General features: G+C 47.9%; 52 protein-coding genes, 1 pseudogene and 1 riboswitch (1 of these 54 running past the window's edge). Of the genes and pseudogenes, 35 read left to right on the top strand and 18 right to left on the bottom strand.

What is annotated here, in order from left to right; genetic code table 11:
* Window positions 1-223, top strand: the final stretch of a protein-coding gene (locus tag BLQ44_RS07495) for an NAD(P)/FAD-dependent oxidoreductase (protein WP_093193278.1). 926 nt of this gene lie to the left of the window's left edge; only the last 223 of its 1,149 coding nucleotides appear in the window; its start codon lies off the left edge, out of view; it ends in the stop codon at window positions 221-223.
* Here the strand turns inward: BLQ44_RS07495 and BLQ44_RS07490 are convergent.
* From BLQ44_RS07490 to BLQ44_RS07475, 4 genes are all read right to left on the bottom strand, one after another.
* Complete coding sequence (locus BLQ44_RS07490) at window positions 214-1,386, bottom strand: S-layer homology domain-containing protein (protein WP_093193277.1); 1,173 nt, start codon at window positions 1,384-1,386, stop codon at window positions 214-216. The genes BLQ44_RS07495 and BLQ44_RS07490 overlap by 10 nt on opposite strands.
* Window positions 1,349-2,206, bottom strand: coding sequence for a TetR/AcrR family transcriptional regulator (locus BLQ44_RS07485; protein WP_093193276.1), 858 nt, complete (start codon window positions 2,204-2,206; stop codon window positions 1,349-1,351). The genes BLQ44_RS07490 and BLQ44_RS07485 overlap by 38 nt, the downstream gene beginning before the upstream one ends.
* A gap of 87 nt (window positions 2,207-2,293) precedes the next feature.
* Window positions 2,294-3,190 carry an EamA family transporter RarD gene (rarD, locus tag BLQ44_RS07480; protein ID WP_093193275.1) on the bottom strand — a complete coding sequence of 299 codons (897 nt, stop codon included), beginning with the start codon at window positions 3,188-3,190 and terminating at the stop codon, window positions 2,294-2,296.
* Window positions 3,191-3,455: 265 nt separating this feature from the next.
* Window positions 3,456-4,943 carry an FAD-dependent oxidoreductase gene (locus BLQ44_RS07475; RefSeq protein WP_093193274.1) on the bottom strand — a complete coding sequence of 496 codons (1,488 nt, stop codon included), beginning with the start codon at window positions 4,941-4,943 and terminating at the stop codon, window positions 3,456-3,458.
* A 153-nt stretch (window positions 4,944-5,096) separates the two neighbouring features.
* On the opposite strand from BLQ44_RS07475, the gene BLQ44_RS07470 reads away from it, so the two are divergent.
* The 5 genes from BLQ44_RS07470 (at window position 5,097) to cls (ending at window position 10,567) form a co-directional block, all read left to right on the top strand.
* On the top strand, window positions 5,097-6,290 hold the full coding sequence (locus BLQ44_RS07470; RefSeq protein WP_093193273.1) for an MFS transporter: 1,194 nt from the start codon (window positions 5,097-5,099) through the stop codon (window positions 6,288-6,290).
* Window positions 6,291-6,352: 62 nt separating this feature from the next.
* Window positions 6,353-6,847: a PTS sugar transporter subunit IIA gene (locus BLQ44_RS07465; RefSeq protein ID WP_093193272.1), complete on the top strand. Its 495-nt coding sequence runs from the start codon at window positions 6,353-6,355 to the stop codon at window positions 6,845-6,847.
* A 94-nt stretch (window positions 6,848-6,941) separates the two neighbouring features.
* Window positions 6,942-8,390 carry a glycoside hydrolase family 32 protein gene (locus BLQ44_RS07460; protein ID WP_245688127.1) on the top strand — a complete coding sequence of 483 codons (1,449 nt, stop codon included), beginning with the start codon at window positions 6,942-6,944 and terminating at the stop codon, window positions 8,388-8,390.
* A 97-nt stretch (window positions 8,391-8,487) separates the two neighbouring features.
* A complete protein-coding gene (locus BLQ44_RS07455) occupies window positions 8,488-9,024 on the top strand; it encodes a transcription repressor NadR (RefSeq protein WP_093193270.1) in 537 nt (178 codons plus the stop codon).
* Between the two features lie 91 nt (window positions 9,025-9,115).
* Window positions 9,116-10,567, top strand: a complete 1,452-nt coding sequence (gene cls, locus BLQ44_RS07450; RefSeq protein WP_093193269.1) for a cardiolipin synthase — start codon at window positions 9,116-9,118, stop codon at window positions 10,565-10,567.
* A gap of 53 nt (window positions 10,568-10,620) precedes the next feature.
* Here cls and BLQ44_RS07445 read toward each other — a convergent pair whose 3' ends face one another.
* A complete protein-coding gene (locus BLQ44_RS07445) occupies window positions 10,621-10,854 on the bottom strand; it encodes a TM2 domain-containing protein (protein WP_093193268.1) in 234 nt (77 codons plus the stop codon).
* A gap of 455 nt (window positions 10,855-11,309) precedes the next feature.
* Window positions 11,310-12,458, bottom strand: coding sequence for a S1C family serine protease (locus BLQ44_RS07440; protein WP_093193267.1), 1,149 nt, complete (start codon window positions 12,456-12,458; stop codon window positions 11,310-11,312).
* A gap of 136 nt (window positions 12,459-12,594) precedes the next feature.
* Between BLQ44_RS07440 and BLQ44_RS07435 the strand changes: the two genes are divergently transcribed.
* From BLQ44_RS07435 to BLQ44_RS07425, 3 genes are read left to right on the top strand one after another with little or no spacing between them, the layout of a single operon-like run.
* A complete protein-coding gene (locus BLQ44_RS07435; protein WP_093193266.1) occupies window positions 12,595-13,284 on the top strand; it encodes a response regulator transcription factor in 690 nt (229 codons plus the stop codon).
* Complete coding sequence (locus BLQ44_RS07430) at window positions 13,281-14,603, top strand: sensor histidine kinase (RefSeq protein ID WP_093193265.1); 1,323 nt, start codon at window positions 13,281-13,283, stop codon at window positions 14,601-14,603. The genes BLQ44_RS07435 and BLQ44_RS07430 overlap by 4 nt, the downstream gene beginning before the upstream one ends.
* Before the next feature lie 59 nt (window positions 14,604-14,662).
* Window positions 14,663-15,172, top strand: coding sequence for an acyl-CoA thioesterase (locus tag BLQ44_RS07425; protein ID WP_093193264.1), 510 nt, complete (start codon window positions 14,663-14,665; stop codon window positions 15,170-15,172).
* Window positions 15,173-15,345: 173 nt separating this feature from the next.
* Here BLQ44_RS07425 and BLQ44_RS07420 read toward each other — a convergent pair whose 3' ends face one another.
* The 4 genes from BLQ44_RS07420 to BLQ44_RS07405 form a co-directional block, all read right to left on the bottom strand.
* Window positions 15,346-16,059, bottom strand: coding sequence for an ABC transporter ATP-binding protein (locus BLQ44_RS07420; RefSeq protein ID WP_093193263.1), 714 nt, complete (start codon window positions 16,057-16,059; stop codon window positions 15,346-15,348).
* Between the two features lies 1 nt (window position 16,060).
* The gene (locus BLQ44_RS07415) at window positions 16,061-17,671 is read right to left on the bottom strand and encodes an ABC transporter permease (RefSeq protein ID WP_093193511.1); all 1,611 of its coding nucleotides are present in this window, start codon (window positions 17,669-17,671) and stop codon (window positions 16,061-16,063) included.
* 96 nt (window positions 17,672-17,767) lie between these two features.
* Complete coding sequence (locus tag BLQ44_RS07410; protein WP_093193262.1) at window positions 17,768-18,871, bottom strand: Fe(3+) ABC transporter substrate-binding protein; 1,104 nt, start codon at window positions 18,869-18,871, stop codon at window positions 17,768-17,770.
* A 161-nt stretch (window positions 18,872-19,032) separates the two neighbouring features.
* Window positions 19,033-19,371, bottom strand: coding sequence for a hypothetical protein (locus BLQ44_RS07405; RefSeq protein ID WP_093193261.1), 339 nt, complete (start codon window positions 19,369-19,371; stop codon window positions 19,033-19,035).
* A gap of 159 nt (window positions 19,372-19,530) precedes the next feature.
* Between BLQ44_RS07405 and BLQ44_RS07400 the strand changes: the two genes are divergently transcribed.
* The 4 genes from BLQ44_RS07400 to BLQ44_RS16530 all read left to right on the top strand — a co-directional run bounded on the left by BLQ44_RS07400 (window position 19,531) and on the right by BLQ44_RS16530 (window position 24,667).
* A complete protein-coding gene (locus BLQ44_RS07400; RefSeq protein ID WP_093193260.1) occupies window positions 19,531-20,964 on the top strand; it encodes an alanine/glycine:cation symporter family protein in 1,434 nt (477 codons plus the stop codon).
* Window positions 20,965-21,229: 265 nt separating this feature from the next.
* Window positions 21,230-23,113 (top strand): ABC-F family ATP-binding cassette domain-containing protein, encoded by a 1,884-nt coding sequence (locus tag BLQ44_RS07395; protein WP_093193259.1) that lies wholly within the window; start codon window positions 21,230-21,232, stop codon window positions 23,111-23,113.
* Window positions 23,114-23,194: 81 nt separating this feature from the next.
* Window positions 23,195-24,436 (top strand): aminopeptidase, encoded by a 1,242-nt coding sequence (locus BLQ44_RS07390; RefSeq protein WP_093193258.1) that lies wholly within the window; start codon window positions 23,195-23,197, stop codon window positions 24,434-24,436.
* 57 nt (window positions 24,437-24,493) lie between these two features.
* Window positions 24,494-24,667: a hypothetical protein gene (locus BLQ44_RS16530; RefSeq protein ID WP_176757467.1), complete on the top strand. Its 174-nt coding sequence runs from the start codon at window positions 24,494-24,496 to the stop codon at window positions 24,665-24,667.
* 460 nt (window positions 24,668-25,127) lie between these two features.
* Here the strand turns inward: BLQ44_RS16530 and brnQ are convergent, their stop codons facing one another.
* On the bottom strand, window positions 25,128-26,450 hold the full coding sequence (brnQ, locus tag BLQ44_RS07385; RefSeq protein ID WP_093193257.1) for a branched-chain amino acid transport system II carrier protein: 1,323 nt from the start codon (window positions 26,448-26,450) through the stop codon (window positions 25,128-25,130).
* 817 nt (window positions 26,451-27,267) lie between these two features.
* Between brnQ and BLQ44_RS07380 the strand changes: the two genes are divergently transcribed.
* Window positions 27,268-29,118 (top strand): cation:proton antiporter, encoded by a 1,851-nt coding sequence (locus BLQ44_RS07380; protein ID WP_093193256.1) that lies wholly within the window; start codon window positions 27,268-27,270, stop codon window positions 29,116-29,118.
* An 18-nt stretch (window positions 29,119-29,136) separates the two neighbouring features.
* Here BLQ44_RS07380 and BLQ44_RS16525 read toward each other — a convergent pair whose 3' ends face one another.
* Entirely contained in the window at window positions 29,137-29,313 is a 177-nt protein-coding gene (locus tag BLQ44_RS16525) for an SE1832 family protein (RefSeq protein ID WP_176757466.1), read from the bottom strand.
* A 320-nt stretch (window positions 29,314-29,633) separates the two neighbouring features.
* On the opposite strand from BLQ44_RS16525, the gene BLQ44_RS07375 reads away from it, so the two are divergent.
* The 3 genes from BLQ44_RS07375 (at window position 29,634) to BLQ44_RS07365 (ending at window position 32,686) form a co-directional block, all read left to right on the top strand.
* A complete protein-coding gene (locus BLQ44_RS07375; RefSeq protein WP_093193255.1) occupies window positions 29,634-30,191 on the top strand; it encodes a TRAP transporter small permease in 558 nt (185 codons plus the stop codon).
* A gap of 30 nt (window positions 30,192-30,221) precedes the next feature.
* A complete protein-coding gene (locus BLQ44_RS07370; protein ID WP_093193254.1) occupies window positions 30,222-31,487 on the top strand; it encodes a TRAP transporter large permease in 1,266 nt (421 codons plus the stop codon).
* Window positions 31,488-31,561: 74 nt separating this feature from the next.
* Window positions 31,562-32,686, top strand: coding sequence for a DctP family TRAP transporter solute-binding subunit (locus BLQ44_RS07365; protein ID WP_093193253.1), 1,125 nt, complete (start codon window positions 31,562-31,564; stop codon window positions 32,684-32,686).
* Between the two features lie 342 nt (window positions 32,687-33,028).
* Here the strand turns inward: BLQ44_RS07365 and BLQ44_RS07360 are convergent, their stop codons facing one another.
* A complete protein-coding gene (locus BLQ44_RS07360; RefSeq protein WP_093193252.1) occupies window positions 33,029-34,111 on the bottom strand; it encodes an AI-2E family transporter in 1,083 nt (360 codons plus the stop codon).
* 315 nt (window positions 34,112-34,426) lie between these two features.
* Here BLQ44_RS07360 and BLQ44_RS07355 point away from each other — a divergent pair, with 315 nt between their 5' ends.
* From BLQ44_RS07355 to BLQ44_RS07345, 3 genes are read left to right on the top strand one after another with little or no spacing between them, the layout of a single operon-like run.
* Window positions 34,427-35,206, top strand: coding sequence for a TerC family protein (locus BLQ44_RS07355; RefSeq protein ID WP_093193251.1), 780 nt, complete (start codon window positions 34,427-34,429; stop codon window positions 35,204-35,206).
* A gap of 16 nt (window positions 35,207-35,222) precedes the next feature.
* Window positions 35,223-35,414: an SE1561 family protein gene (locus BLQ44_RS07350; RefSeq protein ID WP_093193250.1), complete on the top strand. Its 192-nt coding sequence runs from the start codon at window positions 35,223-35,225 to the stop codon at window positions 35,412-35,414.
* Window positions 35,414-35,863: an OsmC family protein gene (locus tag BLQ44_RS07345; RefSeq protein WP_093193249.1), complete on the top strand. Its 450-nt coding sequence runs from the start codon at window positions 35,414-35,416 to the stop codon at window positions 35,861-35,863. Before BLQ44_RS07350 ends, BLQ44_RS07345 begins: the two co-directional genes overlap by 1 nt.
* Window positions 35,864-36,286: 423 nt before the next feature.
* On the opposite strand, the gene BLQ44_RS07340 is transcribed toward BLQ44_RS07345, so the two are convergent.
* A complete protein-coding gene (locus BLQ44_RS07340) occupies window positions 36,287-37,948 on the bottom strand; it encodes a glycoside hydrolase family 13 protein (protein ID WP_093193248.1) in 1,662 nt (553 codons plus the stop codon).
* Between the two features lie 219 nt (window positions 37,949-38,167).
* A riboswitch (FMN riboswitch) is annotated at window positions 38,168-38,308 on the top strand.
* Between the two features lie 409 nt (window positions 38,309-38,717).
* On the opposite strand from BLQ44_RS07340, the gene ribD reads away from it, so the two are divergent.
* The 13 genes and pseudogenes from ribD to BLQ44_RS07275 all read left to right on the top strand — a co-directional run bounded on the left by ribD (window position 38,718) and on the right by BLQ44_RS07275 (window position 51,858).
* Window positions 38,718-39,812, top strand: coding sequence for a bifunctional diaminohydroxyphosphoribosylaminopyrimidine deaminase/5-amino-6-(5-phosphoribosylamino)uracil reductase RibD (ribD, locus tag BLQ44_RS07335; RefSeq protein WP_093193247.1), 1,095 nt, complete (start codon window positions 38,718-38,720; stop codon window positions 39,810-39,812).
* 1 nt (window position 39,813) lies between these two features.
* Complete coding sequence (gene ribE, locus BLQ44_RS07330; protein WP_093193246.1) at window positions 39,814-40,455, top strand: riboflavin synthase; 642 nt, start codon at window positions 39,814-39,816, stop codon at window positions 40,453-40,455.
* A 20-nt stretch (window positions 40,456-40,475) separates the two neighbouring features.
* Entirely contained in the window at window positions 40,476-41,669 is a 1,194-nt protein-coding gene (locus BLQ44_RS07325) for a bifunctional 3,4-dihydroxy-2-butanone-4-phosphate synthase/GTP cyclohydrolase II (protein ID WP_093193245.1), read from the top strand.
* Between the two features lie 13 nt (window positions 41,670-41,682).
* Window positions 41,683-42,147, top strand: a complete 465-nt coding sequence (gene ribH / locus BLQ44_RS07320; protein WP_093193244.1) for a 6,7-dimethyl-8-ribityllumazine synthase — start codon at window positions 41,683-41,685, stop codon at window positions 42,145-42,147.
* A 4-nt stretch (window positions 42,148-42,151) separates the two neighbouring features.
* Window positions 42,152-43,570, top strand: a complete 1,419-nt coding sequence (locus BLQ44_RS07315) for a cryptochrome/photolyase family protein (RefSeq protein ID WP_093193243.1) — start codon at window positions 42,152-42,154, stop codon at window positions 43,568-43,570.
* A 130-nt stretch (window positions 43,571-43,700) separates the two neighbouring features.
* A pseudogene (nagE, locus tag BLQ44_RS07310) lies at window positions 43,701-45,077 on the top strand (N-acetylglucosamine-specific PTS transporter subunit IIBC); the annotation flags it as partial.
* Window positions 45,078-45,098: 21 nt separating this feature from the next.
* Window positions 45,099-46,262, top strand: coding sequence for an N-acetylglucosamine-6-phosphate deacetylase (gene nagA / locus BLQ44_RS07305; protein ID WP_093193241.1), 1,164 nt, complete (start codon window positions 45,099-45,101; stop codon window positions 46,260-46,262).
* Complete coding sequence (nagB, locus tag BLQ44_RS07300; RefSeq protein ID WP_093193240.1) at window positions 46,259-46,996, top strand: glucosamine-6-phosphate deaminase; 738 nt, start codon at window positions 46,259-46,261, stop codon at window positions 46,994-46,996. Before nagA ends, nagB begins: the two co-directional genes overlap by 4 nt.
* Window positions 46,986-47,711, top strand: a complete 726-nt coding sequence (locus BLQ44_RS07295) for a GntR family transcriptional regulator (RefSeq protein WP_093193239.1) — start codon at window positions 46,986-46,988, stop codon at window positions 47,709-47,711. The genes nagB and BLQ44_RS07295 overlap by 11 nt, the downstream gene beginning before the upstream one ends.
* A 499-nt stretch (window positions 47,712-48,210) precedes the next feature.
* Window positions 48,211-48,480: a hypothetical protein gene (locus BLQ44_RS07290; RefSeq protein ID WP_093193238.1), complete on the top strand. Its 270-nt coding sequence runs from the start codon at window positions 48,211-48,213 to the stop codon at window positions 48,478-48,480.
* Window positions 48,481-48,846: 366 nt separating this feature from the next.
* Complete coding sequence (locus BLQ44_RS07285) at window positions 48,847-49,398, top strand: YpjP family protein (RefSeq protein ID WP_093193237.1); 552 nt, start codon at window positions 48,847-48,849, stop codon at window positions 49,396-49,398.
* A gap of 10 nt (window positions 49,399-49,408) precedes the next feature.
* Window positions 49,409-50,653, top strand: coding sequence for an aminopeptidase (locus BLQ44_RS07280; RefSeq protein WP_093193236.1), 1,245 nt, complete (start codon window positions 49,409-49,411; stop codon window positions 50,651-50,653).
* Window positions 50,654-50,871: 218 nt separating this feature from the next.
* Window positions 50,872-51,858 carry an acyltransferase family protein gene (locus BLQ44_RS07275; protein ID WP_093193235.1) on the top strand — a complete coding sequence of 329 codons (987 nt, stop codon included), beginning with the start codon at window positions 50,872-50,874 and terminating at the stop codon, window positions 51,856-51,858.
* A 273-nt stretch (window positions 51,859-52,131) separates the two neighbouring features.
* Here BLQ44_RS07275 and BLQ44_RS07270 read toward each other — a convergent pair whose 3' ends face one another.
* Both BLQ44_RS07270 and BLQ44_RS07265 read right to left on the bottom strand, forming a co-directional pair.
* Entirely contained in the window at window positions 52,132-53,292 is a 1,161-nt protein-coding gene (locus BLQ44_RS07270) for a C40 family peptidase (RefSeq protein ID WP_093193234.1), read from the bottom strand.
* 25 nt (window positions 53,293-53,317) lie between these two features.
* Window positions 53,318-54,667, bottom strand: a complete 1,350-nt coding sequence (locus BLQ44_RS07265; protein ID WP_093193233.1) for a YjiH family protein — start codon at window positions 54,665-54,667, stop codon at window positions 53,318-53,320.
* Window positions 54,668-54,830: 163 nt separating this feature from the next.
* Here BLQ44_RS07265 and BLQ44_RS07260 point away from each other — a divergent pair, with 163 nt between their 5' ends.
* Window positions 54,831-55,454, top strand: coding sequence for a YbgA family protein (locus BLQ44_RS07260; protein WP_176757465.1), 624 nt, complete (start codon window positions 54,831-54,833; stop codon window positions 55,452-55,454).
* Here BLQ44_RS07260 and BLQ44_RS07255 read toward each other — a convergent pair.
* A complete protein-coding gene (locus BLQ44_RS07255) occupies window positions 55,433-56,311 on the bottom strand; it encodes a fructosamine kinase family protein (RefSeq protein WP_245688126.1) in 879 nt (292 codons plus the stop codon). The two genes, BLQ44_RS07260 and BLQ44_RS07255, sit on opposite strands and share 22 nt — an antisense overlap.
* 13 nt (window positions 56,312-56,324) lie before the next feature.
* On the bottom strand, window positions 56,325-57,218 hold the full coding sequence (locus BLQ44_RS07250; protein WP_093193230.1) for a GNAT family N-acetyltransferase: 894 nt from the start codon (window positions 57,216-57,218) through the stop codon (window positions 56,325-56,327).
* 167 nt (window positions 57,219-57,385) lie between these two features.
* Here BLQ44_RS07250 and BLQ44_RS07245 point away from each other — a divergent pair.
* The coding region (locus tag BLQ44_RS07245; RefSeq protein WP_143004709.1) for a helix-turn-helix domain-containing protein at window positions 57,386-57,671 on the top strand (286 nt) is incomplete at its 3' end.

Here is a 57,671-nt window from a genome sequence, read left to right as displayed (position 1 = left end):
TCAGAGAATAGAGGAAGGAGCATCCTTCGACGAAGAAATGGAAGGCTTCCATAAAGAAAGGGACGAAGCGTTGAAACCTTCGTATGATATGACGCTTGATTATATCAGGACGTTAAGGGGCTGGAGAGACGAAGAGTTGGAAGCCTTCAGAAAATGGGCTTCCAACCCGCTGCTCGTCAAAAACCAAGTTCCTGTGCTGACGGAAATGTTCCCTCAGGGGTGAATCTCGATGAATGGATGCTTGTCTTCATCGAGCCAGTTCATGATCTTTTCTATATTCGGTTCTGAGACGGCGATACATCCGAGGGTCGGGCTCCCAGCCCCTCGCCATACATGGAGGAAGATAGCACTCCCGGCCCCCGGAACCGTAGGATTTTTATTGTAGTTGATGGCTACGGCATGTTTGTATAAGTCGATGTTGAGGCGTTCGAAAGAGTTCCAGCGGGCATAGGGATTGCCACCGTATTCTACCCACTGGTTATAGTTCGCCGAGGAAGAATCATCGATCCAGTAATCATTATCATCGACCCCCCGGTATGGATAAGTCATACCGGCGGGTTTGTCTCCCCAGCCGAATCCGGTTCCGAGGGAGTAGGTGCCGACAGGAGTTTTCGGATCGCCTTCCCACGTCTGACCCGCTCCATCTTTTCCGAGCACGGCATTCATTGTTTCAAAGACTTGTTCATAGGTACCGTTCACTTTTTCGTAAACTTTCAGCGTTGCACCGTATCCGGATGTCTCTTCCACGACGATTTTCTGTTTTGGAGGGGCAGCTATTGTTTCTGAACGGAAGGACTCCTCCATGGCACGTGCGACGAAAGCGGCGAATTCCGCTCGCGTGAGAGTTTTGTCAGGTTTGAATTCTGCGTTACCGAAGCCCTGGCTGATTCTGTTCGCAGCGAGAGCCTGCACCCCTTCAAAATAAGGATGATTTCCTGGTACATCGATGAATAGCTGTTCCTGTCCGGATGCTTCTAGGTCAAAAGCGTTCGAAATGATATGAGCCATTTCTTTTCGGGTCAAGCCTTCCTTTGGTACGAGAGTAGCTCCATCCGGGTACCATCCCTCATCGACGATAGCTGCGATAGCAGGATACGTCCAGTGATTGGGGGAGATGTCCTGGAAGGAAGGAGCTGGTCGGTTCGCTGTTTCCAGTTGAAAGGCTCTCTGTATAATCACGAAAGCCTGTTCTCGGGTTACGGTATTGCCAGCTCTGTATGTACCATCTGTATATCCGTGGATGGCTCCTTTGTCTGTAATATATTCGATTTCGTCATATCCCCAATAGGAAGGAGATACGTCAGTGTACGTCTGCGCCTGTATAGCTGAAGGTGCAAGCAGACATACGCTAATCATTACGAGAAATGAGATAAGCTTCTTCGACACGGGTCACTACCTCCTCATAGGTCGGATTGTCTCTGAGAATGGCGAGCATCCCTTTGATAATAGCCGTTCGTGGTGAGGATGCCTCCATTTCTTCCTGTAAAATGGTGAGCGTTTCTGCTTCTTCCCCGGAAGCCGTTTTCTTCGATTCTTCGATGAGCTCAGGCAGAGATGGCTTCTCGTCGGTGAGGAATTCTTCCGGAATAATTCCGGACATGAATGACTTCGTCAGGACAGGAGCATCTTCGTGGGTCATGAACCCCTCGACGATGTAATCGATTCGTTTCAAAAGCGCTTCTGCAAGCGTTCGATACTCCACGTGAGCCCCTTCTACGAGAATCAGTTCGAGGAATGCTTTGTACATACCTTCGATCAGGATGCTCACTTCGAAAGAGATCGACTCCGCTTTATCTCCGTAGATAGATAGGATGTGGTTCTGGTAAAAGTAGTAGGATTCATAACGCATGCGTTTCGTGAATGTCTCGATATCTTCGTTGAAAGGGATCGTCTGCTCACGGATCTGCATGATAATGAATTCACGGTGGGAGGCGATTTCTTCAAACATGACAGTGAGCTGGTCGACGAACATACGGCGCGGATCTTCTTCATCTTCCGCACATTCCTCGATTTTCGCTTTCATCTGGTTGTAATAATAGTCGAACAAGGCGAAAAGCAGCTCATCTTTCGAGGAAAAGTGAAGGTAGAAGGCACCTTTGGAGATACCAGCATTCTTCGCTATTTCCTGCACCGACGTGGCGCTGAATCCTTTCTTCGCGAATAGCTTGATCGCTGATTGCATAATAGATATAGATTTTTCGTCCATAGTAAAATCTCCTTGGGATCGCTGATGCTTTCATTATAACACGGGTTTGGATGCCACCGGTCTGCCCGCACGTATTTTTTCTACCTGTCAAGAAGCCTTACGGTACTGTCTCACTCTTTTGAAACGATCGCTTGTATATAGGAAGAGTCCGGCCCAAATGAAAGAAAAGGCGATGAGGTGAACATGGGTGAACGGTTCCTGATAAAGAAATACCCCGATCAGCAGCATAAGGGTCGGTGCTATGTATTGAAGGAATCCCACCATCGATAAAGGGATCCGCTTCGTTCCGCTTGTGAACAATAAAAGCGGAATCGCCGTCACGGCGCCTGTACTGAAGACGAGTAGAGAGTTCATAGACATCCAGCTTACTTCTCCGAGCGGTCCGGCGGCAGGGATCAGGTAAATAAGAGCAAGCGGCGTGACGATCATCGTTTCCACCGTAAGACCGAAAATAGCCGGGATGGCTGCAAGTTTCTTGAGAAGTCCGTAGATGGCGAAACTTGATGCCAAAGCGATGGAGACCCAGGGGAAAGCCCCTACGTTTATCGTCATATAAGCGACACCGATGCCTGCCAGGAGAAAGGAAAACCACTGCGGCTTCGTGAACGTCTCTTTCATTACCAACATTCCGAGCATAATGCTGATCAGCGGGTTGATGTAATACCCGAGACTGGCCTGGATGACGTGACCGCTATTGACCGCCCAGATGAACAGGAACCAGTTGGCGCTGATGGCGAAGGCTGCGAGAGTGATGCCGATTAGAGCTTTCTTGTCTTTTCCTAAGTCTTTGACGCTCGATAAAAAGTCTTTCTGCTTCCTTAGTAACAGGATGATGATTCCCATAAATACAAGCGCCCACACAATGCGGTGGGCGAGAACTTCAAATGCGGGGATATGGTCCAGAGTCTTCCAGTATATCGGAAGGATGCCCCACAGCATATAAGCGCTTATGGTCACTAATATCCCTTTTTTCTCCTCTTCCACTTTTCTCACTTCCTTTATATATCTGTACGTGTGTGAATCTCCCCATACACATCGTTTCGGAATTAATAGTCGTCTGATTGCCTGTTGCGGATGCTTCCGCTTTTCTTGTCCAGCTACGACATCCAGAAGCCCGTGTCTTAAGTAGCCCTGATCAGAAAAAAGAAAGAGCACTTTTGTCTAACAGTTCTACTTATCACTGAGGTTTCTAAGCGGGGCTTTTCCGCTTTTCTCTATATTTTACTTGACCAGTTCAGTCAATGGAAGATTATTGCTTTGGTGGCTGCTCATTTTTATCGATTTCGTGTTCGATGAAGAAAGCCATTTCTTCCTCAGCTATGAGAGGGAGATTTTCCTGGGCTGGCCCTTCGACGATTTCACCGTCGATAGTGAAGCGGGAGCCGTGGCACGGGCAGTCCCATGTTTTCTCCGCGCTGTTCCATTCCACTTCACAACCCATATGCGTGCAAGTCGTATCGACGAGGTGGAGGCTTCCTTCTTCGTCTTTATAAGCTCCAATCCGCTGTCCGCGCCATTGTACGACTGATCCTTCGTCATTCTCGAGACGTTCCGCACGTTTGTCGACGAGTTCGACTTTCCCTTCTATGAAATGAGTGGCCACATTGGTAGCGTTTTTGAAGAAGTCTTTGCTGATGGCGAAACGACTCGGCCTGAATATGTGCGCATACTCGTCCTTCTCACCGAGAATTTTATTCGTGATCACTTTGGCGGCGACCACACTGTTGGTCATCCCCCATTTGCCGAAACCGGTCGCTACATAACAATTGTTGCGCATTTGTCCTATGAACGGCAGGTTATCCGAAGTCAAATGGTCATGAGCGGACCACATGGCTGTCACTTCTTCTGCTCCATAGTTCTCTTTTGCGTAAGCGATCAGGGCATCATAGTGAAAAGAAGGGTCTTTTCCTTCGCCCGGACGATGATTTTCCCCGGCGATAATCAAATGATCGCCGGAGGTTCGTATGGAACGTACCGTGTCATCAAGCGAGAGGTAGTATCCCTCGGGAAAATCGGACTGCGGTTTGACAGCTACCACATAGGATCGTTCCGGACGGGTGCGTGCAGCGAGAAGACGGAATGGATCGAAAATAGGGAAGTGGGTCGCGGATACGAAGTGATCGAAGCGGATGGTATGTCCCGCCCCGGTTTCCAATTCATCTTCTTTTACTTTCGTCACAGGAGTATTTTCATAAATGATCACTCCCCGCTCTGTCAGAAGAGAAGCAATCTCTTTAAGGAAGAGCAAAGGGTGGAACTGGGCCTGATTCGGCATTGTCAGCGTGTTTTCACCCGAAGAAAAAGGAATATCGAGCTGTTTGTACGCTCGCTGCTCCAGGCGCAATTTCTCCTTACCCTTTTCCGTTTCCGCAAATAAGTGTGCCTCCGTCACTTCCCACTCACAGGAAATCTGTTCTTCATGGATGATGGCCTGGATTTCGCGTATCCCGTCCACTTGAGCATCGTAATAGAGCCTGGCCACGTCATTCCCGGAATGATGGAGAAGACTCTGGTACCTGTCTCCGTGCTGGGCGGTGATTTTCGCAGTCGTATGGCCGGTAGTACCTGAAGCCAGCCGGTCCGCTTCTACAAGAACGACCTGTTTCCCCTGCTTGTTCAAATGATAAGCAGTCAATAGACCGGTGATCCCACCGCCTGCAATGACGACTTCCGCTTTCTCGTCTTTCTTCAATTCCGGAAAAGCAGGGGTGTCGATTTTTTGCCACAATGATTTCATAGTATCCTCACCTTTTCATTCTTTGATCTCGCTTTTAGGGTTGGCTAATCAGGGAAGATACATGCAGGGAAATAGACAGGTTTCAGTAAGGATTGATATAATATTTTCCGTGCTTGACGGATTTTACATAGCAGTAAAGAAAGAAGGAAAATAATGAAACAGCCGCTATGGACGAAAAGTTTCCTTAACGTATGCGTAAGTAACTTTTTCATATTTCTTGTGTTCTATATTCTGTTTGTGACGATGCCTCTTTTCGCTATTGATGAATTGCAGGTCCGTGAGAGTGATGCAGGGCTTGTGGTGACGATCTTCCTGTTGTCAGCTATTATCATCCGGCCTTTGTCCGGTCATTGGGTCGATGCCATCGGGCGTTTGCCGATGGTGGTGACGGCTCTCGCCATTTTTTTCATAAGCAGCGGTCTCTACTTCTTTGTGGAGTCGTTCGGCTGGCTGCTCGCTATCCGGTTTCTCCAGGGTATCGGATTCGGGATGGGAACGACTGTCATGGGGGCTCTTGCAGCTGATGTCGTCCCGGATGAGAGGAAAGGGGAGGGCATGGGATACTTCGCCATGTCGATGAACCTGGCTATGGTCGCCGGTCCGTTTCTTGGTCTGACGATTACCCAGTCCTTTTCCTACCAGGTGCTCTTCGCCATATGTGCGTTCTTTGCCGGTCTCGCTTTTTTGTCAGGGATTGTGATCCGTATTCCAAACACCCTGAATGGAAAGAAGGAAGGAAGTCTCATGCCGAATGTGAATGGGCTACTTGAGAAGGCGGTACTGCCTATCGCTTTCACCGGAGCATTTATTGCTTTAGCGTATTCAAGTGTGTTATCTTTTGTTTCGGTACACGCGAAAAATGTAGGATTAGAGGAAGCGGCCAGCTACTTTTTCGTCGTTTATGCTGTAGTCCTTTTATTATCCCGGCCTTTCACTGGAAGGTGGTTCGACCGTTACGGGGAGAATGTCATCGTCATTCCGGCGATTGTCCTGTTCAGTCTCGGGATGTTTCTTCTCGGTACAGCCGAGACGGCATTTGTACTTCTCGCAGCCGGTGGTCTCATCGGTCTTGGCTATGGAACGATCGTGCCGAGTATGCAGACGATCGCTCTTCAAAAAGTTCCGAAGCGGGCAGGTGCGGCGACTGCCACCTTCTTCACGATTTTCGATATCGGCATCGGTCTTGGTTCGTTCGTTGTGGGAATCATTGCGGAGAGCATGGGATTCGGAAGTCTTTATATGAACAGTTCCGTATTTATACTTCTGATTGTCGGAATCTACATGCTGCTCCATGGACGCTATGAGCGCGGGAAGTATAAAAGGGATTACAGATATAGTAAGGTTTAAACCGTTTCGATAGGGGAACATAGAAAAAAGATGACAACAGAAAAGAAAGGATGAGCGACTGTATGTTCAAAAAATTGTTTGGTAAAGAAGATAAGAATGTATCTATCACAGCTCCACTTACGGGGAAGGTTGTAGAACTCGATGAGGTACCGGACCCTGTATTCAGTCAACGTATGATGGGTGACGGAGTGGCGATTGAACCTGCAGAAGGAAAAGTGGTAAGCCCGGTCGATGGAGAAATCGTACAGATTTTCCCTACGAACCATGCTGTTGGAATTAAGACCAGCAATGGCCTTGAAGTTCTTGTCCACATCGGTCTCGAAACAGTAGCGATGGAAGGGGAAGGATTCGAAGGTCACGTGAAGCAAGGTGACAAAGTGAAAACGGGAGATACCTTGGTTACTTTTGACAAAGATCTCGTAGCCGAGAAAGCGAAAGCGGTTATCACACCTGTTATCATTACGAACTATGATGACGTCGTGGATTCCTTTGAAGCGCATTACACAGATCAGGCGACAGCCGGAGAGACGGCAATCGCATCTGTAACTGTCAAATAAAAGTGAATGATGTTCAGGAAGCCCGGGAGAACGATTTCCGGGCTTTTTTTGAAAAGATAGACACGGGATAAGTCAGGAAAAGGAGTGGATAGCTATGGAGGAACAGGAACTTAGGAAAGCGATCAGAGATGAAGTACATAAGCAAAAGGAAACCGTGGAGAATGACCCCCACCGTCAGGCCTATCATCTGATGGCACCTGTCGGCCTGATCAACGATCCGAACGGTCTGATCAAATGGGGAGAGGATTATCATCTATTCTTCCAATGGAGTCCGTTTCAGCCTGGGCATGGAACAAAGGTATGGGGCCACTACCATACGAAAGATTTCGTCAACTATACGCTCGAAGAACCGGCTCTTGTCCCGACAGAGTGGTACGACAAAGACGGCTGTTTCTCAGGAAGTGCTGTTGAAGAGGATGGAAAGCTATATCTCTTTTATACCGGTAACACAGAAGAAAACGGAGACATCCTTGAAGAATATCAGACAGCTGCCGTTTCAGAAGATGGGAACTCTTTCCGGAAGCAGGGGGTGCTGATCGAGAAACCTGAAGGGATCACTCCCCATTTCCGTGATCCGAAAGTCTGGAAAGAGGGCGATACATGGTACATGGTCGTCGGTGCGCAGACGGAAGATAGGCGCGGAGCTGTTCTTCTTTATACTTCAGAAGATCTTCAGCAATGGACGTACATGAAGCGTCTGGCGGAAGCGGGGGATGAGGAAGGATATATGTGGGAATGCCCGGACTTCTTCAGGCTGGATGGTCTGGACATTCTGCTTTTCAGCCCGCAGGGGATAGAACCGGACGACATCCATTTTCATAACGTCTATCAGTCGGGGTACGTTATCGGAAGAACGAAAGGGGATCGATGGGAGCGAGGAGATTTCCATGAACTCGACCACGGCTTCGAATTTTATGCACCGCAGACGTTCGAGGCGGATGGGCGTCGCATCATGATCGGCTGGATGGGAGTACCGGACCAATACGAAGAGGCACATCCTACCGTTGCCAATCAATGGATCCACAGCTGGACGATTCCGAGAGAATTGACGTGGAATGGGGAGAGGATCGTTCAGACGCCTATAATGGAAACGAAGGCGTGGAGAACCTCCGAAATTCCTGTGGAGCGGACCGAGACAATCGAAAACGATCAGCGGGAAGTGGAGGATGTAGGTGGTCGTGTGATGGAAGTGGCTATCGACTTTGAAGAAATCGGTGATATGTGGGCAATCGAGCTTTATCATGAAGCTTCTCTCTCCTATAAGAAATCGAGGAACCTGTTAACGTTGTCGCGTCCTCATCCGGAAGATGCGGAGAAGACACAGTTCCGGCATGTCCAGCTCGATAAGCCGCTTAAGTCCCTGCGTATGTTCTTCGATTACTCCTCCTTTGAAGTGTTTGTGAACGAAGGGGAAGAGGTATTTACATCAAGGATTTTTGCAGATGCGGCACTCACTGACCTGGCCTTCACATCCCTTGGTACGTCAACGTTTCATGTGAAGAAATGGGAGCTTGCTCCGATAGAGATAGATTCGAAGTTGTAATGTACGCTTGGGCCGTCTTCCTTGTTAATTTGCAACCGTTCTATGCGTAAAATATGGTAAAATAGGAACAAATGATAAGAAAAAGAGGTGCCGATAGATGACCCAGGAAAAGAAGCTCAAGTCCTCGGAGCGTCGGGGAGAAATTTTACGAAAATTGAAAGATTCCTCTGCTCCTATTACGGGAAAATCCCTGGCAGAAGAAATGAGCGTGACGAGACAGGTGATTGTAGCGGATGTTTCACTTTTGAAGGCGGGCGGAGAGCCGATTATCGCCACCAGCCAGGGATACCTGTATATGAGAGAAGAAAAGAAAGGTTTTCCTTACAGAAAGACGATTGTGTGCTGCCATAATCGCCTGGAAACGAAGGATGAACTTGAGATTCTCGTCGACCACGGGGTATATGTCCAGAACGTCGTCATTGAACACCCGGTCTACGGCGATCTGAAAGCTGAGCTTCATTTGGGGAATCGTCGTGACGTGGAACGTTTCATGGAACAGGTGAATGCTTCGAACGCCTCTTATCTTCTGGAATTGACAGATGGGGTGCACACCCATGAGATCGCTGCAGACCGCGAGGACGCCCTGCACGAAGCTGTCCGCGAATTGGAAGAGAAAGGCATTCTCATGAAGTAGAAGCAGAGGAGCGGCTCTGCTTCTTTGTCTTTTTAAAAATCCGTGTGCTATAGTAGGTAAGAAAGACTCATAAAAAGAGGAAGTGGCGGACGTGGAATTCATTCCTTATTTTGTAACGATCATCATCATATTGAACGTTCTGCTTGGATTCACGATCATTTTCCTGGAAAGAAGAGATGCCAGCGCAACGTGGGCCTGGCTGATGGTCCTGCTATTCGTACCGGTAGCGGGCTTTATTTTGTATCTCGTTTTCGGGCGTCGGTTAAGCAATAAAGAAATATTCACCTGGGACAAAAAGGCACGCCTCGGGCTTCTTGCAGCTGTGCAGGATCAACTGAGATCCATTGAAAACGGGGAACTTGAACTGAAGTATAAGCAGCTCGAGCCCTATGAAGATTTGATTTACATGCATTTGAAGAATAATGATGCGGTGCTTACCCAGGATAATCAATTGGAACTCTTTACGGATGGGGAGAAGAAATTCCACGCATTGATCCAGGATATCGAAAATGCGGAAAATCATATCCATCTTCTTTATTACATAGTGCGTCATGATCAGTTGGGCAATCGACTGGCTGAGGTTTTGAAAAGGAAAGCGAAAGAAGGCGTAACGGTGAAGTTCCTGTATGATGATATGGGATCGAGGGTGTTGAGCCGTTCGTATATCAAAGAGATGAAACGGGCGGGAGTGAAAGTGGAGTCCTTCTTCCCTCCACTGATTCCGAAGCTCAACATGAAAATCAATTACCGGAACCACCGGAAGCTTGCCATCATCGACGGGAAAGTCGGCTATATCGGCGGGTTTAACATAGGCGATGAATATTTAGGAAAAAGCGCGAGGTTCGGGTATTGGCGCGACACTCATTTGCGCGTCGTCGGCAGTGCCGTCCACAACATGCAGACGAGATTCATCCTGGACTGGAATCAAGCATCGAAGCGGGATATTTTGTATGATGAAAGCCTTTATCCACCCTTCGGTGATGAAGAACCCGGGGACTCCGGCGTGCAGATTGTTTCAAGCGGTCCGGATTCCGAGTGGGAACAGATTAAGCACGGATATATAAAAACGATCCTTTCAGCCAAGGACTATGTTTATATCCAGACCCCTTATTTCATCCCGGATGACAGTCTGCTCGACGCTGTACGGATCGCTGCTCTGTCCGGAGTGGATGTGCGCGTGATGATACCGAATAAACCGGATCATCCTTTCGTGTACTGGGCGACTTATTCGAATGTCGGGGATCTGCTTTTCGCGGGTGCGAAGGTGTACATCTATCAGAACGGTTTTCTTCATGCCAAAACGATTGTCGCAGACGGTCTGATCTCTTCCGTCGGGACGGCGAATATCGATGTGCGAAGTTTCCGTCTCAATTTTGAAGTGAATGCCTTCCTGTATGACCCTGGATTAGGAGAGACCTTGACCGAGCGGTTCCTCGAGGATAGCGTCCTGTCTACAGAGCTCACGTACAAAATGTATCAGGATCGTTCGCTGTGGATCCGATTCAAAGAGGCGGTGGCGAGGCTTTTGTCCCCTATTCTTTGAACACAAAAAACGTGTCTTCTCCCTGTGAAAGTGGAGAGGACACGTTTTTACGTTTATTTTGGATTTTTGCACATGCCAGGGATGAGGAAGATGTCGATGAAGAGCCAGATCCATAAGAGGGCCAGCGGGAACCATCCGATCAGGATGCCGGATGTCGCCCATCCGAATACGCCGAGGACCAGCTGTGCAATTCCGGATCCGGTCCTTCCGGTGTAGAATCTATGGATACCCAATTGGCCAAGGAAGAACCATAGAACGTAAGCAAGAATCATGTTTCTTTGATGCATGGGAAAGCTCCTTTCTATCAGTAAGTGAGTAGTAGTGCAAAGACTTTCATGAGGTATAGGACATTTTTTTCACCGCTTTCGTGTGAAAATGTCTTATAAGATTTGGTATGCGACGAATTCGTGCTATTTCCCACAGAAGAATAAGGCATAGCTTATTTTATGGTACAGTTTCTTCCTTCATCCATTCAATAATGTCGCATACCTTCGTTTTCCCTGATTTCTCTATAAAAAAACAAGCGGAACACCCATCAAGGTGCTCCGCTTGCAAAGAGAGGTTAAAGGTTTGGATCTGCCGCAGTGAGTGCTGCGGGTCTTTCAGGAAATTCTTTTATCTTTCCGTCGTCTCTTTTCCTATTGGGGAATAGGGAGCGGCAGAGGAGCCGCGGCACCGGCCTTTTAAGGACCGGTGTTCGTGGAGGGAATTCCGCCTCCACGCGGGGTGTCTCCGCATTTCTTTATTGTTCTGAAAGTGTCAGGGTAACTTCCTGCTGCTCGCCATTTCTGAAGACGGTCAGTGTAGCTTCGTCCCCGGCTTTTGCGTCTTCATAGAGATACTGTCTCAAATCAAGGGTCGAGTTGATTTGTTCTCCGTCAATTTTTGTAATCACATCATTCTGCTTCAGTCCTGCTTCAGCGGCAGGAGTGTTCTGGGCTGTTTCTCCGACAATGACGCCGCCTTCTACGTTTTCAGGGATATTCAATTCCTGAACAGCGCGTGCCGGTAGTTGAGATAAGTCATAAAGGGATACGCCGATATAAGGACGTTCGACTTCTCCTTTGGACTCAAGTTCTGCGGTGATGGATGTCACGGTTTCTGCCGGAATGGCGAATCCGATGCCTTCTACTTCCGCTTTTGCGATTTTCATCGAGTTGATACCGATGATTTTACCGTTCTTGTTGATGAGCGCTCCCCCGCTGTTTCCAGGGTTGATGGCTGCATCGGTCTGCATGACTGTCGTCTGCCAGTCAGGCTTGCTGTCTCCGTTGAGATCGACAGGAACGTTACGATCCAATCCGCTGACGATACCCTTCGTTACAGATCCTGCAAAATCCATGCCGAGTGGGTTACCGATTGCAATAGCAGTCTGGCCAACCTCTACATTGTCACTGTTCGCAAAATCGGCAACTTTCCCGACGTTTTCTGCATCTATTTGTAAAACGGCCAGATCCGTAAGAGGGTCACTTCCCTGCAATTCTGCATCTACTTTCGTTCCGTCACTCATGGTGACTTCGAGCTCGGAAGCATTTTCTATGACGTGATGGTTCGTCACGACATATGCCTGATTTCCGTCTTTCTTGTAGATGACCCCGGATCCTGTACCGGCATTTTGACTACCACGCGGCGTTTCCTTGATGGAACTGACACCGACGACTGTTTCCTGGGCTGCCTGTATAGCGTCCGTCGTATTCTTTTCTGTGTTTTCGACGGTCAGAGGGTTTGCCTGAGCTGTTTCAGGATTCGTTTCTATATTGATTTTGATTCCCTGGGATTGAAATATGGCAGTAACGATAAAGACGGCTACGATTGCTCCGAATACGCTGAATGCGAACCCGTTTCGTTTGCTGTTTCCTGTATCATTGACGTTTCGTTTAAAGAGTTTCATCGTTCGATCGTGACTCCTTTCTGTTACAATGTGTGTACATCGGTCTGATAACCTTACAATGCTTATTATAAAAAATACGTATGGGAAACGTTTGGACCATTTACGGCAAAAATGTGTAAATACAGGAGGTACTTTGATGGATGCTTATATCGGGTTGGTAGAAGATGATGCGAACATCCGTGATATTGTAGAAAGTTACTTGGAGAAAGAAGGATATGAGGTGCAGGCTGTCGATAATGCGGAAGCGGCCTGGGACATCTTCCATGAATCCTCGAAACCGGATTTATGGGTCCTTGATATCATGCTGCCGGGGATGGACGGCTATGAATTCTGTAAAAAAATCCGGGAGCATTCGGAAGTTCCGATCATCATCATTTCCGCGAAGGATGAAGAAGTGGATAAAATACTCGGCCTTGAACTTGGAGGAGATGATTATCTGACGAAACCGTTTAGTCCTCGAGAGCTGGTCGCGCGCGTGAAGCGGCATGTGAAACGTTGGAAGCAGATGAAACCGGAGACGGGGGACGAAGATGAGATCGTCACTTCGGGCGCCCTTGAATTGAACGTGACCGAGCGCCTTGCCTTCTATGAAGGAGAAGAAGTGGAGACGACGCAGAAGGAATTCGAGATGCTGAGGGTATTGGCGGAGCATGAGAACCGCGCCTTCTCCCGGGAAGTGCTTCTGACCTCCGTATGGGGAGATGATTACTTCGGAAGTGACCGGGCTGTGGATGATTTGATGAAGCGTCTCCGTAAAAAATTCCCGGATCTCGATCTTGAAACGGTCTGGGGGTACGGCTACCGACTTCGGGCCGGCGACGCATGAAACTGCTGCATCAGCTGAACGCAGCATTTACAGGTCTGATTCTGGTAGTCATGACCGTGACGGCAATCGTTTTGTACTCGTTGATCATGGATCTGTTTGTTATGGATGAAAAACGCCAGCTTGAGATGCGTGCCGAGTTGCTCGTGGATATACTGAATGATCCGGACAGGCTTCTTCAATCGCCGGAAGTCTCAAACCTCATCCAGGACCAGAACTATCCTCTTCTCCTTTTCGACAAGTCCAGTGAAGAATTGTTGTTTTATACGTTGCCCCGGGGAGCAGCTGTAGATTGGGTGAAGCGTTATGAAGAAGAACTTGCCGGGAGTGACATTTGGGATAGCGGTTATGGTCAGTACGTAATCACCGATCAGGAATTGAGAGGAGATCAGGTGCTTGTCATGGCGACGCCACTCGGGGATCTCGCCGGGGTGCAGATGAACTTTGTCTGGCGGATGGTGCTTATTTTCATCCTGGGGCTTCTCCTTGCAGCCGCCATCAGCTATCTTTTCACAAGAAAACTGGTGACACCGCTTGAGCGGCTGAAGAAAGAAGTGGAAAAAATCGAGAAGCGTCAATTCCGTGATGTGCAGCCGGTCCGTGCTACGGGTGAGATCAAGGAAGTGGAGCAGAGCGTAAGACAGATGGCCGGGGAGCTCGAACGGTACATCCGCTCCCAGCAGCAGTTTTTCCAGAATGCCTCGCATGAACTGAAGACACCTCTTATGTCCATCCAGGGGTACGCAGAAGGGATCAAAGACGGGGTGTTCGAAGGGGAGAAGAGAGATCGTGGACTGACGGTGATGGTCGAAGAAATCGATCGTCTAAAAAAAATCGTCAATGAAATGATCCTGCTTGCCAAGCTGGACAGCAACGAAGATATCTATCATCCGGAGCGTCTGAAAGTGAGTGAATGGACCGGTCGTGCGGCTGACAGGCTTTTACCTCTTGCTGAAGAAGAAGGGATCGAGGTGAACGTGGATGTGAAAAACGATGGTTACATCCAGGCCGATCCGGAGCGTTTTCTTCAAGCGCTGATGAACATAGGTCGTAATGGATTACGGCACGCCTCTTCGAATCTGAGTATAACCGTAGTGAAGAACGGGGAATTTCTCATTCGTATTGCTGATGACGGGGATGGGATCGATGAAGACGTTATGCCTCATCTGTTCGAGCGCTTCCAAAAAGGGAAAAACGGAGAGACAGGGCTTGGTCTTGCTATTTCCCGGGCTATCGTTGAAAAGAGTGGAGGAAGCATATCCGCTTATAATCAGGAAGGAAGCGGCGCTGTCTTTGAAATCACAATTCCTGCCGACGAGTGAATGGGAAGAAAAAGTGATATAATAGAGAAGAAGTTTCAAATAGAAAGGAAGAAGGCGACATGGAAGCAAAACGATGCATGGATTCCTTCACCGTAAAGAATTCTCACGTCTTACCTCCCGATACGAATAGTCACGGTACGCTGTTCGGCGGAAAACTGATGGCTTATATTGATGATATTGCTGCGATTGCAGCGGTCAGACACTGCCGGAAGCCGGTAGTGACGGCTTCGATCGACTCGGTGGACTTTCTTCATCCGGTCTTCGAAGGCCACGCGATTTGTCTCGAAGCATTCGTGACATGGACGCACAATACATCGATGGAAGTGTTCGTGAAGGCCATCACCGAAGATCTTCTGAGCGGAGAACGAAAGGTATGTACGACAGCGTTTCTCTCTATGGTTGCAGTTGATGAAGAAAATCGTCCTGCTCCCATTCCTTCCGTTTACCCGGAATCGGCTCAGGAGAAGAGACTGCATGAAGGTGCGGCGATCCGCCATGAACAGCGGAAAGAGAGGCGCAAGGAATCGAAGGAACTCGCAGAAATGTATGGAACAGGACTCCCTTGGTAAAAAGAGTGGTAGAAATGAACCTGGAACAAAACCAGCTGTAATGATGCAATTCTGAACGTTCGAATGGAATAGGACCTATTAAAGAAAACACGTCGACTCCAGCAGGAACAGCACGATCTTAAGCCGTGCCTGCGGAAAACGACGTGTTTTCTTTTGTTTGCTTTATTCATCCATCACAAGGACTGGAGGGCTTTTTCTTTCTGCTCCACGGGACGCTCCGTCGTCATACAGATGGAATCCCAGTCGTGGGCGGCTCCATCGCGCATCGTCACGATCCGGTCTGCGATCGCTTTGGCATCTTCCCGGTCGTGCGTGACGAAAACGGTCGTCGTCTCCGTCTGTTTGATGATGTCATGAAGTTCATTTCTGATGTTGATCTGAAGGTCCGCATCGAGACTCGAGAACGGTTCATCCAGCAACAGAAGGGCAGGCTTAGGAGCCAGGGCTCTCGCCAGTGCGATCCGTTGCTGCTGGCCGCCGCTCAATTCGTGAGGGTACCTGTTTTTATATGCTTCCATCCGGACGAGGCGAAGCATCTCTTCTGCACGGGGCTTGCGTTCTTTCTTCGGCCATGTCCCGAGACCGAATTCTATATTTTTACGGATCGTCATATGAGGAAAGAGAGCATAATCCTGGAACACCATTCCGATGCTTCTTTTTTCCGGTGGCAGGAAGTGTCGATCGTCGGCGACCGTCTGCCCGGCTACAGTGATAGAACCTTCATTCGGTGTCTCAAGCCCACTCAATAGACGAAGGACCGTACTCTTGCCGCTTCCGCTCGAACCGAGAATGGACAGGATTTCCCCTTTTTGGATCTCCAGGCACAACTGATGGATGACTTCTTGACTACGGTAACGGAAACAAAGGTTTTCGACGGAAACGAACATATCAGCTTCTCTCCTTTTTCAGAACATAGTAAAAAAAGTAAATGGCCAGAGCACTCAGCGTGATGATCAACAGCGAAGGAAGGGCTGCTTCCTGGATCTGCTCATCGCTCGCATACTGATAAGCCTTGGTGGACAGAGTGTCAAAATTGAAAGGTCGCAGGATGAGCGTCAGCGGAAGTTCCTTCAGGATTTCGATGAAGGAAAGAATGAACCCGCTGATCACCGCTCCTTTGACCATCGGAAGATCCACTTTGAAAAATGTCGAAATGGAACCTTTTCCGAGCAGGCGCGAGGCTTCATGGAAACTCGTTCCCGCCTTATCGAACTCGGCATCGATGGCATTGAATCCGATCGCCAGGAATCGGATCGCGTAGGCTATGATGAGAATCAGCAGGCTTGTGCTCAGGAATAGTGTCCCGTCCATGTCGAATTGTTCATATAAAGCGGCAAGTACATTATCTATATAGATGAACACGGTACTGATACCGACGGCGATAACGGCTCCGGGTATAGAATAGCCTAAAATCGTCATTTTGGAAAGTGCTTTGGCCGGAAGCGACTTATTGAGCCTTGTAAAGTTTGCAATGACCAGGGCCCCGATCATGATCATCGCCGCACCGGAAATGGCAGCGATGAGAGAATTGGTGAGCAGCGTCCAGAATTCGGCTGTCACTACCTTTTCATACGTCAACATCATCCACGAGACGAGTTGAAGCCCGGGAATCACGAAGCCGATCGAGAAGATAGCGAGACAGTAAAAGAAGGCGCTCCATTTCTTCCGTCCGGTCAGTTTTTTCTTCTGAAGCGGATGTACGCGGGAAGTCGTATAACTGTATTGCTTCCTGCCGCGGAGGATTCTTTCCCCTATGAGCAGTACAGCGATGATGAACATGACCGTAGCTGAAAGTTTAATAGCGGATGCCAGGTCATTCATCCCGAACCACGTCTGGAAAATGGCCGTCGTGAATGTAGGGACACCGAAGTATTGGACGACGCCGTAGTCATTCAGGACCTCCAGAAGCACGAGACTTGTACCGCCGATGATGACGGCTCGTGAGATAGGGAGGACGACGCTGAAGTAAATCTTTGTCCCGTTTTTCCCTAGCAGACGGGCATTCTCAATCAGTGAAGCCGATTGTGTCTCCAGGTATGTCTGCGTCATCGTGTAAATGTACGGGTACAGGAACAGCGTGAATATGAATACAGCCCCCGGGAGGTTCAGGATGTCGAAATACTTCTGGTCGAGATCCAGCTCGAAGGTATCCCGTAACGTCGTCTGAATGACACCCGTGTAGTTGAGCATGCCGTGATACGTATAGCCTCCGATGTAAGGAGGAATCGCAAGGGGAAGAATCAGCCCCCACTTGAAGAACCGGGTCCCCGGAAAATCATAGGCCGTCACCAGCCAGGCAAGGCTCGTTCCTATGAAGATAGTAGTAAGCCCCGTGAAGAACAGCAACAGCCCGGTGTTTTTCAGAAGGTCGGGCAACAGGTATTGCCGAACGTGATCCCACTGATCGGCGGGTTCCGTGAAAAATTGAAGTAAAATAACGAAATTAGGAGCGATCACCGTAAGGACGATACCTACAGTGAGAATGCTCCATATATTTATATACTTGGATGAAAATAGCGATACATTCAACAATACCCCACGCTTTCCATAGATCAGAAAATGTCGTACCCCGTCAAGGATACGACATTTCAAGTATTACTTCCAGCCGACTTCATTCATAATTTCGATGGCGCGCTGATTATTTTCCCCGAGTTGCTCGAGAGGAAGATCCTGTTCTTTGAACTCTCCCCATTCCTGAAGCGTTTCTGCTGCTTCGACATCAGGATTGACCGGGTATTCGTAGTTGGCTTCTGCGAACTGGGACTGTGCTTCCTCGGTTGTAAGGAATTCGATGAACTTCACAGCGTTCTCCGTGTTTTTGCTGCTATCAGTAAGGCCGATGCCACTGATGTTCACGTGAGCGCCAGAAGAGTCCTGGTTCGGGAAGATGATTCCGAGCTGGTTGGCAACGTCGACTTCTTCCTGGTCTTCAGAGTGGAGCATTTTGCCGAGATAGTACGTGTTCATGACGGCTACATCGCCTTCACCGGCAGCAATGGCTTTCGCCTGGTCACGGTCCCCGCCCTGCGGTTCTCTAGCCATGTTATCGACAATACCTTGAGCCCATTCTTTCGCTTTCTCTTCGCCTTCAAGAGCGATCATGGAAGCAAGCAGAGACTGGTTATAGATGTTGGAAGAAGAACGGATCAGTACTTTGTCCTGAAATTCTTCATTCGTAAGATCTGAATACGTCTGGATGGAAGATGGATCCACCCGTTCTTTGTGATACGCGATGATACGGGCACGTTTCGTAAGTCCTGCCCAATTCTTATCTGAATCGATGAATTTCTCCGGAACATTCGCTTCTACCGTTTCACTTTCAATAGGCTGAAGAAGGTCCTGGGATTTGGCACGATCCAGACGTCCGGCATCCGCTGTCATAAGAAGGTCCGCTTCAGAAGCTTGTCCTTCACGATCGAGACGGGCAATAAGTTCATCATCTTTCCCTTGGATGACGTTCACTTCGATTCCTGTTTCTTCGGTGAATTGATCATACAGTTCCTGGTCCGTTTCATAGTGACGACCTGTGTACAGGTTTATTTCCCCTCCGCTTTCTTCTTCGGAAGCAGAAGTCTCTTCGTTTTCTGAGGAGGAGGTGTCCTCATTTTCTTGTTCTGATCCTTCATCTGCACTATTTCCGCAGGCAGCGAGCAGAAGGAAGAATCCTAGAAATAATGTTAGGGTGATGAATTTTTTCATGGTTGGTTCCACCTTTCTATGTATTAGTAATGAAAATCATTCTCAATGACAAAATCTATTCTACACGATTTCCCCCGTGAGTCAATATCTTTTCAGAAAAAAATAAAAAAACGCAGAAAAGGGGGCAACTGCTCCCATTCCCTGCGCTTAAGGTGATTCTCCTACGAAAAAAAATCTGTTGCCCGTGCTTCTTCCACTTGTTCCTCAATGGACTGGATGAAATCTTCACCTTCCGATTGATCCAGCAGTCCGGCATCCATCGGTAAAAGCATGTCGGATTCGGAGCTTTGGCTTTCGCGCCCGAGCCGGACGAAGAAGCCGTCATCGGTTTCTTCAAGTGTCGCCTGCTTGACGGTCGCCGGTTCCTGGTTCTCTATTTCTTCTAATGTATCTACTTTATCTCTATGGAAAGCCTGGTTTTTGCCACTGTAATCAGAAGTGATGAACAAAGCGGCAGTGAGAGCGCAAGCGATGATGAATATCGTAAGGTAATGTTTCATTTACGTGGTCTCCCTTTTCTGTTTCTATATTAATGACTCATTGTACTTACTTAGAAGAAAAAGTCAACGAAAAATACATTTGATTTTTTTTAGGTTATTGATAAAGTGGAAAAGGGAAAGAAAATTGTAACTGTTTGTAAAATAAAGGGAGGATATAGTATGGGTTTATTTGAATCTGTTCTCGGGTTTCTCAATGACGCCTTATGGGGATACATACTGATTATCGTATTACTTGGACTGGGACTATGGTTTTCCATCAAACTGAAATTCGCTCAGTTCACGCTGATTCCCGAAATGCTTCGGGTGTTGTTCGATAAGCGATCGATCACTGCAGAAGGGAAAAAAGGGACCTCGGCGTTCCAGGCATTTGCCATCAGTACAGCGTCCCGTGTGGGTACAGGGAACCTTGCAGGTGTGGCAGCAGCCGTTTCCACCGGCGGGCCGGGGGCCGTGTTCTGGATGTGGCTTGTCGCCGTTCTCGGCGGAGCATCGAGTTTTATCGAAAGTACGTTGGCTCAAATATTCAAGACACCCGAGTACAATCAGTATCGCGGGGGTCCTGCCTATTATATGGAAAAAGGTCTGAACAACCGTACGCTCGGAATCGTGTTTGCGATTACGATCACATTTACATACGGCCTTGTTTTCAGTTCTGTCCAGTCGAATACGATTTCTTCAGCATTTGAACGCTCGTTTTCTCTCGATGGCTGGGTGCTCGGGCTTATTTTGACGGCTATCGTAGCGTCCATCATCTTCGGAGGTCTGAGAAGAATTGCTCAGGTGACGCAATTTATCATTCCGATTATGGCGTTTTTCTATGTAGCTCTGGCTCTGTACGTCCTGTTTCTTAACCTGGGGCAGGTTCCGGATATGATCGGTCTTATTTTTTCCAGTGCTTTCGGTTTTCGTGAATTTGCAGGCGGTACTATCGGCGGAATGATCATGATCGGTGTGCAGCGTGGTCTGTTCTCGAACGAAGCCGGTATGGGTAGTGCGCCGAACGCAGCTGCTACATCGGAAGTGACGCACCCGGTGAAACAGGGGCTTATCCAGACGCTTGGCGTGTTTATCGATACGCTGATCATCTGTAGTGCTACGGCAACTATTATCCTCTTTTCCGGAGAATATAAGAATCCGGGAGGCGCAGAGGGGATTCAGATTACCCAGATGGCTTTTGAGAATGAGATAGGACAGTGGGCTTCCATCTTTATTGCGGTCGCCATCTTCCTTTTCGCTTTCAGCTCCATCATCGGTAACTACTATTATGGGGAAACGAACCTTGAATTCATCCGCACGAGCGGGAGACTGAAAATCATTTATCGTACGAGTGTCCTGCTCATGGTGATGTTCGGAGCCGTTGCCGAATTCGGTCTTGTGTGGTCGCTTGCGGACATGACGATGGGGATTATGGCACTGATAAACTTGTACGCTATCTTCCTGTTGTCTAAGATCGCTTACGCGGCGCTGAAAGATTATTTGAATCAGCGCAGGCAAGGGAAAGACCCGGTCTTCTATCAGGATCATCTGCCCGGTGTGAAAGGTATGGAATACTGGAAGCGCACCGATTCGATCAAAAGTGAGAAAGATAAGTGAAGATAGAGCCGCCTCTTCTGGCGGCTTTTTCTTATGGGATGGATAGATGGGTAGGTGGATAGGTGGTTGCGGACTTTGACCTGGTTTTTGCGGACCTGTGGTGCTTTTTTGCGGACGTTCGACTTGAATCGACACACGTTTGCGGACCTTAAGAAGGTTTCTGCGGACCTCACGACGTAATCATAGGGCGACAGCGGGTTTCGGGTAAGCATATCTGAAGTATGCTAAAATACAGATAGATGTCTGTACGAAAAGGATGGATCATATGAGTATAGTTATTGCAGAGAATCTTGCCAAAGGGTATGGCGATAAAACGTTATTCGATCAGCTTTCTTTCACAGTGGAAGAAGGGGAACGGATCGGGCTGATCGGCGTTAATGGTACCGGAAAATCCTCGCTTCTGAAAATTCTTGCGGGTATAGAGTCGAAAGATGAGGGCGACCTTCATCATGCCAAGGATTTTCACGTGGAGTATTTACCTCAGGAACCTGAACTGGAAGAGGATAAAACGGTCTTCGAACAGATCTATTACGGAGATTCAGCGGTGATGAAGGTGTTGCGCAGGTACGAGAAGGCGCTTCAGCAGACGACTGTATCTCCAGAGGACGAAGACGTGCAGGAAGAACTGATGAAGGCTCAGGAACAGATGGAAGAAGCCGGGGCGTGGGAAGCGAGTACGGAAGCGAAAAAGGTGCTTACGCGTCTCGGCATCGAAGCCTATGACAAGAAAGCGAGTGAACTCTCGGGCGGTCAGAAAAAGCGTGTGGCCATAGCGAAAGCACTGCTGCAGCCGGCGGATCTGTTGCTGCTGGATGAGCCAACCAACCACCTCGACAATGAAACGATCGAGTGGCTCGAGGAATATCTCGGGCAGTACAAAGGGGCGCTCATGCTCGTAACGCACGACCGTTACTTCCTCAACCGCGTCACGAATAAGATTTTCGAGTTGGAGAGAGGAGAGCTTTATCAGTATGAAGGGAATTATGAAGTCTTCCTTCAGAAAAAAGCGGAACGCGAGGAGCTTGAGAAGCGGAGAGAACAGAAGCATCAGAACGTTCTGAAGCAGGAACTTGAATGGCTGAAGCGCGGTGTGAAGGCCCGCGGGACGAAGCAGAAAGCGAGAAAGCAACGCGTAGAGGCTATGAAAGAACAGACCTTCGAAACGACGAAGGAAGAAGCGGACATCGCCACCGCTTCCACGCGCCTCGGCAAACAGGTAATGGAGCTTGAGGAGGTTGGTCAGGAATTCGAAGGCCGCTTCCTTTTCCGTCATATCAATGATCTTATCGTTCCTGGAGAACGGATCGGTATCATCGGACCGAACGGAACCGGGAAGACGACTCTCCTCAATATTATGGCACAAAGAAGAGAACCGACAGAAGGTAGCGTAACGATCGGATCGACCGTGAAAATCGGGTACTATAAGCAGGACCATGAAGAACTCGATGGCGATCAGACGGTGATCGGCTATATCAAAGAAACAGCGGAAGTCATCTCGACGAAGGATGGTCAGGAAGTGACGGCTGAGCAGATGCTGGAACGTTTTCTTTTCCAAAGGTCACACCAGTGGACGTATATCCGTCGTCTTTCGGGCGGAGAACGGCGCAGGTTGTATCTGCTGAAAGTTCTGATGGAAGAGCCGAACGTTCTGTTCCTCGATGAACCGACCAACGACCTCGATACGGAAACGTTGAGTGTTCTTGAAGACTATATCGATCATTTTCCGGGCGTGGTCATCACTGTCTCCCACGACCGCTATTTCCTCGACAGGATTGCAGACAGATTGATTGCTTTAGAGAGTACCGGCAATGTCCAGAAATTCCAGGGTGCGTATAGCGACTACCTGGAAGAGAAGAAAGAAGAAAAGAAAAAGGTAGCGACCACTTCCGGCGAGAAGCAGCAGCGCCCGAAAAAGAAGAAGAAGCTTTCCTATCAGGATCAGCAGGAATGGAAGACGATCGAAGATGACATCATGGCCATAGAAACCCGTATCGAAGAAATTGAAAAAGAAATAAATGACACCGGCAGTAATTTCGACAAAGCGGAAGCCTTATACAAAGAACAGCAGGAAAAGGAAGAAGAGCTTGAACGGAAAATGGAACGGTGGGAAGAATTGTCTGAATTAGTGGAAGAAATGGAGAGGTCCTGAAACAGGGGCCTCTCTTTTGTATTGCTTATACAATTATGAAATAATGGAAAGCGGATACTAAACGGAAAGGTGATGAATCAGATGCAGCAACAAATGCTGGAAAAGTACGCTGATCTGGCTCTCAGAACGGGAGTCAATATACAAAAGGATCAAAAACTTGTCATTAATTCCACGATAGAAGGAGCGGACTTCACTCGTATCGTAGCGAAGAAAGCATTCGAACTGGGTGCGAAAGATGTACATATCAACTGGTCGGACGATGAAGTGACCCGTCTTCGCTATGAGCATGCGGACACGGAAACATTGAAAGAAGTGCCACAATGGCAGCAGGATATGTTCAGGTCTTTCGGAGAAGAAGGCATGGCTCTTCTTTCAATCCGTGCGACAGACCCTGACCTGCTTCAGAGCATCGATGCGAAGAAGATTGCTGCAGCTCAGAAAGCCCGCAGCGAAGCGATGGCGGAGTTCCGTAATTATACGATGAATGACCGGATCCAGTGGTCGATCGTCAGTATTCCGATCACGGCATGGGCGAAGAAGATTTTCCCTGGGGAAGACGGAGAAACGGCGAAAGAAAAATTATGGGAGCAGATCTTTTCTATCGTACGTGTGGATAAAGACGACCCGAACAAAGCGTGGGAAGAGCACAATGAAACACTGGAGAATGCTCGTCAGTTCCTGAACCGAAAGCAATACAAAGAGCTTGTCTATCAGGGGCCGGGTACCAATCTGACAGTGCAACTTCCGAAAGGTCACATTTGGAAAGGCGGAGCCAGTGAGACAGAAAACGGGGTACCGTTCAATCCGAACATGCCGACAGAAGAAGTATTCACGGCACCTCACAAGTACGGGGTCGACGGCATTGTTTCCAGTACAAAACCGCTCAACTACGGCGGGAATGTCATCGATAACTTCACGCTGACGTTCAAAGACGGAGAAGTGGTGGATTTCTCTGCAGAACAGGGAGAGGAGACGCTCGAGCAACTTCTTGATACAGACGATGGAGCGTCCCATCTTGGAGAGTTAGCGCTCGTTCCGCATGAATCACCGATTTCCCAGTCAGGACTCATTTTCTACAACACTTTGTACGACGAGAATGCTTCCTGTCACCTGGCTCTCGGAAAAGCATATCCGAACAACGTTCAAGGCGGATCGGAGATGGACGAAGCACAGTTGGATGAAAATGGTGTGAACCACAGCCTCGTTCACGTCGATTTCATGATGGGCTCCGGGGAATTGGATATCGATGGTGTGCATGAAGACGGCACAGAAGAACCGGTGATGAGAAACGGAAGCTGGGCGCTGGATTTCAATCAAGGTTAAGCGACTGAAGGAAAGGGTATATTATTGGCAGACTCGAATAGAAGAGGAGTGAATAGTATGCCAGGTCCGGAACACGAACTAGCAGGCTTCCAGCCAAACCCGAACGAATTCGGGAAATGTAACCACTGCGGCACACTGCTGAAGACGAAAGAAGAGGAAGAAGTCAAACTCTGCAAAGACTGCCAGCAACGTCATAAAGCTCAGGAAACTGATTATGATGATGTTGAATAAGTGAAAGGCGAAGACATCCCGCTTAGAAACCTTAGTCATAAGCAGAACCGTCAGACAAAGGCGGTCTACCCTTTTTCTGATCGGTTCTGCTTATGGCTCCGGTTTCTGGATGTCGCAGCTAGACACGAAAAGTGGAGACACTCCGCTTATGGCTCCGGTTTCTGGATGTCGCAGCTAGACACGAAAAGTGGAGACACTCCGCTTATGGCTCCGGTTTCTGGATGTCGCAGCTAGACACGAAAAGTGGAGACACTCCGCTTATGGCTCCGGTTTCTGGATGTCGCAGCTAGACACGAAAAGTGGAGACACTCCGCTTATGGCTCCGGTTTCTGGATGTCGCAGCTAGACACGAAAAGCGGAGACACCCTGGTTATGGCTAGGGCTTCTGGATGCTACAATTAGACAAAAGAAGCAGAACCTCTACGTGTGAAAACAAAAAAGGATGAGAGCATCGGAGCTCTCATCCTTTTTCTTTTGATAACTCATAGGAAGAAGTCTGCTTCATATATTCGATAATTCCACCGAGGACACCACCGGTAATGGCCGGAACGACCCAGGCAAGCCCAAGGGATACGAATGGCATAGCTTCGACCAGGGAGGTCAGAGGCGCTATGTTGATGTTCAACGCCTGAAGTCCGTCATAGAGACTGACGATAGCTGTGAAAGCGATGGCCCCTCTGTATACATAAGGGGAGTGGTGAAACAGTTTTCCAAGAAACGCAAGTATGACCAGGACGATAGCGATCGGATATAGGAAGGTAAGCACCGGCACGGAATAAGTGATGATCTGATTCAGTCCGAGATTGGTCACGCCGAAACTCAGAATAGTTATTCCTGTGATGACCCGGAGGTACGTAAGTCCAGGCACACGCTTCGAGAAGTACTGACCACATGCGACAGTAAGTCCCACGCAAGTCGTGAAGCAGGCGAGCGTCACAACGATGCCTAGAATCATAGTGCCGGCAGAGCCGAACATCGTCTCTGCAGCACTCGAAAGTAACATGCTTCCACTATCGTACTCACCGATGGGCGCCATTTTGACACCGATCCATCCTATAGCTCCATACACAAGCCCCAACCCGAGAGCTGTGATGGAGCCCGCTTTGATCGTCTGTTTCGTCACTTCCTTTTGACCGGTGGTCCCCTTATCTTTCAGGGAGGTGATGACGATGATTCCAAAAGCGAGCCCGGCGATCGCGTCCATGGTCAGGTATCCTTCAATGAATCCGCTGAAAAATGGAGCGTTACTATACTTTTCTCCCGGTGCTCCTATATTGGATGTCGGTAGAAAGAAGCTTCCGATCACAAGGGAAAGAATGGATAAGAAAAGAATCGGCGTGAGCCACTGACCTACCACATCCACGAGCTTGGAAGGATTCCAACTCACAAGAAATACGATCAGAAAGAACACGATAGAGAAAATCAGCAGCGCGCCCTGATTCACTCCTCCGCTCCAGGGAGCTACTCCCATCTCGTAAGAGACGTTGGCCGCTCTCGGTATACCGAAAAAGGGACCGATCGCCAAGTAGATCAGGGAAATGAAACCAAGAGCAAAAGTGGGATGCACTCTACCTGCGAGCTCCATGGCTCCTCCTTTGGACAAGGAAACAGCGGTGACTGCCACGATCGGAAGCCCGACTCCTGTAAGGATGAACCCTAGAATGGAAGGAAGATAATTCGTTCCGGCTTCCATCCCGAGAGCTGCAGGGTAAATGAGGTTACCCGCACCAAAAAACATAGCAAAAAGCATAAAACCTACTGCAATGATGTTTGAATTCTTCATAGCTGCCAATCCTCCAATGTTGGAAATGTGATATTTTAATTGCAGAATAGTCTGTCAATAAAAGGAATAATGATAATTTTTCGAAAATAAATTCAAAAGCCGACGTAAATATTATCAATGTCGAAAAACTATGTCAATTTATTTTTATCATAATTTTTAAAACGGGGGAATGACCGCTGAGAAGCGCCAGCGAAACGTACTTCATAAAGGTTAATGCGATGAATTTCATTACAGAGAATAAGAAAAGTGTCGCATATTTTTTCGAATGAAATGGTTTTTGTTCTTTTTCCATTACAAAGTGCCGCATAACCAGAGTTATTACCGATTTTTAAAGAAAGATAGGAAGAAATCGTCGAATAAGTGATCATCGTGTTTCGAGAAAGAGCACCCGAAGGCAAGTCTGCCCACTTATGAGTTCCATCTGACAGGTCTACTTAGACTCGAGGTTTCTAAGCGGGGTGAGTCCGCATTTCTATATTGTCTAGTTGCGAAGAACAGAAGCCCGAAATATAAGCGGCCAATCCTGTTTTGGAGAAGAACATTCCAAAGCCAGGCTCGTCCGCTTATATTTGAGCTTCTGAACGTTCTTCTCCACTTTTCTATATTGTCTAGTTCCAGCCTCCAGAAGCTGGTATCATAAGTGGTCAGCCGTGTTTCGGGAAAGAGCGCCCGAAGCCAAGTCTGCCCACTTATGATAAAGCTTCTAAGCGGGAGGCTGCCACTTTTCTATATTAGTTTACACTTGCCCTGCTAACAGATAGAATAAGGCTATGATTATGGAGAATATTACGCTCTTATAGATGAGGGGATTAGTTATATGATTGATTCTTTGCTGTTGCAAGTTACGATAATAGGGCTGCTCGGGGTAGGGTCGCAGTGGATTGCGTGGCGCTTTCGTCTGCCTGCCATCGTAGTCATGTCCATCGTCGGTCTGATGGCCGGTCCGCTTTTCGGTCTCATGAATCCGGAAGAAAGTTTCGGGGATTTATACTCTCCTACGATCAGTCTAGCCGTAGCCGTCATTCTGTTTGAAGGGAGTCTGAATCTGGATTTCAAAGAAGTGAAAGGGCTGGGGAAACCGGTATTCCGGATTGTTACGCTCGGCGCTTTCATAGCGTGGATCCTCGGGTCCCTTGCAGCCCATTACATAGCCGGGCTGAGTGTGGCGGTAGCATTCGTTATCGGTGGTCTTTTCATCGTGACGGGGCCGACGGTCATTCTGCCTTTGCTTCGACAAGCCAAACTTAAGCCGAGACCGGCGAAAATTCTGAAATGGGAAGGAATCATCGTGGATCCGTTGGGGGCTCTGCTGGCCGTCTTCACGTTTGAAATCATCGTGTTTCTGATGGGAGACCCGGTAGATCCGTCCGCTTTGATTACGTTTTTCCTTGCCGCTTTGTTTGCGGTGGTGATCGGCTATGGGTTAGGAAAAGGCGTCGGTTATATGTTCGAAAATGGATATGTGCCTGAATTCCTGAAGTCGCCGTTCGTTTTTGCCGCTGTCATCGTCTGCTTTACGGCGGCGGATGAAGTGACGCACGAGACCGGCCTTTTGTCCGTTACGGCCATGGGGATGACGCTTGCGAATATGCGGATTTCTTCCATTGATGATATGAGACACTTCAAGGAGAACATGTCCCTTCTGCTGATTTCAGCGATATTCGTTATGCTGACGGCTTCTTTGACACGGGAAACGTTAATCGAGATTTTCCAGCCTGGGATCATCGCTTTCGTGCTGATTATGCTATTTGTCGTCCGTCCTCTGTCGATTTTCCTTTCGACGATCGGGACAGATCTCAGGAAGTCTGAAAAATTGCTGGTAGGGTGGATCGCTCCACGAGGAATCGTGGCACTGACAGTCGCCAGTTATTTCGCTGCAGTCCTCTCAGAGGAAGGGTTTGAAGATGCGAATATTCTCGTATCGCTGACCTTTGCCCTCGTATTCACGACCGTTGTCGCTCACGGTTTTTCCATGGGGTGGTTATCCAAGAAACTCAACCTCTCCCAGGAAGGGCCACCGGGAGTGCTTATCGTAGGAGGGAATCTGTTTACGACGAAACTTGCCTCTACGCTTAAGAGTCTGGATGTTCCTGTGATTATCGTCGATTCTTCATGGAGAAAGCTGACGAAAGCCCGTTCCGAAGGTCTGAAGACTTTTCACGGGGAAGTGCTAAGTGAACAGACGGAGTATTCGCTTGATATGACGCCGTATGAATACCTGGTAGCTGCGACGGAGCTCGATTCCTACAACGCTCTCGTATGTACGACATTCGTGCCTGAATTCGGCCGTAACAATGCTTTTCAGTTGAACCTGAGCGATGAGCGGGGGGACAATCTGGAAGGGCTGGATCACACGATCGGCGGTCGTATTCTTTTCCGGAAGGATATCACGTGGGAGCCGCTGAATGAGATGGTGGAGAACGGCTACGTATTGAGAAAGACGACCATTACCCAGAAGTATACGTACCAGAACTACATCGATAACCTTGATGATCAGGCGATCAGACTGTTCGTGAAGAAGAAAGCGACAGGGATGATCTACTTCTTTACGGAACACTCTGAGCTCGCCCCTGAGAGTGGGGATATCGTCGTATCCCTGACACCGCCGAGCAAAGAGTTCGAGAAGATCCAGGAAAAACTTGAAACGAAACGAAAAAATAAGCAGTAGGGAGAACCTCCCTGTTGCTTATTTCGTTCGTAATTCCTGTTTCAGTTGAGCCAGTTCCGTTTCGATACGGGAAAGCTGGGCTTCTGCGCGTTCGACGTTACCGCCGTTCGCTTCCAGTTTATCGAGGTCTCCCTGGATTCTTACATAATCGGATTTCAGTTCATTGATCTGGGCTTCCAGTTCCTGTTTAGACATACGTGATTACCTCCTTGTGTCCATTTGTGTTATACTTAATTATAAAGAAGGACATAAAAGGATGCAAAAGAAGGACTTTTTGCATGGGTCCTGTTTATTTTTTCACTACCAAAAAGTCCGAATAATGAAAAAAATCAAAGAAAACCCTTCACTCCCACTATTATATTTGTGTTATTTTCTATATAATAAAGAAAATACTTGCCTGAGCCACGGAGAGGGGGGTATTTGCTGACTAAGCAGGTTTGAGGCAATCTATCGTCTTGTGTACAATGGATGATGTCCGATTGGCCTGCGTACAAAATGAGGGGGTATAGCATAACTTGAAATTGTTTCGAGCTTTAGACAAAGGAATATTGAAACTGGAAGAATTCATCCTGAGCTACGCGATCATCCTGATTGCACTTATGGTAATCAGTAAACCGATCACCCGGACATTGCTCGGTTATACATTACCTTTTGCAGATGAGGTCAGCCAGATATCCGTCACTATCGCTACATTCATGGGTATCAGCTATGCAGCTCGAAAGGGAAGGCATATCAGTATGTCCGCCTTTTATGACATGGCCCCATTCAAAGTAAGGAAAGTACTATCCATCTTCATCCCACTTTTAACCGCTATCATTTTGTTTGCGTTCGCATATTACTCCACGCTGTACGTACTTGACATCAAAGCGTCAGGACGCGTAACACCAGCTTTGCAGATGCCGACATATATCCTCTATATGTTCATTCCGATAGGCTTCTTCCTCGGAGGCATTCAGTTTATCCGTAATATGTGGATCAATATCAGAGACAGGGATAACGTTTACCTAGGAACAGATGCAAAAGACTATAACGATATGGAAAATCAGGAAATTGAAGAGACAGGGCATCTGTAGTAACTATTCCAAAGAAGAAAGGATAACAATATGCTGGCGACAATGTTAACAATTATGGTCATCCTGTTATTGCTGAACTTCCCTATGTTAGTTCCTTTGATGGTTGCACCGCTAATTGTTCTTTTCATCTATTTTCCTAACATGGACCCGACGATAATGATGCAGCAGTTCTCTACGGGGATCGAAGCCTACGTTCTGCTGGCGGTTCCGTTGTTCATTTTCGCGGCGGACATCATGACGACCGGGAAAACATCCAACCGACTCCTCGATTTCATCGGTTCCTTCATTGGACATATCCGGGGAGGTTACGCTGTTACGACAGCAGCAGCCTGTACACTTTTCGGTGCTATTTCAGGATCTACACAGGCGACAGTAGTAGCCATTGGTACACCGATGCGAGAAAGACTTTTGAAAATCGGTTATAAAGACCCTACTGCAATGGCACTCATAATCAACTCGAGTGATGTTGCGCTTCTGGTACCTCCGAGTATCGGAATGATCATGTACGGGCTTGTGTCCGGTACATCAGTAGGAGATTTATTTATTGCAGGAATCATTCCAGGTATCATCGTATTCCTGGCATTCACTATCTATAGCGTAGGTTACGCCATTGTAAAAGACATACCACTTGCGAATAAAGCGACGTGGAAAGAACGTTGGCAGATGACGAGGAAAGCTCTTCTACCGATCGGTTTTCCGGTTATTGTTATCGGAGGGATCTATACAGGTCTCTTCAGTCCGACAGAAGCAGCAGGAGTATCTGTTCTATATGCGTTCATTTTAGAAGTACTTATTTACAGATCCATTCATATTAAACAGTTACCGAGTATTGCGAGGTCTACCGGTATCGTGACATCGGCTGTATTCGTTCTCGTAGCCGGAGGACAGGCGTTTACGTGGGTCATCTCGTTTGCAAGAATTCCGCAAATGATTACAGAGGCTGTTCTCGGTCCTGACCCATCCGCTATTTTCGTTCTTGTCATGGTATCCGTATTCTTCTTCGTCGGGTGTATGTTCGTCGACCCGATTGTAGTAATACTCGTGTTGACACCGATTTTCTATCCGGCAGCAATGAGTGCCGGTGTCGACCCTATTCATCTGGGGGTCATCATCACATTCCAGGCGGCTCTCGGTTCTGCGACTCCGCCATTCGGGGTGGACATATTCACCGCCAGTGCGGTCTTCAACAAACCGTATCTGGAGGTTATTAAAGGCACGCCGCCATATATCGTTATGATGGTAGCGATCGCTGTTTTACTGATTTACTTTGAAGAGTTATCACTCATGCTCCTATAGCATGTGAGGTATATCTATAAAAAATTAGGGAGGTTTTCACCATTTTTAACAAAAAGAGTTTATTAACTGGTGTCATGGCATTGTCACTTTCAGGATTCCTTGCTGCATGTGGCGGCAACGGTGGGGACGGAGGAGACTCCGCTGACGGAGGCGATTCCGGAGAGTCCCAGACTTGGAGAATGGTAACGGAAGAAGTCGACGGCCAGGTACAGTATGAATATGCACAGGAATTTGCTGATCGAATCAATGAAAAGACAGATGGACAAGTTACAATCGAGCCGTATGAGTTCGGTGGGCTTGGGAACGAAACGGATCAGGTAGAGCAGCTTGAAACAGGTGCTGTAGAAATGGCAGTCATGTCCCCTGGTTTCACAGGTAACATGGTTAAAGAAGGACAGCTATTCGCGCTTCATTTCCTTTTCCCGGATAGTGTAGAGCAGACTCAGGAAGTACTGAATAACAGTGAAGCCCTGAATACAGATCTTCGTGAGAAATATGAAGAGCATGGTATCACGCCACTTGCTTACTGGACAGAAGGTGCGATGCAGTGGACGTCTTCCGGTACAGCGATTGAGTCCCCGTCTGATTTCGAAGGATTCAAAATGCGTACACAGACATCTCCTCTGATTCTTGAATCCTACAGAGCTTATGGAGCAGATCCGCAGTCTATGAGCTGGGGTGAACTATACACGGCGCTTGACCGTGGTACCGTAGAAGGTCAGGAAAACCCGATCTTCTTTATCGGGGACGCATCTTTCTACGAAGTTCAGGAGTACATGACGATTTCGAACCACAACAACTACGTAGCGATGACTACCGTGAACTCTGATTGGTACAACGGCCTGGATGAAGAAATGCAGAGCACGATTGATGAAACAGTAGAAGAAATGCAGGAATGGGTATTCGAAGAACAGAAGGCTCAGAACGAAGAATGGTTACAGACCATCAAAGAAGATGAAGAGAACCCTACAGAAATCATTGAGCTGACGGATGAGCAGCGCGAAGCGTTCAGAAGTGCAGCCATGGATGTCCGTGATTTCTATAGAAGTGAAGTTTCTACAGTAGACGGGGAAATCCTCGACAAGCTGGAACAGGAAATCACTGATATCACAGGTGCAGAAACCGGTGAAAGCTCCGGGGAGGAAGGTTCTTCTGAGGAAGGATCTGATTCCGAAGAGGATTCCGGTTCTGAAGAATAAGGAAGTAAGGAAAAAAGTCGCTCTCGATGGAGGGCGACTTTTTCTGTGGAACATTATTTCTGAGTTCAGATTACGTCTGCTTATATTTGAGCTTCTAAACGGGTGTCTCCGCTTTTCTGTTTTCTAGCTGCATCATCCAGAAATTCGTGTCATAAGTAGACCAGATCAGAAAAAAGAAAGAGCACTTTTGTCTGACCGGTCTACTTATGCCAGTATTTCTAAACGGATGATTCCGCTTTTCCATGTCTAGCTGCGAAGAACAGAAGCCCGAAATATAAGCAGCCACTCCTGTTTCGAGAAAGAACGCTCGAAGCCAGGACTGTCTGCTTATATCCAGAGCTTCTAAACGCTCTTCTCCGCTTTTCCATTTTTCCATTCTTCATAAAAGTGTTTGATGGTGGCTTTGATGACGGCATAGGTCGGGATGGCGAATAATAGGCCTAGGAATCCTGCTAGGCTTCCGGCTGCCAATACTACGGTGATGATGGTCAGCGGGTGGATGTGCAGGGCTTTCCCCATAATGTTCGGGGAGATGAGATTCCCTTCGATCTGTTGAGCGATCAGTGTGATGATGGCTACCCAGACGACCATGATCGGATCCTGGAACAAAGCTACGAGAAGTGCCGGGATCACTGCAAGGAACGGACCTATGAATGGAATCACATTCATCAGCATCGCGAACAGGGCGAGGGTCAGAGAATAGTGGAGACCGATGGCCATGTACCCGATAAGAAGGAGCACACCGACGGCTACACTAACGGTGAGCTGTCCAAGGATGAATGTATAAAGTGTGTGGTCCACGGAACGGGCCCAGCGTTCGAAGCTCTTCGCAAATTTCGGGCTTTTTTCGCTCATATACCCGGTGAGAAACGGAAGGAGCCTTTCTCCGTCTTTTAACATGAAGAAAAGAAAGAATGGTACCAGCACTACAGAGAACAGGAAGCTGAGAATGTTCGTAAGCACACTGATTACAGCAGCTGAAGCGTTCTGGAGATAGGATTGCAGATTATCAGTGAAGTTCTGGATAGCACTGGTCACGTTATCCGGCATGATGTCCTGATTCTGTTGCCAATACGTTACCCATTCTTCCACCATCCGTACCATTTCAGGGATGTTATCCATCAACCTCGTATACTGTTGTTGGGCAATAGGAGCAATGAATTGAACGATGAAGTATCCGGCCGCAATGAACGCCACGAATACCACGAGAATCGCCGGCACTTTCGGGACTTTGTTATGGACGAGCCATTCCACCAGTGGTCGTGAAATGTAATAAAGGACTCCGCCACCGATGAGTGGTATGGCAATCGCACTTATGTACGTCAGAATCGGTTGGAAGAAAAATTGGATCTCATGTAATAAAAAAATCAACAGACAGATGGCAATGGCAGCCACAATCAGTTGAAACCATTTCTTTTGAAGCATATGTTATCCCGCCTTTTTAAACATCTATGTGTACATTTTAATGGAAATCCCGAAAGAAAGAAACGTTTTGTTGCTGAGAACTTTTCCGGAAAGAAGGAGAAAAGAGGAAGCTTTTGTCATATTGACTTTATAGTGAAAGGTGCTAAGATGGAAGAAGAAGGGGAGTAGCTGTTCAATAAAGTCGTCATTACGAGAGGGATCTCCGGCTTTATTGGCAACGACCGTTGTTTGCGAGACCTTTGCCTGTAGGGGCAGAGGTCTCTTTTTTATGGTCTCTGTACTTGCAGGAAACGACAGAAAAAGGAGATCAGAATTATGGATGCACAATTATTGATAGAATACGGCTGGGTACTGATTGTACTCGTAGGACTGGAAGGGATTCTGGCGGCCGATAATGCTCTTGTCCTTGCCATTATGGTGAAACACCTTCCGCCTGAAAAACGGAAAAAAGCACTTTTCTATGGCCTTGTAGGGGCGTTTACCCTGCGGTTCGCCTCGCTCTTCGTCATTTCTTTTCTCGTCGATGTGTGGCAAGTGCAGGCTCTGGGTGCTGCCTATCTCTTATTCATTGCCGGGAAAAACCTTTATGACAATTGGAAGGCGCGTGGAACGGGCGAGACAGAAGAGGAAGAACCCGATTATGATGAGACCTCCCGCGGAAAAGGCTTCTGGCCTACAGTCGTAAAGGTGGAATTCGCAGATCTCGCTTTTGCTGTCGATTCCATCTTAGCAGCGGTAGCGTTAGCCGTTACGCTGCCGGAGACGAATCTTCCTGAAGTGGGAAGTCTGGATGGGGGTCAGTTCGCTGTCATTCTTACCGGGGGGATGATCGGTATTATCATTATGCGTTTTGCTGCCAATGTATTCGTGAAAATTCTTCATGAGCGTCCCGGTCTTGAAATCGCAGCTTTTGTGATTGTCGGCTGGGTTGGTGTAAAATTGGTGGTATCGACGCTGGCTCACCCGAATATTCAGGTGTTGGATGAGCATTTCGCCCATTCGACCGCCTGGAAGATCACATTCTATACCGTACTTGTCGGTATTGCGGTAGCCGGCTGGTTTTTATCAGGAAAGAAAGAGAAGCCAGCTGCTTAAAAGGAGTGGTAATACGATGGGCAAGGCACTTCAGGGAAAAGAAGATCAATTCTCTTATATCAAAAATCGTGTCTCTATGCTGAACGACGTTGTACAATCCGTAGAGTCCCCGGTAGACGACGAAGAGTTGAAACGCGTAGAAGACATGATTCAAAGTCTGAATCAGAAAGTAGAGAGATTCCGACAGGATAGAAAGGAGGGAGAATGATGGCCAAGCATCATTTTCATTTGAAGTCGGATTGGCCGGGCGGTCGTAATTCGGTCGGTACGATCCAGGCGGACAAATTGCATACAGAAATTTCGATCCCTAAAGAAATGGACGGACCCGATATCGGAACGAATCCGGACGAAATGCTGCTCGGAGCAGCGGCGACGTGTTATATCATTACGCTCGCAGCGATGATGGAGCGCGCTGGTCTTAGTGGTAAAGAAATGGATATGGATTCTGAAGGGGTGGTCGACGTGACGAACGGCGTCATCACTTATAAAGAGATCATCCATCGGCCCCGGGTCGTACTTGAAAATACAGCTTCTGTCGAAGATCTTGAGAAGCTCGGGGAACTGGCTGAGAAAGCGGAATCCAGCTGCATGATTTCCCGCGCTATTCAAGGGAACGTTACAATTACGTTAGAGCCGGATCTTACTATTGAAAAATAAGAAGCATCACGCCCGGAGGAGAGTTTTCCTTCCGGGCGTGATGCTTTTTTGATTTGTATACCGTTCACGGGGATAGAGTAGACTTGAGTGGTTCATTTAAGCAGAAACGAATCGTTCGCGAGCAATCCTTGGTGACGAACGGTCCGATAACAAAAGAAGGAACCACTCGGCAGCCTTAATGCTCATACGAACGTACCGATGCGACCCGGCTTCCTGCTGAACCCTGAGCGAAGACTTCCTTCGTCTTTGCGGTATTTTTTAGCCGGATATCAGGAAAATCGGCGCTTAAAAGTTATTATTCAACGATTTTCAGTAATGGGAACCAGAAAGCGTTGGATATCGTTTTTTATGAAGTAGTTTAATGAGCATATCGAATAAAAACCATCTCATATCCGAAGAATTCCTTTCATCTGGCTTAAGGTTTTAAGATTGAGAGTCACCTTCACGTATATACACACGAGCTTCATAAGGACGTAGTGTATGAATATCCGTAATATCGCGGTAGTTATGGAGAACAGCGTCTCTGGTAGTCATTTCACTTTCCACGTGGAGGATTGCTGTTTTATCTGTAAGATTAGTTACAATCAAAGCTTTTTCGTTCCCCAGGGTGCGTGTATATGCGTAGATGGAAGGATTCTTTTCATCAAGAAGGTCGTACGTTCCGTAAGTGAAGATATCGTGATTCTTTTTGAGTCGGATCAACTGACGGTAATGGTTCAGTATGGACGAGTCGTCTTCCCACTGATCGGCAACGTTGATTTTCGTATGGTTCGGATTGATTTTCATCCATGGGTCTCCTGAAGTGAAACCGGCTTCTTCACTGCCATCCCATTGCATAGGGGTACGGCTGTTGTCACGGGAAGTCATCCACAGGTTTTCCAGAATCTCCTTCTCCGACCATCCTTCTTCTTTCTTCACCTCGTAAAAGTTCTTCGCGGCTACATCATCATAGTCTTCGATGGAAGGAAGTTCGATGTTCGTCATGCCGATTTCCTGTCCCTGATAGATGAACGGGGTTCCCTGCATGAGGAAATACATCGTCGCTAAGGACGTTGCACTTTCTTTCCAGAATCGATGATCATTGCCCCACGTGGATACGGATCTTGCTTTGTCATGGTTTTCGATGAAAAGAGCGTTCCATCCGTCGCCTTCAAGGCCTTTCTGCCATTTGGTCAGTGCCTGTTTCAATGCAGGAACATCGAGCTTCTGTTCAGCACCCTGATCCCAGAGATCGAGGTGCTCGAACTGGAAAATCATATCCATTTTTCCTTCTTCGCCGACCCACAGGTGAGCCTCATCCGCACTTACTCCGTTCGCTTCCCCTACGGAAATGGCGTCGTACTTGCCGTAGGTTTCGTCTTTGAACTCCTGAAGGAAATCATGGATGCCCTCCTGGTTCATATGCATGTCGAAGCTGGAGACATACCGTTCGTTTTCCGGGTTGGGCATATCCGGGAGCCCGGGACGTTTTTTGATATGACTGATCGCATCAATACGGAAGCCATCGATGCCCTTGTCCAGCCACCAGTTGACCGTATCATAAAGTTCACGGCGCACTTCTTCGTTCTCCCAGTTCAAATCAGGTTGGCGCTCTGAGAAAATGTGAAGGTAGTACTGACCTGTAATGTCATCATATTTCCAGGCGGAGCCATCGAAAATACTTTCCCAGTTGTTCGGTTCCTGTCCATCTTTTCCGTCTCTCCAAATGTACCAGTCCCGTTTCGGATTATCTTTGGAAGCTCTTGATTCCAAGAACCACGGATGTTCATCACTCGTATGGTTCAGCACAAGATCGATGATCAATTTCATGTCTCGTTTATGCACCTCATCAAGCAGCCGATCGAAATCTTCCATTGTTCCGAAGTCTTCCAGGATATCCTTATAATCAGAGATATCGTAGCCGTTGTCATCAAGCGGGGATTTATACATCGGGCAGATCCAGATGAAATCGATGCCCAGATCCTGGAGATAGTCGAGTCTTCCGATCATGCCTTCCAGATCTCCGATACCATCGCCATTGGAATCCTGAAAACTGCGCGGATACACTTGATATCCCACTGCTTCTTTCCACCACGTACGTTCCATTCGTCCATTTCCTCCTTCAGATGATGCAATCGTTTGCTTCACCTATTAAAAACAAAGTTATCCAGTATATACAAATTTTTATGCAATCGTTTTCGCAAGCTATGCTTATCATACAAAAATTAAAGGGTAGTTGCAACCGTTTTCTTGGGTGGTTATGAATTAAAGCAAAAGGATTGCAGTTTTATCTCCTTTCCTATATAGTGAAAAGTAATCGAATAGTGTATCTTTCGGGGTCAGGTGAAATTCCTAGCCGGCGGTAATGGACAGTAGTCCCGAGCCCGCGACGGGGAAGAGCGTATTCCCCCTGATTTGGTGAAATTCCAAAGCCGACAGTTAAAGTCTGGATGGGAGAAAGATGAAACAATCCTGGTACACGTGTACCTTTTTTTAGTGATACCTCTATGCCCCGAAGGACCCTGTCCTTTGGGGTTTTTATATTATAAAGTGGTGCCATCCCGTTTAGAAGCTCTAATATAAGCAGACGCGCCTGGCTTCGGGCGGTCTTTCCCGAAACGGGGGTGGCTGCTTATATTACGGGCTTCTGGATGGCAGAACTGGATTGAGCTTAGCCTGACTACTGCTCCAACTTATGACACGAGTATCTGGGAGCTATAGCTGGATTATGCCAGTCTTACCTGGATGGCTGCTTAGATTACGGGCTTCTGGGTGGTAAAACTGGATTAAAGAATCGAGCGGTAGCTCTCCGCTGATGAAATAAATGAACTCCTATAAAAGAATGGATGCACAACGGAACACGGAGGAAGAAGCTATGAACAGAGAACAATACTATATGAACCTCGCAGTGGAAATGGCACGGAAAACGAAGGGACAGACCGAACCCAATCCGGCCGTAGCCGCTGTCGTAGTGAAAGATAACCAGATTGTAGGAACCGGTATTCACGTACGTGCAGGCGAACCGCATGCGGAAGTCCACGCGCTCCGGATGGCAGGGGAACATGCGAAGGGCGCGGAAATCTACGTAACCCTTGAACCCTGCAGCCACCACGGAAGAACACCTCCCTGTGCCGACGCAATTGTTGAAGCGGGTATCAAGCGGGCGATCGTCGCTTCTTTTGACCCGAACCCGAAAGTAGCCGGGCAGGGTACAGAGAAAATGAAGCGAGGCGGCGTCGAAGTGATTACGGATGTGTGCCGGGAAGAAGCGGACGCCATCAATCACTCGTTTTTCCATTACATTTCAAAACAGAAACCATACGTACGACTGAAATCGGCGATGAGTCTCGATGGGAAGATTGCTACTTCGACCGGAGAGAGTCAATGGATCACCGGAGAGGAAGCGAGAAAGGACGGACACTGGTACCGTCACCGCTCAGGCGCCATCCTCGTTGGCATCAATACGGTGTTGACAGATGATCCGATGCTTACGGCACGTCTTGAGGAAGGCGGGAACCATCCGGTACGGGTCGTGCTTGATAATCATTTACGCATGCCGAAAGATGCGAAATTGCTGAAGGATACGACCGCTCCTGTATGGATTGTCGTCGGAAATACCGTAACGGATGAACAGATAGAGGTCTTCCGGTCTAAAAGCCACGTCGAGATTCTGCGGCAGCAACAAGAAACCGTGGATATCGATACGCTTCTCAAAGAACTCGGAGAACGTAAAATCGCTTCTCTTCTCGTCGAAGGCGGCGGAACGGTGGCCGACAGTTTCGTTCGCTCGAGGAACGTCGATGAAGTGATTACGTATATCGCTCCTAAGCTGATCGGAGGACGAAAAGCTCTTACCCCGGTAGCCGGAACAGGAATCGAGCACCTGCATGATGCGATGAGCTTTTCCATCGTCGAGCATACGCAGGTAGGGAATGATATCAAAATCGTATCAAGGAAAGAAGGCGAGTAACATGTTTACCGGAATTATCGAAGAAATAGGATCCATCGCTTCTATGGAGCAAAAGGAAGAAACGATGGATGTAACGATAGAAGCCTCAGTGATTTTAGAGGATGTGAAGGAAGGGGACAGCATCTCCATCAATGGTGTGTGTCTGACAGTGACGACGTTCACGGATACGACGGCTTCCTTTGAAGTCATGCCGGAAACGTTCCGCGCGACGAACTTCAAGGATCTGAAGGCCGGAAGCAGAGTGAACCTGGAGAGGGCTCTGGCTGCGGGTGGCCGCTTCGGAGGTCATATCGTATCCGGTCATATCGACGGAGTCGGGAAGATTGTCAGCAAAACACCGGAAGCGAATGCGGTCTACTATGAAATTGAGTTGCCGCAAGATTTATCACGGTATTTCATCCATAAAGGATCGATTGCCGTTGATGGCACGAGTCTCACAGTTTTCGGAGTGAAAGGGGATACGGTGCTCATCTCGCTTATTCCGCATACGATGGAGCATACGGTTCTCGGCAACAAAGAACAGGGCGATGAAGTGAATATCGAATGCGATATGATCGGTAAATACATTGCGCATTTTATAGAACGTCAGGGAAGCGCTGAAGGAGTAAGTGAAGCTTTTCTCAAAGAGAACGGCTACGTCTGAACTGAAAAGAGGGGGATATCATGTTTGATTCGATAGAATACGCCATTGAACGATTGAAACAGGGAAAGATGGTCATCGTCTGTGATGACGAAGACCGCGAGAATGAAGGAGACCTCGTAGGAATTGCGGAATACGCAACGACAGAAATGATTAACTTCATGATCACACACGGTCGTGGGCTCGTCTGTGCACCGGTGACAGAAGAGATCTCCGAGAGACTTGAACTGATGCCAATGGTAGGGGAGAACACGGACCCCAACAAAACGGCCTTCACGGTAAGTATCGATCATAAAGACACGACGACAGGCATTTCTGCAGACGAACGCGCTCTCACCATTCGGGAGATGCTGAATGATGAAGCGGAAGAGTCCGACTTCAACCGTCCGGGGCATATCTTCCCATTAGTCGGTAAAAAAGGCGGCGTTCTGCGCCGCGCCGGTCATACGGAAGCATCAATCGATCTTGCGGAACTTGCTGGAGCGAAGCCTGCCGGAGTCATCTGTGAAATCATAAAAGACGACGGGACGATGGCACGCGTGCCGGACCTCAGAAAGATGGCGGATGAGTTCGACATTCCGATGATTACGATCGCAGATCTGATTCAGTACCGCTACAACCACGAAGAGCACGTAAGGCGTGAAGTGGAAACGTTGATGCCGACAGAGTACGGAAATTTCCGCGCCATCGGATTTACGAACGATATCGACTATAAAGATCATATAGCTCTCGTGAAAGGGGACATCAACCCTGATGAACCGACGCTCGTGCGCGTGCATTCCGAATGCCTGACGGGAGATGTGTTCGGCTCGTACCGCTGTGACTGCGGACCGCAGCTGCACAATGCGCTAAGGCAGATCGAAGAAAACGGCAGCGGCGTCCTTCTCTATATGCGTCAGGAAGGTCGCGGTATCGGCCTTATGAATAAATTATATGCTTACAAACTCCAGGAAGAAGGATATGATACGGTAGAAGCCAACGAAAAGCTCGGGTTCGCCCCGGACCTCCGTGATTACGGGGTCGGCGCACAAATTCTGAAGGACCTTGGCATCACCAGGCTGAAGTTACTCACGAACAATCCGAAGAAAATTTCCGGACTCGGCGGATACGGTCTTGAAGTAGTCGATCGTGTACCGATTGAACTGCCATCCCGGGAAGAAAATGCAAGGTACATGGAGACGAAACGATCGAAAATGGGACACTTATTTCATCTATAAAGGAGAATTTTCTATGGTAAACAGACTTGAAGGAAACTTGGTAGGAACAGACTTGAAAGTTGGAATCGTCACGGGACGTTTCAACGAATTCATTACAGAAAGATTGTATGAAGGGGCAGTAGGAGCTTTGAAGCAGCACGGCGTTGATGAAGATAATATCGATGCGGCGTGGGTACCGGGAGCGTTCGAAATCCCGCTTGCAGCTGATCGTATGGCTGCTTCCGGAAAATACGATGCAGTCGTAACGCTCGGAGCGGTTATCCGCGGCTCCACGCCTCACTTCGATTACGTTTGCGGGGAAGCGGCCAAGGGTGTATCCCAGGCTTCTGTGAAGAACAGCCTTCCGGTCATCTTCGGCGTAATCACGACGGATACCATCGAACAGGCGATTGAGCGTGCCGGTACGAAAGCAGGGAACAAAGGTGCAGAAGCTGCGGTTGCAGCTGTCGAGATGGCTAACCTGATGAAGCAGGTGTAACGCTATGGCGACCTCGATTGTGTGGATCAGGAATGATCTCAGAATCCATGATAATATCGCGCTCACGGAAGCGGTGAAGGACTTGGAAGAAGGGGATGATTTGCTTCTCCTTTTTCATATCCACCCGGATCTGATTCAGAATTTCGACCTTCAGCACGATTATTTTTTCCAGACGGTGAAAGCTTTCCATGAAGCCAATGGGCCCCTTCACTTCATTTACGGACCGGAAGAAGAAGCATTCCGTTCCATGTTCGAGTCTGTGGATGATGTGAAAGGGATCTATTTCAATGAAGCAGAGACCGGTTTCGGCAAAGAACGGGACGGGCGGATGAAGCCGGTATTTGAAGACGAGGAGGTACCGGTTCATACATATATCGACCATCCTTTGCACGGGGCCGGGGAAGTGACGAAGAAGGATGGCGGGCTGTATCAGGTATTCTCTCCGTATTTCAAACAATGGCAGAAGCTCGACAAACCTTCCGTACGAAAGGTCGATGAATCAAAGCTTAAAAAGCATCTCGTGGACAGGACCGATTCATTCTCGGAAGGTAAGAAAAAGTACGAAGAGCTTACCGAGCAACCTCTTCTTGACTGGAAGCACGTCGGAGAACAGGCGGCAGACGAACGATTAACCTTCTTTTTGGATGAACCGGTCTATTATTATGAGGAAGATCGTGATTTTCCTTCCAAAGACGGGACAAGCCTGATGAGTCGTTACTTGAGGACCGGCGCAATTTCCCCACGTACCATCTATCACCGTGTAATGCAGGAGACGGATGGGCGGAAGCGTCAGGACGGTGTCGAGAGTTTCATCCGTGAACTTGCCTTCCGCGACTTTTATCATATGGTGTATTACAACCATCCGGATGCGGGAGATAAAGAGATTACAGAGAAATTCCGCGGCATTCCCTGGAATGAGGATGAAGAAATTTTCGAGCGATGGAAAGAGGCGGAGACGGGGTTCCCGTTCATCGATGCAGCGATACGCCAGCTGAATAAGACCGGCTGGATGCATAACCGGGCACGTATGGCAGTCGCTTCATTTTTGACGAAGGATCTGCTCGTCGACTGGAGAAAAGGAGAGCGTTATTTCCATCAGAAACTTGCTGATTACGAAGCGGCGTCGAATATCGGTGGATGGCAGTGGGCATCTTCCACTGGTACGGATGCTGTGCCGTATTTCCGTGTCTTCAACCCTGTGCGCCAGTCCGAGCGTTTCGACCCGCACGGAGAATACATCCGGACGTGGATTCCTGAACTTGAGGATGTACCGAAGAAATATATCCACCAGCCTCATAAAATGAGTGAAGAAGAGCAGAAGAAAGCCGGCTGCAAGATCGGGGAAGATTATCCAGAACCGATGGTGGATCATAAGAAAATGCGCGAACGCGCGATTGAAGTGTATAAGCAGCGGAAAGACTGAAGCCGAGAGAGGTTTCAGTCTTTCTTTTGCTGAATGTCTATACCAGTAAGTGAAAATTGGTATAGACAACTATATAACTAGATGATAAACTTTATGTAAAGCGTTTTCAATAAAGAGAGGAGTTTTTATAGTGTTAGCATTTCTGCAACGTATCGGAAAGTCACTGATGTTCCCGATTGCCACTTTGCCTGCAGCGGCTCTGTTACTGCGTCTTGGGATGGAAGATATGCTCGATATTCCATTTATCCAGGCAGCAGGAGGAAGTATCCTCGATAACTTGCCTCTGATATTCGGTATAGGGATCGCCATGGGATTCGCCAAAGATGGAGGAGGTGGCGCCGCCTTATCGGGGGCTATAGGTGTACTCGTATTAGAGGCTGGTGTCAAAGCTATTAATGAAGATATTGGTATGGGAGTATTTGCTGGAATTATCGCAGGTATAACAGCCGGTATGCTTTATAATCGCTTCCACGACATCAAGTTACCGGAATATTTATCGTTCTTCGGTGGGAAAAGGTTCGTGCCGATTATCACTTCAGCAGTCATGGTTCTGATTTCTTTTGTAATGGGTTATCTATGGGTTTATCCTCAGTATGCACTCGATGCTACGGCAGAATGGATCCTATCTTCTGGTGAACTTGGTGTAGGGATTTACGGGTTCTTGAACCGTCTTCTTATACCTGTAGGTCTTCACCATGTCATCAATGCCCTGATCTGGTTCGACTTCGGTACCTTCACGACAGAAGCAGGAAATGTAGTGAACGGCGAAATCAATCGTTTTCTACAGGGGGACCCGGAAGCCGGGTATTTCCTTGCCGGATTCTTCCCGGTGATGATGTTTGGTCTTCCGGCAGCGTGTCTTGCAATGTATGCGGCTGCTAAGAAAGAAAAGAAAGCGGCAGTCGGCGGTATGCTCGGTAGTATTGCTCTTACTTCTTTTCTTACAGGTGTCACGGAACCGATCGAGTTCTCGTTCATGTTCCTTGCCCCGCTACTGTATGTCGTACACGCTGCTTTGACCGGTGTTTCGATGGTAGTGGCCTATATGCTGGATGTTCGTCACGGATTCGGTTTTTCGGCAGGATTGATCGATTACCTGCTCAACTTCAACATAGCGGAGAACCCGCTGATTCTACTCGTGCTTGGTCTGTTCATGGGAGCGATCTACTTCATCGTGTTCTATACGTTGATTACGAAACTGGATCTGAAAACTCCTGGACGTGAAGACGAAGAAGAGGAAGAAGGAGAACAGGATCCTGTTTCTTCCGATTATGATGAAAAAGCGAGTGTGTTCATTGAAGCCCTTGGAGGCGAAGACAACATCAATTCCCTGGATTATTGCACAACGAGACTGAGACTGACATTGGAAGACAGAGAGAAAGTAGACGAGCAGACATTGAAGCGCCAGGGTTCCAGAGGAGTAATTCAAATCGGATCGAAAAACTTACACGTAGTCGTCGGTACAAGCGTCGAGTTTGTTGCTGAAGCGATGAGAAGGCAGATGAAGGACAAGTAAGGAGGAGTTCAGATGAGCATAGAGTATCAGAATGTACGGATTGTCCAAGCTGATCGAACGATAGAAAACGGATGCGTCCTTTTCGAAGGGACGACGATCACGGAAGTGGCTGAACAAAATTTGGATAAAGGAACGACGCTTCTCGACGGCCAGGGACTTACCCTTTTTCCGGGATTCATAGATGTACACGTCCATGGGGCGAATGGTCATGATGTAATGGATGCTACCCCGGAAGCGTTGCGTGGAATCGCTGAAGTACTCCCGGAAGAAGGGACGACCTCTTTTCTTGCGACGACGATGACACAAAGCAAAGAAGCGATTGAGCGAGCTTTGACGAATGCAGGTGCCTTTGATGCTGAATCCGTAACAGGAGCGGAGATGCTCGGCGTACATCTCGAAGGTCCGTTCATTGCAGAAGAGAAATCCGGAGCACAGCCTGTAGAGCATATTTTATCTCCTGCGGTTTCCACTTTTGAAGCTTGGAGAGAGTCGAGTAACGATAAGATAAAAATGGTCACGCTGGCCCCCGAAAAAGAAGGAGCGGACAAGCTGATCTCCCACCTGCGACAAGACGGGATCATCGCTTCCATAGGGCACACTTCCGCTACGTTCGACCAGGCGAAACAGGCTGTGGATAGAGGTGTCGGGCATGTCACTCATCTTTATAACCAGATGAGCGGTCTTCATCACAGGGACCCCGGAGTCGTCGGAGCAGCATTCACCGATCCACGTCTCATGGTGGAGCTGATTGTCGATCACATCCACTCGACGAAAGAAGCCGTACAGATCGCTTATCATCAAATCACCCATGAACGCCTATTGCTGATCACCGATGCGATGCGTGCCAAGTGTTTGAAGGAAGGCACGTACGACCTCGGAGGGCAGGACGTAACGGTGAAGGGGAAACAGGCCGTTTTGGAAGATGGAACACTTGCAGGAAGTATTCTGAAGTTCAAGGAAGCGGCTGGTCGTATGAAGGATCACTTGCATCTTTCTGATCAGGAGCTTCTATCCATCACTTCACTGAACGCTGCCCGGGAACTCGGCGTGGATGACCGGAAAGGCGAAATTGCTGCAGGGAAAGATGCAGACTTCGTACTCATCGACAGTGATTTCAACATTCAGGCAACCTGGGCAAGAGGCAGCCTGGTTTACGAAAGAGAGGGAGAGTCATGAAGGTGAAAGTCGTGAAAGATTATGAAGAAATGAGTCAGGAAGCTGCTTATTTCTTGGAAGATGAAGTGAAGAATAACCCTGCATCGAAACTGGGGCTCGCCACGGGCGGCACACCTCGCGGAACCTATCATCATCTGGTGAAAGGCTACAGGGAGCGCGGGGTGGATTATTCACAAGTGACCACATTCAACCTTGATGAATACGTCAATCTTCCGAGAAATCATGAACAGAGCTACCATACGTTTATGGAAAAGCATCTTTTCTCGCATATTCCGTTTCACGCCACCTACCTTCCGAATGGCCAAGCGGAAGATCTGGAGGCGGAATGCGCAGCATATGAGAAACTGATAGAAACCGAGGGCCCGCCGGACGTTCAACTCCTCGGTATCGGAGAGAACGGACATATCGGGTTCAATGAGCCTGGGGCCTCTTTCGGCAGCACTACTCATATAGCAGAACTGACAGACACGACACGGCAGGCCAACGCCAGATTCTTCTCGTCGTTGGAAGAAGTACCGAAGCAGGCGATTACGATGGGGATCTCCTCTATTTTAAAAAGTAAAAAGATTCTCCTGCTTGTCTCCGGATCTGCAAAAGAAGCCGCTATTGAGCGACTGTTGACCGGGGAAGTGGATGAAGGGTTCCCGGCTTCCGTCCTTTATCGACATGCGGATGTTACACTGATTGTGGATGAAGACGCTTATCGAAAGGATGTGGACGAAAGTGGTGGATAAAGAATCTCCGCTTCCGATGTATTATCAGATCGAAGAAGATATAAAGAAAAGGATCGACGAAGGTCTCTTCGAAGCAGGGAAGCCGATCCCCTCTGAACGGGAACTGTCCGAACAGTATGAAGTGAGCCGGATGACTGTGCGGCAGGCGATCTCCAACATGGTGAGGAACCGTCTCCTTTACAGGGAGAAGGGGCGCGGTACATTTGTGGCCGAAAAGAAATTCGAACAGCCTCTCGAAGGGGTTACGAGCTTCAGTGAAGATATGAAACGTCGCGGCCTTTCTCCCCACAACGAACTTCTTTTGTTTGAAAAAAGAAAGCCAGATGAAACGACGGGGGAGCTGCTCGGGTTAGAAGCGGAAGACGTGTATTACCTGAAACGGATTCGCTATGCGGACGGGGAACCGATGGCTGTCGAAGAAACGTTCATCCCGGTTCGTCTGTTTCCGGAGCTTACGGAAAAAATATTTGAAGAAATGTCTTTTTATGAATACATCGAAACGAAAACGGATGTCTCCATCCACCGCGCCCGTCAGACGATAGAAGCGGGAATCGCCGAAAAAGAAGAAGCAGAACCTTTGGCGATCGAAGAAGGAGCGGCCATTCTTCAGATCGAGCGAATCGGCTACCTGACCACAGGCGTACCATTTGAACGGAACATCTCCACCTACCGCAGCGACCGGTATAAATTCATCAGTGACATGTATCGTAATTGAAAAGCTAAGACACCTTGCTCAGCCCTTTTCGCATAAGCAAAAATCAGCCTAAAGAAGCGCTCTTCTTCTTTATGGATGGTTTTTGCTTATGTCGCTAAGGGCAAGGTGTCTTAGCTAGACAAGTAAAGAAAAGCGGCAGGCGCCGTTTAGAAATACTGGCATAAGTAGACCGGTCAGACAAAAGTGTTCTTTCTTTTTCTGATCCGGTCTACTTATGCCACGAATTTCTGGTGCCTGGAGCTGGACAAGAAAAGCGGAAACCTCAGCTTGCGGTACAATCGAGCAGAAAATTCTTCCGTGAGTGTCGCGCAAGCAAGGATAAAGGGATCCAATATCTTAAAATACCTGAAGAACACCCCGTTTTCTCATAACTAAAAATACTTTCGTGCTTTTTACGGGTAAAGTGTTGAAATTTTGTCGAAACCTTGCGATAATTATTTCAATTCACAAATTGTCATACAATTTCTCTGAATAGTCTGGTCCAGAAGGGGTGGTTCCGATGAAGATCATGACTCAATTGTGGATGGATGAGAGGCATCGTGTCGGCATTTTAGAGAGAGAAGACGGAATGCTCGGAAAAACATATCATCCGATTGAAATAATAGATAGAGAAAAACGTGAATTCTCTATCATCGGAAACAAATGGTTCACTACTTACAATGGAGCCCGGCAATTCTTCCGTCACGAAACGAATGACTATGTCGTTCAGGGACGAATGAAGAAGGTGGATGTCACCATCAAAATCGAAACATTCGTTCTTACGGATTGACCGGTGTCAAGAATGCCTCTGTGCTAAAAGCGCGAGGCTTTTTTTGATAAGGGGAGAAAAGATGCAGGAAAGTTGTCAGATGATTCTATCATGAATTTCTGATAAGATAGAAAAGGTAACAGTTTAGTGTAATTACTTGTGAAAGGGATTACATAAATGGAAAAGCTGAAGTACCCTGCTTAGAAACTTCAGCCATAAGTAGACAGGTCAGACAAAAGCGCTTTTCCTTTTTTTGATCCTGTCTACTTATGGCTCGAGTTTCTGGGTACTGAAGCTAGACAGTATAGAAATGTGAAGCACCCCGCTTAAAAACGAACAAAAAACAGAGAAACTTTGAGAAAGAATAATAAAAAAGGAAGCGATTTTATGAAACTATGGATGAGAAAGCTATTTGTTACGCTCGTAGCGATCATGACCCTTGGTCTCTACATTCCTCCGGCACAGATCAACCCGGAAGCTTCGGAGAAAGAACAGGTATCGGGTCCGGTGGAAACAGAGACGGAAGAAACGGAAGCCTTCCTTGCCCCGGTAACGGTTGAAGATCTGACAGAACGGGCGAAGGAGCAGACGATAGCGAAACTGGGCCCTCGGATCGGAGCGAAAGTGGAAGATGAAGTCATCGAAGAGATCTTCCCGCAGATCGAAACGGTCATCGAGTCCTTCGTGGATGACGGAAATGTCCCGATGTACGAGATAACGGAAGATCCTTCTGCCGGCTACGGGGAACGTATTTTCAATCTGATTCATGGGCAAACAGGAGAAGAGCTGGCGAGATTTCACGTCCGCAGGGATTTGCGACCAGGGGAAGGATACTGGTTTAACTTCCACTATCACGTGAAAGAAGATGGGTATGAGACCCATCACCCATTAGGGGAAATTTATTGGGACAAAAACACACCACCAAAGTGGATGTCTTAGGAGGTAGAAGATGAACACATTTCAGGAACAGCTGGAGCAATATGCAGACGTGGCGCTGCAAAAAGGGATCAACATACAGGAAGGTCAGGGGGTCATCATCAATGCACCGATTGAAGCTTCCGACTTTGTTCATATATTGACGGCGAAAGCATACGGTCGCGGTGCGAAGGACGTTTATGTCCAGTGGGGAGATAACGTTCTCACCTATATGAAAATGAAAAATGCGAGCGAAGAAGTGATTTCGAATTTCCCTCGTTGGCGCGCACAGGGACTTGAAGAGATGGCGAAAGACGGATATTCGGTCGTAAATGTCTATGGTCCGGACCCGGATCTTTTGAAAGACATCGACTCTGAGCGTGTAGCGAAAGCGAATAAAGCAAGCGCAGAAGCTCTCACGACTTACCGGGATTACATTATGGAAGATAAAATTACGTGGACGATCGTAGCTTTCCCTCATCCGGATTGGGCGAAGAAACTCTTCCCGAACGATCCGGTTCCTCTCGCACAGGATAAGCTGTGGGAACAGATTTTCCATATTACCCGTATCGACAGAAAAGATCCACTTAAGGCTTGGGACGAGCATAACGAACAACTCCGTCAGGCTCGGGAACGTCTTAATAAGAAGCAGTTCAAGAAGCTCCATTACAAAGCGCCGGGCACAGATCTGACGATTGAACTCGTGAACGATCATGTCTGGGCCGGCGGTGCTGCTGAGTCGACAGATGGAGTAACGTTCAACCCGAATATGCCGACCGAGGAAGTATTCACCATGCCGCATAAGTACGGAGTGAACGGTACGGTTCGAAGTACGATGCCACTCAACTACGATGGCAATCTGATTGAGGACTTCTCCCTTACGTTTGAAGATGGAAAAGTAGTCGATTATCAAGCGGAATCCGGAGAAGAATCTCTGAAATATCTCCTCGAAACGGATGAAGGAGCCAAACGTCTCGGAGAGGTAGCTCTAGTGCCGGTGGAATCCCCGATTTCACAGTCCGGGCACGTTTTCTACAACACCCTCTTTGATGAGAATGCTTCCTGTCACATTGCACTCGGGAAAGCTTATCCGACCAACGTGAAAGACGGCACTTCCATGAGTGAAGAACAACGTGATGAGCACGGTGTGAATGACAGTCTGGTCCATGAAGATTTCATGATCGGATCTGCTGAGCTTGATATCGATGGTGAACATGAAGACGGTACCTATGAACCTGTTTTCAGAAACGGGACATGGGCCGGAGATTTTAAAAAATAAGATAGAATGATTGACCTGCAGGAAAAATGGATCCTGCAGGTTTTTTTAGTGGATAGATTAGAGATGAATGAATCCGGTGTAAGCTTAAATGGGACGTTCTGGTTTCTTATTACAAGATGATTAAATTCGATTAACATTATTTTGAATAACAACAAAAGAGGGTAGAACACGTAGTAGAATGTTTGAAGAAAGATTAGAAGAAGGTGAGGGGAAAGCGAATGAAGCGCGATGCTTTCTTTGATAATGCGAAATTGTTTTTGATAATACTTGTTGTTTTCGGTCACGCGATGCAGCCGATGACAAAGGACTCCGAGTTCATGTACAGCCTTTATACATTCATTTATACGTTCCACATGCCTGCGTTCATCTTACTGGCCGGTTTTTTCGCTAAGGGTGCGAAGGATAAAGATTACGTATTGCAACTCGCGAAAAAACTGCTGTTGCCTTATTTTCTATTCCAGGCCGTCTACAGCGGCTACTATTACGCGCTTGGGGATGACAGCTGGTACAATGGTTTCTTTCATCCACATTGGGCGCTGTGGTTTTTGATCAGCCTGTTCTGCTGGCATATGCTTCTCATCGGTTTCAAGAAGCTTCCGCCACTTCTGGGCATTCTCATTTCTCTGGAGCTGGGTCTGATTGTCGGCTACTTCAGTGAAATTGGTCATACGTACAGTCTGTCCCGGACGTTTGTATTTTTCCCGTTCTTTCTTGCCGGGTACTGGCTGACGAAAGAACAAGTGAAGAAATGGCAGGGGACCTCTGTAAGGATTGCTTCTCTGGGAGTTATGGGTGTGGTAGCAACGTGCATCGTTCTGTTCCCTGAGTTCAGTTCGGGATGGTTGCTCGGTTCGAAATCCTACGCAACACTCGGTATTCCGGGAGCAGGGGGATGGTTCCGTCTCGGTGTTTACGTGCTCGCCTCAGTGATGACGGTTGCAGTGTTATCATGGGTGCCGAGCAAAGAATTTTCATTTACGAAGCTCGGCCGACGGACGCTTTACGTGTATTTGTTGCATGGCTTCTTTATCCAGTTCTTCCGCAAAATCGACTTATTCACGTATACCCATTGGTTGGATATTGTAGGAGTTTTCGTCGTGTCTATAGGTATCGTGTATGTGCTGTCGTCGAAGTCAACGATGACTCTTGCCCGGCCTCTCATCGAAGCGAAATTGCCACGGTTCAGAACAAAAGTGAAAGCATAGAAAGAAGGAGTCCTTCTCTCTTTTCGGGGGAGAGGAGACTTCTTCTTTTTTAATTGAAGTAAGTTTTTACGACAGTTTTCTGGGAGATTTATAAAAAAGTGGACCATAAAAATGGATATTCGACAATTTTTCCGAAGATGTTATGCAGAATCATCTGAAACAAAAAAATATGCTACGTTTCCAGACATTTCAATGTCAGGAACGTAGCATTTCTTCTGCTTTCATGTCTACTTATGGCTGAGGTTTCTAAGCGGGGTGCTTACGCTTTTCCATTCAATAACTACGAGCGCCGAGGTAGCGTGTTTTCCAATAGTTCATGTCCATGGAGCTTACGGTTACACCCGAAGAGGACCCGGCATGGATGAACATGTCGTCTCCCAGGTAGATTCCCGCGTGGGAGGGGCCTTTTTTATACGTTTCAAAGAATACAAGATCTCCGATAGATGGAGAAGAGACGGGGGTTCCCTGTTGGTGGATGGAGGCTACCGTTCTCGGGATGGAGACTCCGTTTTTCCCGAAGGCATACTTAAGGAACCCGCTGCAGTCGAAGCCCTCCTCAGGAGTGTTGCCTCCCCATACGTAAGGAACTCCCATATGTACCTTTGCCGTGCTGATGATGTCTGAGGCCGGGAACGAGGACGTCGCTTCCTGGTGATTCTCTTTTGTTTTCTCCAGCAACAGTCTCTGGCCGACACGGATCGTCGTGTCTTTCAGGTTGTTCAGTTCCCGGAGGGCAGGGACCGGAACTTTGAACTTCTGACTGATCGTCCATAAGCTTTCTCCCGGTTGCACCTCATAGGAAGTGACGCTGACTTTCTCTTCTTCATGAGAAGGTTTCGGAGCGGAAGTACCTTTGGTTACCTGAAGGGCTTGGCCGACATGGATCGTATCTGTCTCCAGGTCGTTCCATTTCTTCAGGTCTTTCACTCTCATGCCAAGGGTTTGTGCAATTTTCGAAAGACTGTCTCCTCTTCGTACAATGTATGTATGAGAAGGGCCCGGGGTTGGAGACGCCACAGGTTTCTCTTCCTTCTGTACGGTTCCTGAACCGGAAAGCTTCAGTTTCTGTCCCACGTAAATCGTGTCTGAGGTGAGGTTGTTCCATTTCTTCAACTGTCGGACTGTGGTGTCATAAGTGCCTGCGATTTTGGATAAATAGTCTCCCGCCTCTACTTCATAGACCGAAGGAGAGGACGGAGAAGGGGATGCGGTTACCCCTGTCTCCTCTTTCACCCTGAGTTTTTGACCCGGATGGATCGTCGTTGCTGCGAGGTCGTTCCAGGCCATCAGCTGGTCGACGGATATCCCGTTCGTAGAGGCGATTTTCCAAAGAGAATCTCCCTGTTCGACTTCGACGGTATCCGCCTCCACGGTTGTGGCACCGAATCCGGTAATTCCCATCATGACAAATGCAGAAACCATTTTCTTTTTCATGCACTTCTTCCTTCCTGTGAAGAGTTTAGAAAAGCAAATGAGCAATGAATGCAATAATCGGTAAGCTGATGATGGTACGTTCTAAGAAGATGATGAACAGATCTTTCATACCGACCGGTACTTTCGAGCCGAGGAGCAGTCCCCCGACTTCGGACATATAGATCAATTGAGTAACAGATAGAGCTGCGATGACGAAACGGGTCATTTCACTTTCGATGGAAGCCCCGATAATCGCCGGCAGGAACATATCCGCAAAACCGATAAGGATCGTCTCGGAAGCTGCCTGAGCTGATGGAATCTGCAGAAGTTCAAGAATCGGGATGAAAGGTACCCCGAGCCATGTGAACAATGGCGTGAATTCAGCGAGTACAAGCGCAATGGTACCGAGAGCCATAACGATAGGAGCTACCCCCATCCACATATCGAGGATGTTCTGTGCCCCGTTTTTGAAGAATCCTGCAAGCCCCGGAGACTGACTCCCCTGTTTGACGGCCTGTTGATAGCCATAAGTGAAGGCGTTGTGTTCCTTTGGTGTCTGGTCACCACGTACACGTGGTTCTTCCGTGACGAAGGTATCCGGCTTTTTAGAAAGCGGCGGAATACGCGGCATGATCAGCGCAGTGATCACACCAGTCAAAACGATTGTCCCATATAAAGGTACGAACATGCTGCCGAGGCCGAGTTCTTCGATTACGACGATAGTGAACGTAATGGACACGACAGAGAACGTCGTCCCGATGACGGCGGCTTCACGTTTCGTATAATATCCTTCTTCGTATTGCTTACTGGTCAGGAGTACACCGATGGTTCCGTCTCCAAGCCATGAAGCGAGAGAGTCGATGGACGAGCGTCCGGGAAGGGTGAATAACGGACGCATGATTTTCGTTAATAGTATCCCGAACAGCTCTAAAAGACCATAGTTCAATAGAAGTGGTAAGAATAGCCCGGCGAACAGGAAGACAGTGAACAGCACATGGAGAAGCGAGTCCAGCAGAAGGCCTCCCGTGACATCTGAAATGATAGCTTCCGGTCCTACCTGGAAGTACACCATGAGAGCAAAAATCATCCCCAGTACCCGGACTATGGTCCAGAAAGGAGTGACATCCAAAAGGGAAGTGAAAAACGGAGATGATTTCACGACGTTTCTGCCTCCCGCCTTCACCCATAGTGTAAGTACAGCCGTCAGAGTGATGATGAAGGTCATGATCAGAGACAAGTAGTCTTTGAGTGCTGATTCGAGCCATCCGGCGAATATAGCGACAAGGATCGTCATCGATTCTCCGGAAGGAATAGGAATCATGAATAATAAAATACCGATAAGAGAAGGTATAATGAACCGTAAATGTGCGGATGTTGGATATTTTTGATTGTTCATGTTGATCGCTCCTAAAAGATGAGTATAATTATGCAACAGAATAGATTTTAATACATCATTGATTCTTTGCCAAGGATTAATTTCCCCCTTTATGTTATTCGGCACGGGGAACAGGGAATCCTTCTGAATAGACAGAATTTTTATGAAGCGGAGGAGGGGTATCTTGAATTTTGAACAAAAGCCGAAAATCGCGATCAGCGAAGATATAAAAGAACAGGATGAATGGATCGAGCGCTTGAAAGAAGAAGTCGAACTTACGGAAGGAGGTCGCGTGGAAGGGACGGTCACGAGGTCGCTTCTCGAGAAGGCTGGAGAAGAAGAGTGGGACCATTTCTGGACGAAGGTGTTCACGCTGCACCGGATGCGGCAGACACTTTATGGCGGTTCAAAAAGGGAACTGTTCGATTTCCAGTCTTACCATAAATATTTACTCATGGCCTATTCCCCGAACATCCAGAAACAATCAGGCAGACTCCTGGCGCGGGGCGAAGAAGTGCCGTTTTATGAACTTGCCGAAGAATACAGTCAGTTACTGGAGAAAGCGATGGATCACGTACCCACGAGGGAGCGGCATGTCAATGCCTGTCAGCACATCGCGGGACATGTGAAGAGGAAATTGACGCAGGAAGAAAAAGAACTGCTCCAATATAAATTAGAGCAGTACGTAGCTGGTGATCTATCCCTTCAGAAAGTCAGAAAGCTTTTGAGGGAATGGGCACATAAATACGGGGATCATTACATTGCAACTCAAGCCTATCTCCATCCTCATCCTTTTACGTCTGTGTAATGGCGCACTATACGGTCAACAGAACTTCCGTAAGCTTCCCCGAACAAGTTGAGATGAACGAGGAGGTAGAAGAGCTGATACAGCGGTTTGACTTCTTCGTAATAATCAGGCAGAGGAGCTTTCCGCTGATAGCTCTCATAAAACGTGCGGGAATAGCCGCCGAACAATTCGGTGAAGGCGATATCCATAAGGCGGTCTCCATACAGAACAGATGGATCGATCAGATAGGGAGTCTCTCCCGGGCCCGAAACCCAGTTCCCTCCCCACAGATCCCCGTGTAAAAGAGAGCTTCCCGGGTCGTTCGGGAGAAAGGCATCAAGGTTATCCATCAGCTGGCGGAGGCCTTGTTTTCTATTAGCGGGAAGTCTGCCTTTCTCTTCCGCCAACTGAAATTGTGGAAGAAGTCGTTGATCGCGGTAGTATTCCACCCATGAAGAAACCATGCTGTTTTTCTGGTCGAGTTCGCCGACGAATGTAGGCTGGTCGAATCCGTACCCCTGACCTGTAGCCTGATGCATACGTGCAAGTCCCTCGCCGAGTCGCTGTTCTGATCTCGGGGTAGGGGCTTCTTTTTTGATATGTTCAAGGACGAGATAAGCATCTCCCGTTCCGCTTTCCGTGTCGTAATAATAGACCTCGGGGACGTGGACCGTTTCTGTGTCTCTGATCAGTTGAAGGCCTCGGGCTTCTGCCTGGAAAAAATGCGAAGGTACGTTGCTGTTTCGCTTGATAAAATAGTTCTCCTGTTCCGTTTCTACGTGAAACGCATCATTGATATCTCCTCCACTGACAGATCTTTTGTGCAGAATCTGGGAGGGATCTCCGATGTGTTGAAGGATTTTTTCCAATGTCGGCAAGGGATCATCTCCTTTAATGAATGAGTGTGGGAGGTGGCTGTTTCTCAATGGTTTTATTGTAGGCATAAATCGTATGCCATTCTTCGAATCCGATTCGCCTGTACAGGCTCTCGGCGGCTCTGTTCGTTTCCCTTACGGATATGGTGATATAGGAGAAGTTCATTTCTTCAAAACCGATAGCAAGCGCATATTCAAGAAGAGCAGTGCCGATCCCTTCTCCCTGTTCACCCTGGGTCACGTTCACGAAGCATATTTCCCCTTCTTCTTCCGGCAGTATCGTTTCCAGGTACACGTATCCGGAAAGCTCTCCTTCTTCGAAATATCCGAATAGCCGGTTCCCTTGCTGATAAGAGAGATCGAGCATCTGTTTCGTTTCGTAATAAGCCCCGTCCGGGTGAAGCGCATCGAGCTCTTTGTAATGTTCTTCATCGACAGGTGCAATGGAACTGCTCGAAGAAAAGGATGGGGTGAATGCTTTTTCTGTAAGAAGCAGTGTCTTTTCAATATTATAGAGCTCGAATTCATGATGTTCCGCAAAAGCCAGCAGCTCCGCATTGACATCGAAACAGGCCATTTTCGCGGCATTGAAGTACATCTCCAATGTCAGCGAAGCCTTTTGCCAAAGTTTCTCGATAATGAAGCTTTCCTGTCTGGTGGCGATCGGTCCGAGAAGACGGCATACCCTTTGTTCAAAGAAGGGAAGGATGCCGAGGAATCCGATGATTTCGTCACCGTCCCAGGCTACAAATGCGAACGGGTCATTAAGCTGGGTGAGGCCCCATATCTGTTCGAAGATCTCTTTTGGATCGGAGGCGAGCCAGGCGACGAAATGCTTATCCTCTTCATTCATCTGGTGCAGCCATTCCGCTACGGGTCGGAGGTCTTTGACTTCGAGTTCTTTTATCATCAAGGAAATCCCTTCCTTTCTATGTATAGGTCTATTTCTATCATGTCAAAAATGAGTGCAAAAGGAAAGCGGGGAGGGACCTTCGCCTGACACGAAGAAAAGCCAGCCGGGGAGGGTATTGCACCCCGGAAGTTAGAGTAAAAAATCTAATTTCCGGGGTGTTTTTTATGTCAAAGTATAGTGAGGAATTTAAATTGAAGGTGGTAAGGGAATATCTCCAAGGTCCTCTAGGGTACATTTTACTAGCTGAAAGATACTCTATCCCTAGTGAAACCCCAATAAAAAATTGGGTCCGAGCGTATAAAGCTTTTGGAGAAGAAGGGCTAAAAAAGAGACATTCCAGACAAGTATACTCTGTCCAATTCAAGCTGGATGTATTAAACTTTAAGAAACAAACAGGCGCTTCTCACCAGGAGACTGCGATTGCCTTCCGCTTAAATAATCCTTCGTTAG

It is taken from the genome of Salimicrobium halophilum (assembly GCF_900100295.1).
GTDB classification, from domain to species: Bacteria; Bacillota; Bacilli; order Bacillales; family Halobacillaceae; genus Salimicrobium; species Salimicrobium halophilum.
This window is presented reverse-complemented; position numbering and strand designations above follow the sequence as displayed.

Excerpts from the sequence above, each read along its gene's own strand:
- BLQ44_RS07420 (WP_093193263.1), bottom strand. The coding sequence starts at position 16,059 with ATGTTCGTTTCCGTCGAAAACCTTTGTTTCCGTTACCGTAGTCAAGAA.
- BLQ44_RS07265 (WP_093193233.1), bottom strand. The coding sequence starts at position 54,667 with ATGAACAATCAAAAATATCCAACATCCGCACATTTACGGTTCATTATA.
- BLQ44_RS07315 (WP_093193243.1), top strand. The coding sequence starts at position 42,152 with ATGGCGACCTCGATTGTGTGGATCAGGAATGATCTCAGAATCCATGAT.
- BLQ44_RS07380 (WP_093193256.1), top strand. The coding sequence starts at position 27,268 with ATGATTGATTCTTTGCTGTTGCAAGTTACGATAATAGGGCTGCTCGGG.
- ribH (WP_093193244.1), top strand. The coding sequence starts at position 41,683 with ATGGTAAACAGACTTGAAGGAAACTTGGTAGGAACAGACTTGAAAGTT.
- BLQ44_RS07270 (WP_093193234.1), bottom strand. The coding sequence starts at position 53,292 with ATGAAAAAGAAAATGGTTTCTGCATTTGTCATGATGGGAATTACCGGA.
- BLQ44_RS07290 (WP_093193238.1), top strand. The coding sequence starts at position 48,211 with ATGAAGATCATGACTCAATTGTGGATGGATGAGAGGCATCGTGTCGGC.
- BLQ44_RS07340 (WP_093193248.1), bottom strand. The coding sequence starts at position 37,948 with ATGGAACGTACGTGGTGGAAAGAAGCAGTGGGATATCAAGTGTATCCG.
- BLQ44_RS07285 (WP_093193237.1), top strand. The coding sequence starts at position 48,847 with ATGAAACTATGGATGAGAAAGCTATTTGTTACGCTCGTAGCGATCATG.
- BLQ44_RS07470 (WP_093193273.1), top strand. The coding sequence starts at position 5,097 with ATGAAACAGCCGCTATGGACGAAAAGTTTCCTTAACGTATGCGTAAGT.
- BLQ44_RS07445 (WP_093193268.1), bottom strand. The coding sequence starts at position 10,854 with ATGCATCAAAGAAACATGATTCTTGCTTACGTTCTATGGTTCTTCCTT.
- BLQ44_RS07355 (WP_093193251.1), top strand. The coding sequence starts at position 34,427 with ATGGATGCACAATTATTGATAGAATACGGCTGGGTACTGATTGTACTC.
- BLQ44_RS07325 (WP_093193245.1), top strand. The coding sequence starts at position 40,476 with ATGTTTGATTCGATAGAATACGCCATTGAACGATTGAAACAGGGAAAG.
- BLQ44_RS07460 (WP_245688127.1), top strand. The coding sequence starts at position 6,942 with ATGGAGGAACAGGAACTTAGGAAAGCGATCAGAGATGAAGTACATAAG.
- BLQ44_RS07405 (WP_093193261.1), bottom strand. The coding sequence starts at position 19,371 with ATGAAACATTACCTTACGATATTCATCATCGCTTGCGCTCTCACTGCC.
- BLQ44_RS07350 (WP_093193250.1), top strand. The coding sequence starts at position 35,223 with ATGGGCAAGGCACTTCAGGGAAAAGAAGATCAATTCTCTTATATCAAA.
- nagA (WP_093193241.1), top strand. The coding sequence starts at position 45,099 with ATGAGCATAGAGTATCAGAATGTACGGATTGTCCAAGCTGATCGAACG.
- BLQ44_RS07370 (WP_093193254.1), top strand. The coding sequence starts at position 30,222 with ATGCTGGCGACAATGTTAACAATTATGGTCATCCTGTTATTGCTGAAC.
- BLQ44_RS07280 (WP_093193236.1), top strand. The coding sequence starts at position 49,409 with ATGAACACATTTCAGGAACAGCTGGAGCAATATGCAGACGTGGCGCTG.
- BLQ44_RS16525 (WP_176757466.1), bottom strand. The coding sequence starts at position 29,313 with ATGTCTAAACAGGAACTGGAAGCCCAGATCAATGAACTGAAATCCGAT.
- BLQ44_RS07400 (WP_093193260.1), top strand. The coding sequence starts at position 19,531 with ATGGGTTTATTTGAATCTGTTCTCGGGTTTCTCAATGACGCCTTATGG.
- BLQ44_RS07430 (WP_093193265.1), top strand. The coding sequence starts at position 13,281 with ATGAAACTGCTGCATCAGCTGAACGCAGCATTTACAGGTCTGATTCTG.
- nagB (WP_093193240.1), top strand. The coding sequence starts at position 46,259 with ATGAAGGTGAAAGTCGTGAAAGATTATGAAGAAATGAGTCAGGAAGCT.
- BLQ44_RS07395 (WP_093193259.1), top strand. The coding sequence starts at position 21,230 with ATGAGTATAGTTATTGCAGAGAATCTTGCCAAAGGGTATGGCGATAAA.
- BLQ44_RS07365 (WP_093193253.1), top strand. The coding sequence starts at position 31,562 with ATGGCATTGTCACTTTCAGGATTCCTTGCTGCATGTGGCGGCAACGGT.
- BLQ44_RS07475 (WP_093193274.1), bottom strand. The coding sequence starts at position 4,943 with ATGAAATCATTGTGGCAAAAAATCGACACCCCTGCTTTTCCGGAATTG.
- BLQ44_RS07440 (WP_093193267.1), bottom strand. The coding sequence starts at position 12,458 with ATGAAACTCTTTAAACGAAACGTCAATGATACAGGAAACAGCAAACGA.
- BLQ44_RS07485 (WP_093193276.1), bottom strand. The coding sequence starts at position 2,206 with ATGGACGAAAAATCTATATCTATTATGCAATCAGCGATCAAGCTATTC.
- BLQ44_RS07425 (WP_093193264.1), top strand. The coding sequence starts at position 14,663 with ATGGAAGCAAAACGATGCATGGATTCCTTCACCGTAAAGAATTCTCAC.
- ribD (WP_093193247.1), top strand. The coding sequence starts at position 38,718 with ATGAACAGAGAACAATACTATATGAACCTCGCAGTGGAAATGGCACGG.
- BLQ44_RS16530 (WP_176757467.1), top strand. The coding sequence starts at position 24,494 with ATGCCAGGTCCGGAACACGAACTAGCAGGCTTCCAGCCAAACCCGAAC.
- BLQ44_RS07410 (WP_093193262.1), bottom strand. The coding sequence starts at position 18,871 with ATGAAAAAATTCATCACCCTAACATTATTTCTAGGATTCTTCCTTCTG.
- BLQ44_RS07390 (WP_093193258.1), top strand. The coding sequence starts at position 23,195 with ATGCAGCAACAAATGCTGGAAAAGTACGCTGATCTGGCTCTCAGAACG.
- BLQ44_RS07250 (WP_093193230.1), bottom strand. The coding sequence starts at position 57,218 with ATGATAAAAGAACTCGAAGTCAAAGACCTCCGACCCGTAGCGGAATGG.
- BLQ44_RS07455 (WP_093193270.1), top strand. The coding sequence starts at position 8,488 with ATGACCCAGGAAAAGAAGCTCAAGTCCTCGGAGCGTCGGGGAGAAATT.
- BLQ44_RS07275 (WP_093193235.1), top strand. The coding sequence starts at position 50,872 with ATGAAGCGCGATGCTTTCTTTGATAATGCGAAATTGTTTTTGATAATA.
- BLQ44_RS07345 (WP_093193249.1), top strand. The coding sequence starts at position 35,414 with ATGGCCAAGCATCATTTTCATTTGAAGTCGGATTGGCCGGGCGGTCGT.
- BLQ44_RS07465 (WP_093193272.1), top strand. The coding sequence starts at position 6,353 with ATGTTCAAAAAATTGTTTGGTAAAGAAGATAAGAATGTATCTATCACA.
- ribE (WP_093193246.1), top strand. The coding sequence starts at position 39,814 with ATGTTTACCGGAATTATCGAAGAAATAGGATCCATCGCTTCTATGGAG.
- BLQ44_RS07435 (WP_093193266.1), top strand. The coding sequence starts at position 12,595 with ATGGATGCTTATATCGGGTTGGTAGAAGATGATGCGAACATCCGTGAT.
- brnQ (WP_093193257.1), bottom strand. The coding sequence starts at position 26,450 with ATGAAGAATTCAAACATCATTGCAGTAGGTTTTATGCTTTTTGCTATG.
- BLQ44_RS07360 (WP_093193252.1), bottom strand. The coding sequence starts at position 34,111 with ATGCTTCAAAAGAAATGGTTTCAACTGATTGTGGCTGCCATTGCCATC.